Origin of the sequence: Citrobacter werkmanii (assembly GCF_008693645.1) — a bacterium.
GTDB lineage: Bacteria > Pseudomonadota > Gammaproteobacteria > Enterobacterales > Enterobacteriaceae > Citrobacter > Citrobacter werkmanii.
Window position 1 is genome coordinate 173,015 of sequence record NZ_CP044101.1, and the last position, 57,671, is coordinate 230,685.

The 57,671-nt window shown below is 52.3% G+C and carries 49 protein-coding genes, 3 tRNA genes and 3 rRNA genes (2 of these 55 running past the window's edge); 26 read left to right on the top strand and 29 right to left on the bottom strand.

What is annotated here, in order from left to right:
* The 4 genes from FOB24_RS01510 to FOB24_RS01525 all read left to right on the top strand — a co-directional run.
* Window positions 1-270: the end of an MFS transporter gene (locus FOB24_RS01510; protein ID WP_085049154.1), read on the top strand. It extends 912 nt beyond the left edge of the window; the window shows 270 of its 1,182 coding nt (coding positions 913-1,182); its start codon lies beyond the left edge, outside the window; it ends in the stop codon at window positions 268-270.
* Window positions 239-1,198 carry an HTH-type transcriptional regulator YidZ gene (yidZ, locus tag FOB24_RS01515; protein WP_038635741.1) on the top strand — a complete coding sequence of 320 codons (960 nt, stop codon included), beginning with the start codon at window positions 239-241 and terminating at the stop codon, window positions 1,196-1,198. The genes FOB24_RS01510 and yidZ overlap by 32 nt, the downstream gene beginning before the upstream one ends.
* 166 nt (window positions 1,199-1,364) lie before the next feature.
* Entirely contained in the window at window positions 1,365-2,114 is a 750-nt protein-coding gene (locus FOB24_RS01520) for a 4'-phosphopantetheinyl transferase family protein (protein ID WP_069323648.1), read from the top strand.
* Between the two features lie 30 nt (window positions 2,115-2,144).
* Window positions 2,145-2,711 (top strand): NADPH-dependent FMN reductase, encoded by a 567-nt coding sequence (locus FOB24_RS01525; protein ID WP_003023832.1) that lies wholly within the window; start codon window positions 2,145-2,147, stop codon window positions 2,709-2,711.
* A 56-nt stretch (window positions 2,712-2,767) separates the two neighbouring features.
* On the opposite strand, the gene adeP is transcribed toward FOB24_RS01525, so the two are convergent.
* Entirely contained in the window at window positions 2,768-4,105 is a 1,338-nt protein-coding gene (gene adeP / locus FOB24_RS01530; RefSeq protein WP_006687753.1) for an adenine permease AdeP, read from the bottom strand.
* 167 nt (window positions 4,106-4,272) lie between these two features.
* On the opposite strand from adeP, the gene yieH reads away from it, so the two are divergent.
* On the top strand, window positions 4,273-4,938 hold the full coding sequence (gene yieH, locus FOB24_RS01535) for a 6-phosphogluconate phosphatase (protein WP_038635752.1): 666 nt from the start codon (window positions 4,273-4,275) through the stop codon (window positions 4,936-4,938).
* A 52-nt stretch (window positions 4,939-4,990) separates the two neighbouring features.
* On the opposite strand, the gene phoU is transcribed toward yieH, so the two are convergent.
* The 20 genes from phoU to asnC all read right to left on the bottom strand — a co-directional run bounded on the left by phoU (window position 4,991) and on the right by asnC (window position 25,607).
* Complete coding sequence (phoU, locus tag FOB24_RS01540; protein WP_038635754.1) at window positions 4,991-5,716, bottom strand: phosphate signaling complex protein PhoU; 726 nt, start codon at window positions 5,714-5,716, stop codon at window positions 4,991-4,993.
* Window positions 5,717-5,730: 14 nt separating this feature from the next.
* Window positions 5,731-6,504: a phosphate ABC transporter ATP-binding protein PstB gene (gene pstB / locus FOB24_RS01545; RefSeq protein WP_003023821.1), complete on the bottom strand. Its 774-nt coding sequence runs from the start codon at window positions 6,502-6,504 to the stop codon at window positions 5,731-5,733.
* Window positions 6,505-6,549: 45 nt separating this feature from the next.
* On the bottom strand, window positions 6,550-7,440 hold the full coding sequence (gene pstA / locus FOB24_RS01550) for a phosphate ABC transporter permease PstA (RefSeq protein ID WP_003827037.1): 891 nt from the start codon (window positions 7,438-7,440) through the stop codon (window positions 6,550-6,552).
* Window positions 7,440-8,399, bottom strand: coding sequence for a phosphate ABC transporter permease PstC (pstC, locus tag FOB24_RS01555; RefSeq protein WP_038635761.1), 960 nt, complete (start codon window positions 8,397-8,399; stop codon window positions 7,440-7,442). The genes pstA and pstC overlap by 1 nt, the downstream gene beginning before the upstream one ends.
* Before the next feature lie 144 nt (window positions 8,400-8,543).
* Window positions 8,544-9,584, bottom strand: a complete 1,041-nt coding sequence (gene pstS, locus FOB24_RS01560; protein ID WP_038635764.1) for a phosphate ABC transporter substrate-binding protein PstS — start codon at window positions 9,582-9,584, stop codon at window positions 8,544-8,546.
* Between the two features lie 334 nt (window positions 9,585-9,918).
* Window positions 9,919-11,748, bottom strand: coding sequence for a glutamine--fructose-6-phosphate transaminase (isomerizing) (gene glmS, locus FOB24_RS01565; protein WP_038635767.1), 1,830 nt, complete (start codon window positions 11,746-11,748; stop codon window positions 9,919-9,921).
* A gap of 349 nt (window positions 11,749-12,097) precedes the next feature.
* Entirely contained in the window at window positions 12,098-13,468 is a 1,371-nt protein-coding gene (glmU, locus tag FOB24_RS01570) for a bifunctional UDP-N-acetylglucosamine diphosphorylase/glucosamine-1-phosphate N-acetyltransferase GlmU (RefSeq protein WP_038635769.1), read from the bottom strand.
* A gap of 655 nt (window positions 13,469-14,123) precedes the next feature.
* Window positions 14,124-14,543, bottom strand: a complete 420-nt coding sequence (locus FOB24_RS01575; RefSeq protein ID WP_003023809.1) for a F0F1 ATP synthase subunit epsilon — start codon at window positions 14,541-14,543, stop codon at window positions 14,124-14,126.
* 20 nt (window positions 14,544-14,563) lie between these two features.
* Window positions 14,564-15,946 carry a F0F1 ATP synthase subunit beta gene (gene atpD, locus FOB24_RS01580; RefSeq protein WP_006687764.1) on the bottom strand — a complete coding sequence of 461 codons (1,383 nt, stop codon included), beginning with the start codon at window positions 15,944-15,946 and terminating at the stop codon, window positions 14,564-14,566.
* Window positions 15,947-15,972: 26 nt separating this feature from the next.
* Window positions 15,973-16,836, bottom strand: a complete 864-nt coding sequence (gene atpG, locus FOB24_RS01585) for a F0F1 ATP synthase subunit gamma (RefSeq protein WP_006687765.1) — start codon at window positions 16,834-16,836, stop codon at window positions 15,973-15,975.
* A 50-nt stretch (window positions 16,837-16,886) separates the two neighbouring features.
* Window positions 16,887-18,428, bottom strand: coding sequence for a F0F1 ATP synthase subunit alpha (gene atpA / locus FOB24_RS01590; RefSeq protein WP_003023802.1), 1,542 nt, complete (start codon window positions 18,426-18,428; stop codon window positions 16,887-16,889).
* Window positions 18,429-18,440: 12 nt separating this feature from the next.
* Window positions 18,441-18,974, bottom strand: a complete 534-nt coding sequence (gene atpH / locus FOB24_RS01595; RefSeq protein ID WP_006687767.1) for a F0F1 ATP synthase subunit delta — start codon at window positions 18,972-18,974, stop codon at window positions 18,441-18,443.
* A gap of 14 nt (window positions 18,975-18,988) precedes the next feature.
* A complete protein-coding gene (gene atpF / locus FOB24_RS01600) occupies window positions 18,989-19,459 on the bottom strand; it encodes a F0F1 ATP synthase subunit B (RefSeq protein WP_003023796.1) in 471 nt (156 codons plus the stop codon).
* Window positions 19,460-19,518: 59 nt separating this feature from the next.
* Window positions 19,519-19,758, bottom strand: coding sequence for a F0F1 ATP synthase subunit C (gene atpE, locus FOB24_RS01605; protein ID WP_003023794.1), 240 nt, complete (start codon window positions 19,756-19,758; stop codon window positions 19,519-19,521).
* Between the two features lie 46 nt (window positions 19,759-19,804).
* Window positions 19,805-20,620, bottom strand: coding sequence for a F0F1 ATP synthase subunit A (atpB, locus tag FOB24_RS01610; RefSeq protein WP_006687768.1), 816 nt, complete (start codon window positions 20,618-20,620; stop codon window positions 19,805-19,807).
* Between the two features lie 7 nt (window positions 20,621-20,627).
* On the bottom strand, window positions 20,628-21,008 hold the full coding sequence (gene atpI / locus FOB24_RS01615) for a F0F1 ATP synthase subunit I (RefSeq protein WP_042311402.1): 381 nt from the start codon (window positions 21,006-21,008) through the stop codon (window positions 20,628-20,630).
* 614 nt (window positions 21,009-21,622) lie between these two features.
* A complete protein-coding gene (gene rsmG, locus FOB24_RS01620; RefSeq protein WP_121529752.1) occupies window positions 21,623-22,246 on the bottom strand; it encodes a 16S rRNA (guanine(527)-N(7))-methyltransferase RsmG in 624 nt (207 codons plus the stop codon).
* Between the two features lie 102 nt (window positions 22,247-22,348).
* Window positions 22,349-24,238, bottom strand: a complete 1,890-nt coding sequence (mnmG, locus tag FOB24_RS01625; RefSeq protein WP_038635780.1) for a tRNA uridine-5-carboxymethylaminomethyl(34) synthesis enzyme MnmG — start codon at window positions 24,236-24,238, stop codon at window positions 22,349-22,351.
* Between the two features lie 372 nt (window positions 24,239-24,610).
* Window positions 24,611-25,060, bottom strand: coding sequence for an FMN-binding protein MioC (mioC, locus tag FOB24_RS01630; protein ID WP_038635783.1), 450 nt, complete (start codon window positions 25,058-25,060; stop codon window positions 24,611-24,613).
* A gap of 88 nt (window positions 25,061-25,148) precedes the next feature.
* Complete coding sequence (gene asnC, locus FOB24_RS01635) at window positions 25,149-25,607, bottom strand: transcriptional regulator AsnC (RefSeq protein ID WP_003023780.1); 459 nt, start codon at window positions 25,605-25,607, stop codon at window positions 25,149-25,151.
* Between the two features lie 151 nt (window positions 25,608-25,758).
* Between asnC and asnA the strand changes: the two genes are divergently transcribed.
* Complete coding sequence (gene asnA, locus FOB24_RS01640) at window positions 25,759-26,751, top strand: aspartate--ammonia ligase (RefSeq protein ID WP_069323645.1); 993 nt, start codon at window positions 25,759-25,761, stop codon at window positions 26,749-26,751.
* A 3-nt stretch (window positions 26,752-26,754) separates the two neighbouring features.
* Here asnA and viaA read toward each other — a convergent pair whose 3' ends face one another.
* The gene (gene viaA / locus FOB24_RS01645) at window positions 26,755-28,206 is read right to left on the bottom strand and encodes an ATPase RavA stimulator ViaA (protein WP_150344447.1); all 1,452 of its coding nucleotides are present in this window, start codon (window positions 28,204-28,206) and stop codon (window positions 26,755-26,757) included.
* A complete protein-coding gene (ravA, locus tag FOB24_RS01650) occupies window positions 28,200-29,696 on the bottom strand; it encodes an ATPase RavA (protein ID WP_038635792.1) in 1,497 nt (498 codons plus the stop codon). The genes viaA and ravA overlap by 7 nt, the downstream gene beginning before the upstream one ends.
* A gap of 329 nt (window positions 29,697-30,025) precedes the next feature.
* Here ravA and kup point away from each other — a divergent pair, with 329 nt between their 5' ends.
* The 7 genes from kup (at window position 30,026) to rbsR (ending at window position 37,971) form a co-directional block, all read left to right on the top strand.
* Window positions 30,026-31,894: a low affinity potassium transporter Kup gene (kup, locus tag FOB24_RS01655; protein ID WP_085049158.1), complete on the top strand. Its 1,869-nt coding sequence runs from the start codon at window positions 30,026-30,028 to the stop codon at window positions 31,892-31,894.
* A gap of 192 nt (window positions 31,895-32,086) precedes the next feature.
* Window positions 32,087-32,506 (top strand): D-ribose pyranase, encoded by a 420-nt coding sequence (rbsD, locus tag FOB24_RS01660; RefSeq protein ID WP_038635798.1) that lies wholly within the window; start codon window positions 32,087-32,089, stop codon window positions 32,504-32,506.
* 7 nt (window positions 32,507-32,513) lie between these two features.
* Entirely contained in the window at window positions 32,514-34,019 is a 1,506-nt protein-coding gene (gene rbsA / locus FOB24_RS01665; RefSeq protein ID WP_016157825.1) for a ribose ABC transporter ATP-binding protein RbsA, read from the top strand.
* Window positions 34,020-34,024: 5 nt separating this feature from the next.
* Window positions 34,025-34,990 (top strand): ribose ABC transporter permease, encoded by a 966-nt coding sequence (gene rbsC, locus FOB24_RS01670; protein WP_003023762.1) that lies wholly within the window; start codon window positions 34,025-34,027, stop codon window positions 34,988-34,990.
* A 24-nt stretch (window positions 34,991-35,014) separates the two neighbouring features.
* A complete protein-coding gene (gene rbsB, locus FOB24_RS01675) occupies window positions 35,015-35,905 on the top strand; it encodes a ribose ABC transporter substrate-binding protein RbsB (RefSeq protein ID WP_006687780.1) in 891 nt (296 codons plus the stop codon).
* 140 nt (window positions 35,906-36,045) lie between these two features.
* Window positions 36,046-36,975, top strand: coding sequence for a ribokinase (gene rbsK / locus FOB24_RS01680; RefSeq protein ID WP_038635803.1), 930 nt, complete (start codon window positions 36,046-36,048; stop codon window positions 36,973-36,975).
* Window positions 36,976-36,978: 3 nt separating this feature from the next.
* The gene (gene rbsR, locus FOB24_RS01685; protein ID WP_087857265.1) at window positions 36,979-37,971 is read left to right on the top strand and encodes a ribose operon transcriptional repressor RbsR; all 993 of its coding nucleotides are present in this window, start codon (window positions 36,979-36,981) and stop codon (window positions 37,969-37,971) included.
* Here rbsR and mdtD read toward each other — a convergent pair.
* Together mdtD and FOB24_RS01695 are read right to left on the bottom strand one after the other, a co-directional pair.
* Window positions 37,937-39,364 carry a multidrug transporter subunit MdtD gene (gene mdtD, locus FOB24_RS01690; protein ID WP_150344448.1) on the bottom strand — a complete coding sequence of 476 codons (1,428 nt, stop codon included), beginning with the start codon at window positions 39,362-39,364 and terminating at the stop codon, window positions 37,937-37,939. The genes rbsR and mdtD overlap by 35 nt on opposite strands.
* A gap of 1 nt (window position 39,365) precedes the next feature.
* On the bottom strand, window positions 39,366-40,070 hold the full coding sequence (locus FOB24_RS01695; RefSeq protein ID WP_038635812.1) for a FadR/GntR family transcriptional regulator: 705 nt from the start codon (window positions 40,068-40,070) through the stop codon (window positions 39,366-39,368).
* Window positions 40,071-40,524: 454 nt separating this feature from the next.
* Here FOB24_RS01695 and FOB24_RS01700 point away from each other — a divergent pair.
* From FOB24_RS01700 to FOB24_RS01725, 6 genes are all read left to right on the top strand, one after another.
* Window positions 40,525-42,064: ribosomal RNA gene (locus FOB24_RS01700) — 16S ribosomal RNA — on the top strand.
* 85 nt (window positions 42,065-42,149) lie between these two features.
* A tRNA-Glu gene (locus FOB24_RS01705) sits at window positions 42,150-42,225 on the top strand.
* Window positions 42,226-42,434: 209 nt separating this feature from the next.
* Window positions 42,435-45,339 (top strand): 23S ribosomal RNA (locus FOB24_RS01710).
* A gap of 98 nt (window positions 45,340-45,437) precedes the next feature.
* Window positions 45,438-45,553, top strand: a 5S ribosomal RNA gene (gene rrf / locus FOB24_RS01715).
* Together the 16S, 23S and 5S rRNA genes with 3 tRNA genes alongside form the textbook arrangement of a ribosomal RNA operon.
* Window positions 45,554-45,607: 54 nt before the next feature.
* Window positions 45,608-45,684: transfer RNA gene (locus FOB24_RS01720), tRNA-Asp, on the top strand.
* Window positions 45,685-45,736: 52 nt separating this feature from the next.
* Window positions 45,737-45,812 (top strand) — tRNA-Trp (locus FOB24_RS01725).
* A gap of 99 nt (window positions 45,813-45,911) precedes the next feature.
* Here the strand turns inward: FOB24_RS01725 and hdfR are convergent.
* Window positions 45,912-46,757, bottom strand: coding sequence for an HTH-type transcriptional regulator HdfR (gene hdfR / locus FOB24_RS01730; RefSeq protein WP_087856748.1), 846 nt, complete (start codon window positions 46,755-46,757; stop codon window positions 45,912-45,914).
* Between the two features lie 106 nt (window positions 46,758-46,863).
* On the opposite strand from hdfR, the gene maoP reads away from it, so the two are divergent.
* Entirely contained in the window at window positions 46,864-47,202 is a 339-nt protein-coding gene (gene maoP, locus FOB24_RS01735) for a macrodomain Ori organization protein MaoP (protein WP_003018025.1), read from the top strand.
* 25 nt (window positions 47,203-47,227) lie between these two features.
* Here the strand turns inward: maoP and FOB24_RS01740 are convergent, their stop codons facing one another.
* Window positions 47,228-48,748: a YifB family Mg chelatase-like AAA ATPase gene (locus FOB24_RS01740; RefSeq protein WP_038634615.1), complete on the bottom strand. Its 1,521-nt coding sequence runs from the start codon at window positions 48,746-48,748 to the stop codon at window positions 47,228-47,230.
* A 352-nt stretch (window positions 48,749-49,100) separates the two neighbouring features.
* Between FOB24_RS01740 and ilvL the strand changes: the two genes are divergently transcribed.
* The 6 genes from ilvL to ilvA all read left to right on the top strand — a co-directional run bounded on the left by ilvL (window position 49,101) and on the right by ilvA (window position 55,751).
* Complete coding sequence (gene ilvL / locus FOB24_RS01745) at window positions 49,101-49,199, top strand: ilv operon leader peptide (protein ID WP_001311244.1); 99 nt, start codon at window positions 49,101-49,103, stop codon at window positions 49,197-49,199.
* Between the two features lie 139 nt (window positions 49,200-49,338).
* Window positions 49,339-50,985, top strand: a complete 1,647-nt coding sequence (gene ilvG, locus FOB24_RS01750; protein ID WP_150344449.1) for an acetolactate synthase 2 catalytic subunit — start codon at window positions 49,339-49,341, stop codon at window positions 50,983-50,985.
* A complete protein-coding gene (ilvM, locus tag FOB24_RS01755) occupies window positions 50,982-51,245 on the top strand; it encodes an acetolactate synthase 2 small subunit (protein ID WP_038634609.1) in 264 nt (87 codons plus the stop codon). The genes ilvG and ilvM overlap by 4 nt, the downstream gene beginning before the upstream one ends.
* Window positions 51,246-51,262: 17 nt before the next feature.
* Window positions 51,263-52,192, top strand: a complete 930-nt coding sequence (locus FOB24_RS01760; RefSeq protein ID WP_003829030.1) for a branched-chain amino acid transaminase — start codon at window positions 51,263-51,265, stop codon at window positions 52,190-52,192.
* Window positions 52,193-52,350: 158 nt separating this feature from the next.
* Complete coding sequence (ilvD, locus tag FOB24_RS01765) at window positions 52,351-54,201, top strand: dihydroxy-acid dehydratase (protein ID WP_038634606.1); 1,851 nt, start codon at window positions 52,351-52,353, stop codon at window positions 54,199-54,201.
* A gap of 5 nt (window positions 54,202-54,206) precedes the next feature.
* Complete coding sequence (gene ilvA / locus FOB24_RS01770; RefSeq protein WP_038642902.1) at window positions 54,207-55,751, top strand: threonine ammonia-lyase, biosynthetic; 1,545 nt, start codon at window positions 54,207-54,209, stop codon at window positions 55,749-55,751.
* Between the two features lie 62 nt (window positions 55,752-55,813).
* Here the strand turns inward: ilvA and fabV are convergent, their stop codons facing one another.
* Together fabV and ilvY are read right to left on the bottom strand one after the other, a co-directional pair.
* Window positions 55,814-57,007: an enoyl-ACP reductase FabV gene (gene fabV / locus FOB24_RS01775; protein ID WP_038634603.1), complete on the bottom strand. Its 1,194-nt coding sequence runs from the start codon at window positions 57,005-57,007 to the stop codon at window positions 55,814-55,816.
* Between the two features lie 175 nt (window positions 57,008-57,182).
* A protein-coding gene (gene ilvY / locus FOB24_RS01780) for an HTH-type transcriptional activator IlvY (protein ID WP_038634600.1) crosses the window boundary here: on the bottom strand, window positions 57,183-57,671 show its 3' portion. It continues 414 nt past the right edge of the window; 489 of the gene's 903 nt are visible here — the last part of the coding sequence; its start codon lies beyond the right edge, outside the window; it ends in the stop codon at window positions 57,183-57,185.

Consider the following 57,671-nt stretch of genomic DNA (forward strand, 5'->3'; position numbering starts at 1 on the left):
TTCTCGGTTGGTTTTGGTGTCGCCATGAGTCAGGCGCTGGGGCCGTTCTCGCTGCGGGCAGGGGTTGCCAGCTCGGCGTTAGGTATTGCGCAGGTTTGTGGCTCATCGTTATGGATTTGGCTGGCAGCGGTCCTCGGCCTTGATGCGCTGAATATGCTGATCGGGATTCTGATTGGCTGTAGCATAGTGAGTATCATGCTGATTATCACTGTTGCCCCCAACCGGTCCGCGCCAACTCATGAAGAAATCCCTCAGCAGTCTCGATCTTAATTTGTTGCTGTGCCTGCAGTTATTGATGCAGGAACGCAGCGTTACCAAAACCGCCAAACGGATGAACGTCACGCCGTCGGCGGTCAGTAAGTCGCTGTCGAAACTGCGGACCTGGTTTGACGACCCGTTGTTTGTAAACACCCCGCTGGGACTTACGCCGACGCCGTTAATGGTCAGCATGGAGCAGAATCTGGCAGAGTGGATGCAGATGAGCAATCAATTGCTGGATAAGCCGCACCATGAGGCTCCGCGCGGGTTGAAGTTTGATCTGGTGGCCGAAACGCCGCTGGTAATGATCATGTTCAACGCCCTCTCCCGGCAGATCTATCAGCGTTATCCCCAGGCGACAATCAAAATACGCAACTGGGACTATGATTCGCTGGATGCGATTATTCGCGGCGAGGTGGATATCGGCTTCACCGGTCGCGAAAGCCATCCGCGTTCGCGAGAACTGCTGAGCCTACTGCCGTTGTCGATCGACCATGAAGTGCTGTTTTCCGATCTCCCTTGCGTCTGGCTACGTGAAGATCATCCGGCATTGCAGGAAGAGTGGAGTCTGGACACATTTCTGCGCTATCCCCACATCAGTATTAGCTGGGAGCAAAGCGATACCTGGGCGCTGGACGATGTGCTTCAGGAGATGGGGCGCACACGCAATATCGCGTTATGCCTGCCAGGTTTTGAGCAGTCGCTGTTTATGGCCGCACAGCCGGATCATGCGCTGATAGCCACCGCGCCGGTCTATTGTCAGCGTTATAACCAACTCCACCAGCTTCCGCTAGTGGCGCGTCCTATGCCATTTGATGCTGCACAGTTAGAGAAAATGCGCGTACCGTTCACTCTCCTTTGGCATAAACGTAACAGCCATAATCCGAAGATCGTCTGGCTGAAAGACACGATCAAGGCGTTGTATCGCGATATGTCCTGACGATCCGCCGCCAGAGTGTTGCTTAAATGACCATTCTGGCAACAGAAATGTAAATGTCGCGTAATGTATTCCATTTCCGTTTATTTTTTAGCCTGTAAAACCTGCCTGAACGCCGTGTAAATGTTACTCTGGTAATAATAACGGACCATTAATCACGGAGCGAAAAATGGCGACACATTTTGCCAGAGGGATTCTTACGGAGGGACACCTGGTTTCAGTTCGTCTCCCTACTCCATGTCACATTGAAGCAAGAAATCTACCCGCTCACCGCCGAACACGTTTCCTGGCCTCCCGCAGTCTTCTCGCAGAACTGATGTTCATGCTTTACGGCACCAGCACGTTGCCTGAGATTGTTACTGAGGCGAAAGGTAAGCCCGTTTTTCGCGATAAAAACCTGCCGGGATTTTCGATTTCTTATGCTGGAAATATCGTTGGCGTTGCGCTGACAACAGAAGGTGTTTGCGGCCTGGATATGGAGCTTCAGCGAGCGACACGGGGTTTTCACAATCCGAATTCAACACAAACCTGGCGCTTCTCCAGTAACGAAAACCTGTGGATCAATAACCAAAACGACCCAAACGAAGCGCGTGCGCAGCTTATTACGTTGCGCCAGAGCGTTCTCAAACTCACCGGCGATGTGTGTAATGACGATCCGCGCGAACTGCAGCTCTTACCCGGCGCAGGACGTCTGAAATGTGCCCATGTTGCGCAGGTGGAAGCCATTTGCGATGCGGAAGATGTGCTGGTGTGGTCGGTTGCGGTTACGCCAACCATTGAAAAACTCAAGGTTTGGGAGTTTGATGGTAAACAGGACTGGAAAAGTTTGCCTGATATCCAGACTCGCGCCAATGAGCCAACGGGTCGTCTGATCCGGTTCTCTCAATTATGCGCAGCGAAAAGCCATACGCTTAACTGATTTAACCTTCATGATGAAACAGGAGTCACCATGTCTGAAACATTGAATGTTGTTACGTTACTGGGAAGTCTGCGCAAAGGTTCGTTTAACGGCATGGTTGCCCGCACGCTGCCTAAAATTGCGCCCGCAGGAATGGAAGTGAGCGCGTTACCGTCGATTGGTGATATCCCGCTGTACGATGCCGACCTCCAGCAGGAAGAAGGCTTCCCGGCCAGCGTAGAAGCGCTGGCAGAGCAAATAAGGAAAGCTGATGGTGTTGTTATTGTGACACCGGAATATAACTATTCTGTTCCTGGCGGACTGAAAAACGCCATCGACTGGCTGTCCCGCCTGCCCGATCAGCCATTATCTGGCAAGCCGGTGCTGATTCAGACCAGCTCAATGGGCGCTATTGGCGGCGCGCGCTGTCAGTACCATCTTCGTCAGATCCTGGTGTTCCTCGACGCCATGGTGATGAACAAGCCGGAATTTATGGGCGGGGTCATTCAGAACAAGGTGGACCCGCAGACGGGTGAAGTAATCGACCAAAGCACGCTGGACCATCTGACCGGTCAACTGACCGCATTTGGCGACTACATTCAGCGCGTGAAAGCGTAAACGAAAAAGCCCGGCGATTTGCCGGGCTTGTCTTTCTAAAACCAAATAAACAGCGATCAGTGCGCGTCGATAAACACAATCTTCAGTACAAACAGCAGCGCGACAACGATGACGCACGGGCTGAGATCGCGCAAACGTCCGGTCCCGATTTTCATCACGCAGTAGGAAATAAAGCCCAGCGCGATACCTTCGGTAATCGAGAAGCTAAACGGCATCATCACGGCGGTAATAAACGCCGGAACCGCTTCTGTCAGGTCATCCCACTTCACGCGCGACAGGCTTGATGTCATCAGCACACCGACGTAAATCAGCGCACCGGCCGCGGCATAGCCCGGCACCATTCCCGCCAGCGGCGACAGGAAGATAACCAGCAGGAACAGCAGGCCAACGACCACGGCTGTCAGACCGGTACGTCCGCCGACAGAAACCCCGGAAGAAGATTCAATATACGCGGTAACGGAAGAAGTACCGATAAACGCGCCGGTAACAGATGACACGCTATCTACATACAACGCCTGCTTCATACGCGGGAACTTGCCCTTCGCATCCGCCAGACCGGCTTTATCCGTAACGCCAATCAGCGTACCGGAGGAGTCGAACAGGTTGACCAGCATGAATGAGAAAATCACCCCCGCCAGGCCAATATTAAACGAACCGGCCAGATCGACATGGCCAATAACGGACATCACGCTCGGTGGCGCAGAGACGATACCGTTGTAATGCACATCGCCCAGCATCCAGCCCAGTAACGTGGTCACAATGATGGAGATCAGCACCGCCGCATGAATGTTGCGTGACGCCAGAATCGCGATGATAAAGAAGCCCAGAATACCGAGCAGCACGCTGTGAGACGTCAGGTTGCCGATGGACACCAGCGTGTCTTTGTTCGCCACGATAACACCAGCGTTTTTCAGCCCCATCATGCCGATGAACAGACCAATACCGCTGGTGATCCCCACGCGCAGGCTAACCGGGATATTTGCAATCATCCAATAACGTACGCGGAAAATTGTCAGCAGCAGCAAACCTACCGCGCCCCAGAAGATAGCGCCCATACCAATCTGCCAGGAGAGGCCCATCGCGCCGACGACCACGAAAGCAAAGAATGCGTTCAGGCCCATAGCAGGCGCAAGGGCGACCGGCAGGTTGGCAAACAGGCCCATCAGGATGCTACCAAAAGCAGCAATAAGACAGGTGGTAACAAAGACGGCGCTGGTATCCATGCCAGCTACGCCAAGAATTTGCGGGTTAACAAAAACGATATACACCATCGTCAGGAAGGTCGTTAAACCGGCGATCACTTCGGTCCGTGCCGTCGTGCCATGTTCGCGCAGTTTGAACACGCGTTCCAGCATCCCCTGGCCAGAAGCCTGGGTTGTGTGTTGTTGACTCATTATCAATTTCCGAACAAGGAGGGAAAATTCGTCGCTATCCTATACCAAAATGCGACAATAGGGTTGGGTTATGAGCAACTTTTTTCATTGATTTTGCTTATACGGCAACGATTGCGTGGCCCAATAATGCATTACGAAAACGTTAAACTTGTTAAAATGGAAATGACATGTCCCAGATAGAAGCCGTATTTTTTGACTGTGACGGTACCCTTGTCGACAGTGAAGTGATTTGTTCTCGCGCGTATGTCAGCATGTTCCAGGCGTTCGGCATTACGCTCGATCTTGAAGAAATTTTTAAACGCTTCAAAGGGGTAAAGCTGTACGAGATCATCGACATTATCAACGAAGAGCACGGTGTCGAACTGGCAAGAGCTGATTTAGAACCGGTTTACCGCGCTGAGGTCGCACGTCTGTTCGATACGGAACTGGAGGTGATCGCTGGCGCTAATGCGCTACTGGACAGTATGACAGTGCCCATGTGCGTAGTCTCTAACGGTCCGGTCAGTAAAATGCAGCATTCGCTGGGTAAGCTGGGCATGTTGCACCATTTTCCTGATTTATTGTTCAGCGGTTACGATATCCAACGCTGGAAGCCCGATCCGGACCTGATGTTTCATGCGGCAACAGCGATGGACGTCAACGTTGAGAACTGCATTCTGGTCGATGATTCCAGTGCTGGCGCGCAGGCGGGGATTGCGGCGGGAATGGAAGTATTCTATTTCTGCGCCGATCCGCACAACAAACCGATCGATCATCCAAAAGTGACGACTTTTACCGATTTGGCCCAGTTGCCGGAATTGTGGAAAGCGCGCGGATGGAATATTACGCGTTAACTGAAATGCCGGATGGCGCTGACGCTCATCCGGCCTATTTTCTACGTTTTTATTACTCTTTCGGATCTTTCCCCGCCAGCAGCTTATCCAGCTCATCACCACCTACATGACGGAAATCTTGTCCCTTCACGAAGTAGAAAATGTATTCGCAGATATTCTGGCAACGGTCACCGATACGCTCGATGGAACGGGCGCAAAACAGCGCGGTAAGCACGCTTGGGATAGTACGCGGGTCTTCCATCATATAGGTCATCAGCTGACGCACGATGCCTTCATATTCCTGGTCAACTTTCTTATCTTCACGATAAATACGTACCGCTTCGTCCAGATCCATACGCGCAAACGCATCCAGCACGTCATGCAGCATCTGCACAGTGTGGCGGCCCAGTGATTCCAGGCTGACCAGCAGCGGCTGATGCTGATGCGAGAATTTCTCCAGCGCGGTGCGACAAATTTTGTCCGCCACGTCGCCAATACGCTCCAGCTCAGCGATGGTTTTGATAATCGCCATCACCAGGCGCAGGTCGCTGGCGGTCGGCTGACGTTTGGCAATGATACGCACGCAGGCTTCGTCGATCGCCACTTCCATCATGTTGACGTTCTTATCGCCTTCAATGACGCGCTTCGCCAGCTCGCTGTCCTGGTTATGCATGGCGGTAATCGCATCAGAAAGCTGCTGCTCCACCATGCCGCCCATGGTCATTACCTGGGTACGGATGCTTTCAAGCTCTGCGTTGAACTGGCCGGAAATATGTTTATTTAGGTTAAGGTTATCCACAACAAGCTCCTGAATCAGCCGTAACGACCGGTGATGTAGTCTTCAGTTTGTTTCTTCGCGGGCTTGGTGAACAGATCGTCCGTGTTGCTGAACTCAATCAACTCGCCCAGGTACATAAATGCCGTGTGATCGGAACAACGTGCCGCCTGCTGCATGTTGTGGGTCACGATAACAACGGTGTAATCCTCTTTCAGCTCGGTGATCAGCTCTTCGATACGCCCGGTAGAGATCGGGTCGAGCGCTGAACATGGCTCATCCAGCAGAAGCACTTCCGGGCGAATGGCGATGCCACGCGCAATGCACAGACGCTGCTGCTGACCACCAGAGAGAGAGTACCCACTCTGGTGTAATTTATCTTTGGTTTCGTTCCACAATGCGGCCTTAGTCAATGCCCACTGCACACGCTCGTCCATATCCGCACGAGAGAGTTTCTCAAACAGACGTACGCCAAACGCGATGTTGTCGTAGATGGACATCGGGAACGGCGTCGGCTTCTGGAATACCATCCCCACTTTGGCACGCAGTAGCGCGATATCCTGGGTATTGGTGAGAATATTGTCGCCATCCAGCAGGATTTCACCTTCCGCACGCTGTTCCGGGTACAGCTCAAACATTTTGTTGAACGTACGAAGCAGCGTCGATTTACCACAGCCTGACGGCCCGATAAACGCCGTAACCTGGTTTTTAGCAATATCCAGGTTGATGTTCTTCAGGGCATGGAATTTGCCATAGTAGAAGTTCAAATCACGAACCTGAATCTTACCCGGGGCAGTATCAACCATACTCATTTCAATCTATTCCTCATCCGGCGCCACATCAGCCACGCCGTAAAATTAACCGTGTTTCTTCTTCGCGAAAATGACGCGCGCCAGAATGTTCAGCAGCAGTACGCACAGGGTAATAATCAGTACCCCAGCCCAGGCCAGTTGCTGCCACTCAGCAAACGGGCTCATCGCAAACTTAAAGATAGTGACCGGCAGGTTGGCGATAGGCTGCATCATGTCGGTGCTCCAGAACTGATTCGAGAGCGATGTAAACAGCAGCGGAGCCGTTTCACCGGCAATACGCGCAATAGCCAGCAGGACACCTGTAATAATGCCCGAGACAGATGCCTTCAGGGTGATCGCAGAAATCATCTTCCACTTCGGCGTACCCAGCGCATAGGCAGCTTCACGCAGGCTGTCCGGCACCAGTTTGAGCATGTTCTCCGTGGTACGAATCACAATGGGCACCTGCAGCAGCGCCAGCGCGATAACGCCCGCCCAGCCGGAGAAGTGCTCCATTTTTGCTACCACAATGGTGTAAACGAACAGGCCGACCACGATTGATGGCGCAGAAAGCAGGATGTCATTGATAAAACGGATGACCTCAGCCAACCAGGACTTACGTCCGTACTCAGCCAGGTAGATGCCCGCCATAATACCCAGCGGGGTACCAAACACGGTCGCCCACAGGATCAACAGTCCGCTACCGGCCAGAGCGTTCGCCAGACCACCACCAGCTGTATTCGGCGGCGGCGTCATTTCGGTGAACAGCGCCAGCGACATACCGTCGATACCACGGGTAATCGTGGACATCAGGATCCAGATAAGCCAGAACAGACCGAACGCCATGGTCGCCATAGAGAGCGTCAGGGCGATACGGTTCTTCAGGCGGCGACGCGCCTGCATTTTACGGCGGGATTCCGCAAGCGCAGTGGTGTTTTGCATTTCAAGCGTAGCCATTAGCGTGCCCCCTCGTTCTTCGCAAGGCGCATGATCATGAACTTAGACGCAGCCAGAACGATGAAGGTGATCACAAACAGAATCAGGCCCAACTCCATCAACGCGGCAACGTGCAGACCTGATTCCGCTTCGGCAAATTCATTCGCCAACGCAGAGGTAATACTGTTGCCCGGCATATACAGCGATGCACTGTCGAGCTGATAGGTGTTACCGATGATAAAGGTCACCGCCATGGTCTCGCCAAGTGCGCGACCCAGACCCAACATCACGCCGCCGATCACGCCATTTTTGGTGAACGGGAGGACGATGCGCCAGATAACTTCCCACGTGGTACAACCGATGCCGTAGGCTGACTCTTTCATCAGCACCGGCGTTTGTTCGAACACATCGCGCATAACCGCCGCAATGTAAGGAATAATCATAATGGCGAGGATCACGCCCGCAGCCAGAATCCCAATACCAAACGCCGGACCAGCAAACAACGCGCCAACAAACGGAATGTTGGAAAGGATGTTACCGACCGGTTCCTGGAAATAAGTCGCAAACAACGGAGCAAAGATAAACAGGCCCCACATGCCGTACACGATACTTGGAATTGCCGCCAGCAGCTCAATAGCGATACCCAGCGGGCGACGCAGCCAGCCGGGCGCAAGTTCAGTCAGGAACAAAGCAATGCCGAAACTCACCGGAACGGCAATCAGCAGTGCGATAAGCGAGGTGACCAGCGTACCGTAAATCGGGACTAATGCACCGTAGATATCGTTTGGCGCATCCCATTCTTTAGTCCACAGGAAGGAGAAACCAAATTTCTGAATGCTTGGCCAGGAGGAGATAACCAGAGAGACAATGATGCCACCCAACATCAATAGCACAATCAGCGCAGCCAGTTTTACCAGCGCGCTGAATATCATGTCACCCTTTTTACCCGGTGGGTTAAAAGCAGGCTTTGTTGCAGCCATAAATCACTCTTTAAGTTAAACGCGTTTACTAAGTTGCCCATTCCGGATAGCGCTACGCTTATCCGGCCTACACTCAGGGCCTACGGTAGAAACCGTAGGGCGGATAAGCGTAGCGCCATCCGCCAATTCGTCAAAGATATTCTATTAGTACAGCGCTTTACCGCTGCTGTCTTTCACGTTGGTTTTCCATGCAGCACGAACCTGCTCAACCACGCTGTCCGGCAGGCTGGCATAATCCAGGTCATTAGCCTGTTTGCCGCCATTTTTGTACGCCCAGTCGAAGAACTTCAGCACTTCAGCGCCCTGCTCAGGTTTCTTCTGCTCTTTATGCACCAGGATGAAGGTGGTGGAAGTGATTGGCCACGCATCGTCACCTTTCTGGTTGGTTAGATCCTGAGCGAAGGTTTTGCTCCAGTCAGCGCCTTTCGCGGCGTTAGCAAAGTTCTCTTCGGTCGGGCTTACCGGTTTGCCATCAGCAGAGACCAGCCTGGTGTACGCCAGATTGTTCTGCTTAGCGTAAGCGTACTCAACGTAGCCGATTGAACCAGGCAGACGTTGGACGAATGCGGCGATACCGTCGTTACCTTTACCGCCCAGACCGGTCGGCCAGTTAACGGTAGAACCGGAACCAATTTTAGATTTCCACTCTTCGTTCACTTTTGCCAGGTAGCTGGTGAAGACGAAGGAAGTACCGGAACCGTCAGCACGACGCACAACGGCGATGTTCTGCGAAGGCAGTTTCAGACCTGGGTTCAGTTTGGTGATGGCTTCATCATCCCACTTCTTAATTTTACCCAGGTAGATGTCGCCCAGCGTTTTACCGTCAAGCACCAGCTCGCCGGATTTCAGGCCAGGGATATTCACCGCCAGCACCACACCGCCGATCACGGTCGGGAACTGGAACAAGCCTTCTTGATTGAGTTTTTCGTCAGACAGCGGCGCATCTGAGGCACCGAAATCAACGGTATTCGCAGTGATTTGTTTTACACCACCGGAGGAGCCGATACCCTGGTAGTTTACTTTGCTACCAGTCTCTTTCTGATAGGTATCTGCCCATTTGGCATACACTGGCGCAGGAAAAGTTGCACCTGCACCTGTCAGGCTCGCTGCGGCAAAGGCAGAGAACGCGCTCATGGATAAGGTCGCGGCGACAACAGTTGCGACAGTGGTACGCATAACTTTCATAATGTCTCCTGCACGGTTTTCGTAAATTGTTGTTTGAGTTGCTACTGTGAGCAAAATAGGACAAACAGGTGACAGTTAAATGTACGAAATATGACAGTTTTATGACAATGAAAAATAATGCGCCAGGAACAATTAAAAACAGTATAAAAACAAAAGGTTAATCGATTATGTGACAATCATATTTCGGCAAAATTTTCTTTTTATGACACTGAAAACAGTAGCTGAAGATGACGGTTTGTCACATAAAACAGGCGGGATAATTGATTAAAAACAGAACAAGCTTAAAAAAATGCCCCGCTTTAAGCAGGGCATTTTCAGTTCAGCGGGGTTCGGCTTATTCCACGGTAACCGACTTCGCCAGGTTACGCGGCTGGTCCACGTCGGTACCTTTAATCAGCGCCACGTGATACGCCAGCAGCTGCAGCGGAACGGTGTAGAAGATCGGTGCAATCACCTCTTCCACATGCGGCATCTCGATGATGTGCATGTTTTCGCTACTGGTAAAGCCAGCATCCTGATCGGCAAAGACGTACAGCTGACCGCCGCGGGCCCGAACTTCTTCAATGTTGGATTTCAGTTTTTCCAGCAGTTCGTTGTTCGGTGCGACCACGATAACCGGCATATCGGCATCGATCAGCGCCAGCGGACCGTGCTTCAGTTCGCCTGCGGCATAAGCTTCAGCGTGAATATAAGAGATCTCTTTCAGCTTCAGCGCGCCTTCCAGCGCAATCGGATACTGATCGCCACGGCCCAGGAATAGCGCATGGTGCTTATCAGAGAAACCTTCCGCCAGAGCGGCAATGCGTTTGTCCTGGGAGAGCATCTGCTCAATACGGCTCGGCAGCGCCTGCAGACCATGAACGATCTCTTGCTCAATAGACGCATCCAGACCTTTCAGACGAGACAGCTTCGCCACCAGCATCAGCAGAACGGTCAACTGAGTGGTAAAGGCTTTCGTGGAGGCCACACCGATTTCGGTACCGGCATTGGTCATCATCGCCAGGTCGGATTCACGCACCAGAGAGGACCCCGGTACGTTACAGATAGCCAGCGAGCCCAGATAGCCCAGCTCTTTAGACAAACGCAGACCCGCCAGGGTATCCGCCGTTTCACCAGACTGGGAAAGGGTGATCATCAGGCTGTTACGACGCACGGCAGATTTGCGATAGCGGAATTCAGAAGCGATTTCGACATCACAAGGAATACCGGCCAGCGACTCAAACCAGTAGCGGGACACCATACCGGAGTTGTATGACGTGCCACAGGCGATAATCTGGATATGCTCAACCTGAGACAGCAGCTCATTAGCACGCGAACCCAGCTCGCTTAAATCCACTTCACCGTGGCTAATGCGCCCGGTCAGCGTATTTTTAATCGCATTCGGTTGTTCGTAGATCTCTTTCTGCATGTAGTGGCGATAAATACCTTTTTCGCCCGCGTCATATTGCAGATTCGATTCGATATCCTGACGTTTCACTTCCGCGCCAGACTTGTCGAAAATAGAGACCGAACGACGGGTCACTTCCGCGATGTCACCCTCTTCCAGGAAGATAAAGCGACGGGTTACCGGCAGCAGCGCCAGCTGATCGGAAGCAATAAAGTTTTCACCCATACCCAGACCAATCACCAGCGGGCTACCAGAACGAGCCGCCAGCAGCGTTTCCGGGCTACGGGTATCCATGATCACCGTCCCGTAGGCACCGCGCAGTTGCGGAATAGTACGCAGTACGGCTTCACGCAGCGTCCCACCCTGTTCCAGCTCCCAGTGCACCAGGTGAGCAATCACTTCGGTATCGGTTTCAGAAACAAAGGTGTAACCACGCGTTTTCAGCAGTTCACGCAGCGGTTCATGGTTTTCAATGATGCCGTTATGCACCACGACAATGTGTTCAGAAACATGGGGATGCGCGTTCGCTTCTGAAGGTTCTCCGTGGGTCGCCCAACGGGTATGAGCGATACCGGTACCGCCATGCAGCGGATGTTCTTCCGCTGCAGCAGTTAGCATCTGCACTTTACCCAGACGACGCAGGCGAGTCATATTGCCTTCAGCATCGACAACGGCCAGACCAGCAGAGTCATAACCACGATATTCCAGACGACGTAAACCTTCGAGAAGGATTTCAGCTACATCACGCTGCGCGATAGCGCCAACAATTCCACACATATTTTTTGATTCCGAATTTAGGCATTGTGCCTGTCGTTGTCGCTGACCTGTTTCCCCTTCGTCTTTCACTCCGTAGCTACGTTGGCTACGCTTGCTCACTACGGTCACTTACTTTAGTAAGCTCCCGTAGATTCCCAAGCTTGCCGCCTTGCTACAGCGCGAAATACTTTGGGTAATACCCGTATTCCGGGCGCCCCGAGCCTTGTAGAGAGTGGGGTTATTTTTATGGTACTGCTTGTTGAGCGGAGGATTATGTTATCCCCTCGTCTCTGGTCTGCCTGATGGCGCTCACGCTTATCAGGCCTACAGAACGTCACCGCACGCAGGCCACCATCCGGCAAAAACTGAATTACTTTTTCTTCACCGGGCGCTGCCAGCCTTGTTTATGGACCTGAGGCACACGGCTTAATACCAGTTCGTTATCGGCAACATCGCGAGTTACGGTCGTCCCCGCCGCGATGGTGGCGCCTTTACCCACGGTGACAGGTGCCACCAGCTGAGTATCGGAACCGACAAACACATCATCGCCAATAATGGTTTTAAATTTATTCGCGCCATCGTAGTTGCAGGTGATCGTACCGGCGCCGATGTTTACGTTATCGCCAATTTCCGCATCGCCCAGATAGGTCAGGTGACCCGCTTTAGAGCCTTTACCCAGACGCGCTTTTTTCATTTCGACGAAGTTACCCACGTGTGCGCCTTCCTGCAGCTCTGCACCCGGGCGCAGACGCGCGAAAGGACCGATGGTGCATGCTGCTTCCAGATGCGCATCTTCCACCACGCTGTACGGACTTAGCTCACAACCATCACCAATCACGCTGTTTTTGATGATGCAGCCAGCGCCAATCTTGACGCGATCCCCAACGGTTACGTTACCTTCAATGATAACGTTAGTATCAATTTCGACATCGCGCCCGTGAATAAGCGTACCGCGAAGATCAAAACGTGCCGGATCGCGCAGCATCACGCCCGCCAGCAGCAGTTTTTCTGCCTGCTCGGACTGATAAACACGCTCCAGACGAGAGAGCTGAAGACGGTTGTTCACCCCTTCCGTTTCACTGATTCGTGCCGGATGTACCGCAGCAATTTCGCGCCCTTCCTGATATGCCATCGCAATGATATCGGTGATGTAGTATTCACCCTGCACGTTGTTGTTGGTCAGTTTGGACAGCCAGCGCTTCAGGTCTGCGCCGTTGGCAATCAGGATGCCGGTGTTGATTTCCTGGATTTGACGCTGCTCGTCAGTGGCATCCTTATGTTCAACAATGCCTGTGACTTTACCGTTATCACGCGTAATTCGCCCATAACCCGATGGGTCGTCCAGGTTTACCGTTAACAAGCCGATTCCACCCTGCGGTTTAGCATCACGCAGGCGACGTAGTGTTTCGGTGGAGATCAGCGGCACATCGCCATAGAGCATTAAAATGTCTTCGTCATCACTAAAGAATGGTGCCGCCTGTTGCATTGCATGACCGGTACCCAACTGCTCGGCCTGCAGTACCCAGTTCAGGTTGCCATCTTTCAGCGTCTGCTTAAGCAAATCACCACCGTGTCCGTAGACCAGATGTACGTGAGTCGCGCCTAATTCATTAGCGGCATCAATGACATGCTGCACCATCGGTTTTCCTGCGAGGGTATGCAGCACTTTAGGGAGATCGGAATACATACGCGTGCCTTTGCCTGCGGCAAGGATCACGACGCTCATAGCATTATTCAACATACACGTCCTGACTGTAATTTGAGAACGAATTTATACCGTTTCACATTGAAAATACTACATTTTTTTCATCGTGAAATGGACCGAAGATAAAACGTTCAATCGGGGAAATTCCCCATCTGATAACTGTCTATTTTCGTCTATATCTACGTGTTTTGTCTCCCCAAAACCAGCAGTCTGCTCTTATTAAAGCCTTAGGTGGATGTTTTTGCTATTTTTTTGCCGCATAAATAAAGAATGACATTAGCGAAGGTATGATTTTAGGCATGCAATTCAGTGGTAAGCAGAAAAGGCAAACACGACAATACGATGTGGAAGAAAAGAGCAGGAGGGGGGGGAATTTAACAAATGGCGCTAGCTGATAAACTGCATTACGCATCGCGCCACAGAGCAGGCAGGGAAGACTAAAAACTCATATTGCTGAACAGGGCGATGATTTTGTTGATCAATTTCATGTTGGTATCTCTTTTTTATCTGAGTTCATTATGTGACATACATCACAAAAAAAGAGTCTACGCCTCAATTTTTAAGCAATCAATATTTTTTTGATCTAAATCACGAAATAATAAAACTGCTTTTTATTTCCATTTTTCCTGAAACAACGCGAAAAAAAAGCCAGCCTGGAAACCAGACTGGCCTTGTGTTTTTCAAGCCGGTGTTACATCGCTTTTTTGGTCAACTCGATAACGCGTAGTTTCGCGATCGCTTTGGCCAGTTCCGCAGATGCCTGAGCGTAATCCACGTCACCATGAGAGCTCTTGATATGCTCTTCAGCCTTACGCTTCGCTTCCAGGGCTCTCGCTTCATCGAGATCCTGTCCGCGAATCGCGGTGTCAGCCAGTACGGTCACGCTGCCAGGCTGCACTTCGAGAATGCCGCCGGACAGGTAGATAAACTCTTCATGACCGAACTGTTTAACGATGCGGATCATACCAGGCTTAATGGCGGTGAGCAGCGGAGCGTGACCCGGGAAAATACCCAGTTCACCTTCACTACCCGTTACCTGGATTTTTTCGACCAGACCAGAGAACATTTGTTGCTCCGCGCTGACTACGTCCAGGTGGTAAGTCATTGCCATATCACCCTCCGATTAAGGCGTTAAAGTTTTTTGGCTTTTTCCACAGCTTCTTCGATGGAACCAACCATGTAGAACGCCTGCTCTGGCAGGTGGTCGTATTCACCTTCCATGATGCCTTTAAAGCCACGGATGGTGTCTTTCAGGGAAACGTATTTACCTGGAGAACCGGTGAATACTTCCGCAACGAAGAACGGCTGGGACAGGAAGCGCTGGATCTTACGCGCACGTGCTACCACCAGTTTATCTTCTTCAGACAGTTCATCCATACCCAGGATGGCGATGATGTCTTTCAGTTCCTGATAACGCTGCAGCAGGGACTGTACGCCACGCGCGGTGTCGTAGTGTTCCTGACCAACAACCAGCGGATCCAGCTGACGGCTGGTGGAATCCAGTGGGTCAACGGCCGGGTAGATACCCAGGGATGCGATCTGACGGCTCAGTACCACGGTTGCATCCAGGTGAGCAAAGGTGGTTGCTGGGGATGGGTCAGTCAAGTCATCCGCAGGTACGTATACCGCCTGAACGGAGGTGATAGAACCGGTTTTGGTAGAGGTGATACGTTCCTGTAGAACACCCATCTCTTCCGCAAGGGTCGGCTGGTAGCCTACCGCTGATGGCATACGACCCAGCAGTGCAGATACTTCAGTACCGGCCAGGGTGTAACGGTAGATGTTATCAACGAACAGCAGAACGTCACGACCTTCGTCACGGAACTTCTCAGCCATGGTCAGACCGGTCAGAGCAACGCGCAGACGGTTTCCCGGCGGCTCGTTCATCTGGCCATATACCAGGGATACTTTGTCCAGAACGTTGGAGTCGGTCATTTCGTGGTAGAAGTCGTTACCCTCACGAGTACGTTCACCAACGCCCGCAAACACTGAGTAACCGGAGTGTTCGATCGCGATGTTACGGATCAGCTCCATCATGTTTACGGTTTTACCTACACCCGCACCACCGAACAGACCAACTTTACCGCCCTTCGCGAATGGACACATCAGGTCGATAACTTTGATGCCGGTTTCCAGCAGTTCCTGAGAACTGGACAGTTCTTCATAGGTAGGCGCTGCGCGGTGGATAGCCCAACGCTCTTCTTCACCGATATCGCCTTTCATGTCGATCGGGTGACCCAGGACGTTCATGATACGACCCAGGGTTGCTTTACCTACCGGGACTTCGATCGGGTGCTCAAGGTCTTTAACTTCCAGACCACGACGCAGACCGTCGGAAGAACCCATGGCGATGGTACGTACGATACCGCCGCCGAGCTGCTGCTGAACTTCCAGCACCAGGCTCTCTTTACCATTCATAACCTCAAGAGCATCGTACACGCGCGGTACGGCATCCTGAGGGAATTCGACGTCAACCACGGCGCCGATTACCTGGACAATTTTTCCAGTAGCCATCTTGAATCCTCTACGAATTAACCTGGTTATACCGCGGATGCACCACCGACGATCTCGGTGAGTTCCTGAGTAATGCTGGCCTGACGAGCTTTGTTGTATACCAACTGCAGCTCTTTAATCAGGCTGCCGCCATTGTCGGTCGCGGCTTTCATCGCCACCATACGTGCGGCCTGCTCGCTGGCCAGGTTTTCCACCACGCCCTGATAAACCTGAGACTCGACATAACGACGCAGCAGGGTATCCAGCAGCGCTTTCGGGTCTGGCTCATACAGGTAATCCCAGGATTTACGCTTCAATTCATCATCATCTGATGCCGGCAAAGGCAACAGTTGGGTGATGGTTGGCGTCTGAGACATGGTGTTAATAAATTTGTTGCTGACAACGTACAGTTTGTCCAGACGACCTTCGTCGTAGGCCTGCAGCATCACTTTAACCGGACCGATCAGTTCGGACAGGGAAGGGTTATCCCCCATGCCGGTTACCTGAGCAATCACATTACCGCCAACGGAATTAAAGAAAGACACGCCCTTAGAGCCGATCATTGCGATATCGCACTGAACGCCTTTATCGGACCATGTTTTCATATCCGCCAGCAGCTTTTTGAACAGGTTAATGTTCAAGCCACCGCACAGACCACGGTCGGTCGACACCACCAGGTAGCCCACGCGTTTAACGTCGCGTTCTTCCAGGTAAGGGTGCTTATATTCCAGATTACCATTCGCAAGGTGACCAATCACTTTGCGCATGGTCTCTGCATAAGGACGGCTGGCCGCCATGCGATCCTGCGATTTACGCATTTTGGAAGCGGCGACCATCTCCATCGCTTTAGTGATCTTCTGCGTGTTCTGGACGCTTGCGATCTTACTACGTATCTCTTTTGCGCCGGCCATGAGCTTCTCCTCAATGCCTTGCGGTCCGTCCTAAGACAGACCGCCAGACGTTACCAGGACTGGGTTGCCTTGAAGGAATCGAGGATAGCTTTCAGCTTGCCTTCGATTTCATCGTTATAGCCACCGGACTGGTTGATCTCTTGCATCAGCGGAGCGTGGTCACGGTCGACGTAAGCCAGCAGAGCGGCTTCGAAGCTACCGATTTTCGCCAGTTCCACATCTTCGAGGTAACCGCGTTCAGCCGCAAACAGCACCACACCCTGCTGTGCAACAGACATTGGCGCATACTGTTTCTGCTTCAGCAGTTCAGTTACTTTCTGACCGTGGCTCAGCTGCTTACGCGTAGCTTCATCCAGGTCGGAAGCGAACTGAGAAAACGCGGCCAGTTCACGATACTGCGCCAGCGCGGTACGAATACCACCGGACAGTTTCTTGATGATCTTGGTCTGCGCTGCGCCACCTACACGAGATACGGAGATACCCGGGTTAACTGCCGGACGAATACCGGAGTTGAACAGGTTGGTTTCCAGGAAGATCTGACCATCGGTAATAGAAATTACGTTGGTCGGAACGAACGCAGAAACGTCACCCGCCTGGGTTTCGATAATCGGCAGAGCGGTCAGGGAGCCGGTTTTACCTTTAACTTCACCATTGGTGAACTTCTCAACATATTCCGCGTTAACGCGGGATGCGCGTTCCAGCAGACGGGAGTGGAGGTAAAATACGTCGCCCGGGAATGCTTCACGTCCTGGCGGACGACGGAGCAGCAGGGAAACCTGACGGTAAGCAACAGCCTGTTTAGACAGGTCATCGTAAACGATCAGTGCATCTTCACCGCGGTCACGGAAGTATTCGCCCATTGCGCAACCGGCATATGGCGCCAGATATTGCAGTGCAGCAGATTCAGACGCGGTCGCCACCACAACGATGGTGTTGGACAGTGCGCCGTGTTCTTCCAGTTTACGAACCACGTTAGAAATGGTGGACGCTTTCTGGCCGATAGCCACGTACACACATTTGATGCCGGAGTCACGCTGGTTGATGATGGCATCGATAGCCATCGCGGTTTTACCGGTCTGACGGTCACCGATGATCAGCTCACGCTGGCCACGTCCGATTGGGATCATGGCATCAACAGATTTATAACCGGTCTGCACTGGCTGGTCGACGGACTGACGTTCGATTACGCCCGGTGCGATAACTTCGATTGGCGAGAAGCCATCGTTATCAACCGGACCTTTACCGTCAATCGGGGAACCCAGAGTGTTCACCACACGACCCAGCAGGCCACGGCCAACCGGAACTTCCAGAATACGACCCGTACACTTAACCTTCATGCCTTCGGCGAGGTCGGCGTATGGACCCATCACAACAGCACCTACAGAGTCGCGCTCCAGGTTCAGTGCGATAGCGTAACGGTTACCCGGCAGGGAAATCATCTCACCCTGCATACAATCGGCCAGGCCGTGAATGCGGATAACACCGTCACTTACAGAAACAATAGTACCTTCGTTGTGAGCTTCGCTCACAACATTGAACTGAGCAATGCGCTGCTTGATCAGTTCGCTGATTTCGGTGGAATTCAGTTGCATGCTCCAGTCCCCTTAAGACTGCAAGACGTCTGCAAGGCGCTCAAGACGGCCGCGTACGCTGCCATCAATGACCATATCACCCGCTCGGATGATTACGCCTGCCATTACAGACTTATCGATTTTGCAATTCAGCTTAACTTTGCGTGACAGACGTTTTTCCATCGCTGCACTAATCTTCGTAAGCTGTTCATCACTCAGTGCATTGGCAGAAGTGACTTCTACCTCAGAGATAGCCTCACTGGCTGCACGCAGATGAATAAACTGCTCAAGAACATCCGGGAGCGCATTCAGACGGTTATTTTCAGCCATTACCCTAATCAGGTTTTGGCCGCTTTCGTCCAGCTGCTCACCGCACACGGCGATAAACGACTCAGCGAGCGTTTCTGGCGCCAATGCGCCAGAGAGAAGCTCTGCCATTTGTTCGTTTTTCGTCACCTCAGCGGCGAAAGTCAGCATATCCTGCCAACGGTCTACGCTTTGGTGCTCAACGGCAAAGTCAAAAGCTGCTTTGGCGTAGGGGCGAGCTACCGTAATAAATTCAGACATCAGCCCCTCCCTCCTTACAGTTCAGCGACAAGTTTGTCCACGATGTCGCTATTAGCAGCTTCATCCACGGAACGTTCGATGATCTTCTCGGCGCCAGCAACAGCCAGGATAGCAACTTGCTTACGCAGCTCTTCGCGAGCACGTTTACGCTCGGCTTCAATTTCCGCCTGCGCCTGTGCCACGATTTTAGTACGTTCCTGCTCTGCTTCAGTTTTAGCTTCGTCCAGGATCTGAGCACGACGTTTGTTCGCCTGCTCGATGATTACCTGAGCTTCCGCCTTCGCTTTTTTCAGCTGGTCGGTCGCGCTGGCCTTTGCAAGGTCAAGATCCTTATGTGCTCGTTCTGCAGAAGCAAGGCCGTCAGCAATTTCTTTTTGACGTTTTTCGATGGCAGCCATTAACGGCGGCCATACGTACTTCATGCAGAACAGAACGAACAGGACAAACGCGATGGCCTGGCCGAGGATTGTTGCGTTAAGATTCACAGCACAATGCCTCTATCTAGTTAACGTTCTGATATTGCTCTTAATTCAAGCAACGCTTACTACGCGACAGCAAACATCACGTACAGACCCAGACCTACAGCGATCATTGGGATTGCATCCACCAGACCCATAACGATAAAGAACTGAGTACGCAGCAGAGGAATCAGATCCGGTTGACGCGCTGCGCCTTCCAGGAATTTACCCCCGAGGATGCCGATACCGATCGCAGCACCGATTGCCGCCAGACCCATCATCACAGCGGCAGCAATGTACAGCAGATCCATATTCAGGTTTTCCATGACAGTCTCCAGTTTGTTTCAGTTAAAACGTAGTAGTGTTGGTAAATTAATGCTCTTCAGATGCCATCGACAGATAGACAATCGTCAGAACCATAAATATGAAGGCTTGCAGCGTGATAATCAGTATGTGGAAAATGGCCCACGGCACATTCAGAATCCACTGTGACCACCACGGCAACAGACCAGCAATCAGAATGAAAATCAGCTCACCAGCGTACATGTTACCGAACAGTCGCAGACCAAGAGAGATTGGTTTGGACAGCAGGCTTACCCCTTCAAGGATTAAGTTGATAGGGATGAACGCCCAGTGATTGAACGGCTGCAGCGTCAACTCTTTCGCGAAGCCACCGATGCCTTTCATTTTGATGCTGTAGAACAGAATGAGGATAAATACGCCCAGCGCCATCGACAGGGTGATGTTCACGTCAGCGGACGGAACCACACGCAGAGCCGGCAGGCCAAAGATATGCTCACCGATGTACGGCAGCAGGTCGATAGGCAGCAAATCCATAAAGTTCATCAGGAATACCCAGACGAAAATCGTCAGGGCCAGCGGAGCAATCAGCTTGCTTTTGCCATGGTACATGTCTTTCACGCTGCCATGCACAAAGCCAATTACCAGCTCAATCGCGGTCTGAAATTTACCTGGTACGCCGCTGGTCGCCTTTTTGGCAACGCTACGGAACATTAACAGGAACAACAGACCCAGAACCACCGAGAAGAAAATGGAGTCAATATTGAGCGTCCAGAAGGTGGCTGGGGGGTTGTGCGGATCCACCAGCGAGAATGTACGTAGGTCCAACTGAAGGTTATTCAGATGGTGTCCTATGTAATCCTGCGGCGTCATATTTTCTGAAGCCATGATGCCTTTACCCTTTGTTGTTAATTACAGCCGGCGCCAGTATCTGAACCACCAGCACCAAAACCCACGTAACGATCAGCGGCACGAATACCGCTTTCAAAACAGCCAACGCCACAACCAGCAACACCAGCATCGCTAACACCTTGAAGGCTTCGCCGAAAGCGAACGTCCAGGCAACCCGACCTTTCGCTGGTGTATGCACCTGGTGACGCCAGGCGAATATCATAAACAACACATTGGGCAGTAACACTGCCAATCCCCCGCACAGTGCGGAGATGCCCCAGAAGGGGTCTTTGAGGCTAAACAGCAATCCACTTGCTATTACCGCCAGAAGCTGTGTGAGCAAAAGCTTACGAGCAACGTTTCGACTCAAGAGCGACATAGACATCACGTGTTTACTCCTGCTCCCTTCGAGGTATGCCGCGTGTCGTATAAAACGTTCTTTATGGCTTAGAGTCAAGCATCAAAAAGCGGACAAATTATACGGTGCGCCTTCGTGATTTCAAACAATAAGTAGCTAAAAAGTGAATAAATGTTTAAATATTTTTCGTTGTCCCACATTTATTACTTTTTGGCAAACTGTGAACGATCATGCAAAACTGCAAATGCCGCGAAAACACTGGCGTTAAAGCGTGCACCAGATCACATATTGAACATATTCCCCTTCGCATAATTTATTTACGTGGCAAATGGTGCCATTTCATCTTTTTGATATTTAAGCGTAAAAAGCGCCACTATTTCAAAAACAACGCCTAACAACAAAAGAACCATCGATTGACATTTATAATAAAAAATTAACACAAGCGGTGGTTCTTAGGTTCTATTTTTAGCAGACTGATATTTTCACAGTTGACTTGTTTCGCTTTTAACAAAAAACGGTACGTTATAGTTATGATGCAAAACCGTAAGGTAGAGGTGAAATGCAACAGCATTTCACCTCACTACTCTCTATAACTTTTAACACCGGGGTAGCCGTTTTTTCTCTATTTTTTTTGATAAAAATTAAATTTTGTTTGGTTTAATAACCACCAAATGACGTTCACCATCCAGTTGTGGAACGCGTAATTTTTCGACTGACTCGACGCTGAATTCTGCAGGCAACGAGGCGATTTCCTCTTCAGGCAATTGACCCTTGAGCGCATAAAAGCGTCCGTTCTGGCCCGGCAAGTGATGACACCAGCTCACCATATCATTGAGGGACGCGAATGCACGGCTGATCACCCCATCAAATGGCGGCTCTGAAGGAAATTCTTCAACCCGACTTTGCACAGGCGTAATGTTAGTAAGACCAAGCTCATGCTGCACCTGACGTAAGAAACGGATGCGTTTTCCCAGGCTATCCAACAGTGTAAAATGCGCTTCAGGCCGCACGATAGAAAGTGGAATTCCCGGCAGACCCGGTCCCGTGCCAACATCAATAAAGCGCTCGCCCTTCAGATAAGGCGCGACAACAATGCTGTCCAGAATATGGCGCACCAACATTTCGTTGGGATCCCGCACCGACGTCAGGTTATATGCTTTATTCCATTTGTGCAGCATATCGACATACGCAATCAGCTGATTTTTCTGGTGATCGGTAAGAGAAATACCGGCATCAGCCAGCAGACGAGAGAGTTTGTTGAGCACGGTCGTTACCTGTTAATAATCAAATGCCCGATGCGCTATCGCTTATCGGGCCTACAAATTTGTAGGGCGGACAAGCGAAGCGCTCCCGCCAAATTAGTGTTATCAAGCGCTGCGGCGCAGCATACCTTGTTTTTTCAGCCATACCAGCAGAATGGAGATGGCGGCAGGCGTTACGCCAGAAATGCGCGATGCCTGGCCGATCGATACCGGTTTGTGATCGTTTAGTTTGGCGATGACTTCATTCGACAATCCCGAGACCTGGCGATAATCCAGCGTTGCAGGCAACAGGGTATTCTCATTACGCTGTTGTCTTTCGATTTCTTCCTGCTGACGAGCGATATACCCTTCGTATTTCACCTGAATCTCAACCTGTTCCGCGGCCTGAGCATCATCTAGCGCCGGCGCGAATGCAGATAAAGAGGTCAACTGAGCATAGGTCATATCCGGGCGACGCAGGAGATCTTCACCGCTGGCCTCACGAGATAAAGGTGTTGCCAGGTGAGCGTTTACTTCGGCTGCAGATTCCGCTAACGGGTTTACCCAGGTTGATTTGAGACGCTGACGTTCTTGTTCAATGCGCTCCAGCTTTTCGTTGAAGCGAGCCCAACGCTCATCGTCCACCAGACCCAGTTCACGCCCAATTTCGGTCAGACGCAGGTCGGCGTTATCTTCACGCAGCATCAAGCGGTATTCAGCACGTGAGGTAAACATGCGGTACGGTTCTTTGGTTCCCAGCGTGCACAGATCGTCGACCAGCACGCCAAGGTAAGCCTGATCGCGACGCGGTGCCCAGCCGTCTTTCTCAGCAGACAAGCGTGCGGCGTTGAGACCTGCCAGCATCCCTTGGGCGGCTGCTTCTTCGTAACCGGTTGTACCGTTAATCTGGCCTGCAAAGAACAGGCCCTGGATGAATTTGCTTTCCAGAGTGGGTTTCAGGTCGCGCGGATCGAAGAAATCGTACTCAATCGCATAGCCAGGACGAACGATACGGGCGTTTTCCATCCCCTGCATGGATCGAACAATTTGCATCTGTACATCGAACGGCAGGCTGGTGGAGATGCCGTTCGGGTAAATTTCGTTAGAGGTCAGTCCTTCCGGCTCGAGGAAGATCTGATGCTGGTTGCGATCGGCAAAGCGCATCACTTTGTCTTCGATCGACGGGCAGTAGCGCGGGCCGATACCTTCGATTACGCCGGCATACATTGGGCTACGATCGAGGTTATTACGGATCACGTCATGGGTTTTCTCATTGGTATGCGTGATGTAACACGGCATCTGGCGCGGATGCTGAGAAGCGTCGCCCAGGAATGAGAAGACCGGCATCGGGTTGTCGCTGTTTTGTTGACCCAGTACGCTGAAATCGATAGTTCGTGCATCAATACGCGGTGGCGTACCGGTTTTCAGGCGGCTGACGCGCAGCGGTAGTTCACGCAGACGGCGTGACAGCGGAATAGACGGCGGATCGCCAGCACGGCCGCCGCTGTAGTTGTCCAGACCAATATGGATTTTGCCGTCGAGGAAAGTCCCCACGGTTAATACGACCGCTTTGGCACGGAACTTCAGTCCCATTTGGGTTACGGCACCCACGACACGATCGTTTTCAACAATCAGATCTTCAACCGCCTGCTGGAAGATCATCAGGTTGGGTTGATTCTCCAGCGCCGTGCGTACTGCCTGACGATAGAGCACACGATCGGCCTGAGCTCGGGTAGCGCGAACGGCTGGCCCTTTGCTTGCGTTTAGTATCCTAAACTGGATACCTGCGTGGTCGATCGCTTTTGCCATCAATCCACCAAGCGCATCCACTTCTTTTACCAGGTGTCCCTTCCCAATACCGCCAATCGCCGGGTTGCAGCTCATCTGCCCCAGAGTGTCGATATTGTGTGTCAAAAGCAGGGTCTGTTGTCCCATTCGCGCCGCGGCCATTGCGGCCTCGGTGCCTGCATGACCCCCGCCAATGATGATGACGTCAAAAGGATCCTGATAAAACATGGTAATTGCCTCGCATAACGCGGTGTGAAAATGGATTGAAGCCCGGGCCGTGGATTCTACTCAACTTTAGTCGATCGAGAAAGACCTGGGATCCTGGGTATTAAAAAGAAGATCTTTTTATTTAGAGATCTGTTTTATTGTGATCTCTTATTAGGATCGCCACTCTCTGTGGATAAGGACGATCCTTTGAATAAGATCAACAGGTTGCTGAGGATCATTAGCTGTGAATGATCGGTGATCCTGGTCCGTATAAGCTGGGATCAGAATGAAGGGTTATACACAACTCAAAAACTGAACAGCCGTTATTCTTTGGATAACTACCGGTTGATCCAAGCTTTTAACCAGAGTTATCCACATAAAAAAGTATGATCTTTACAAATCTCTGAGCAATGGATGCCAGGATCCCAGCCAAATTTCAGCCGGATCTTCCGGAATTTCATGTTCCAGCACGTTGATCTTAAGCGTTTCGCCGATCTGTTTTGCCCCACAGGCTTTCAGTTCTGCTTCCAGCTTGTCGATTGCGCCGCAAAAGGTGTCATATTCACGACTGCCGATGCCGATTGCGCCGAAGTTTACTTGCGACAGGTCCGGTTTTTGTTCGCGTAACGCATCATATAAAGGCTGCAGGTTGTCAGGAATGTCTCCAGCACCGTGTGTGGAGCTGATAATCAGCCAGATCCCTTCAGCCGGAACCTCATCCAGCATTGGTCCATGCAGTATTTCGCTGGAAAAACCGGCGTCGTCCAGCTTTTCAGCCAGATGTTCTGCTACATATTCCGCACTGCCAAGCGTGCTGCCGCTGATAAGAGTGATGTCTGCCATGCTCGCCCACCTTTATAAAGAAGGCGCATTGTACGCTGTGAGCGAGCTGGGATCTACCTGTGGAAAAATGTGGGATTAAAAAAAATGATCATGGCTTGATGGTACGCATGATCGGGTTCTGCAGGACGATCAGGGTTTCAGTGGACTGAATTTCATCAATTGTTTGGATCTTGTTGATAAGTACCTGTTGCAGCGCGTCGATCGACTTGCACATCACCTTAATAAAGATGCTGTAGTGGCCGGTGGTGTAATAGGCTTCGGTCACTTCGTCAAGGCTTTCCAGTCTGGCCAGCGCTGACGGATAGTCCTTCGCGCTTTTCAGAATGATGCCGATAAAGCAGCCGACGTCATAACCCAACTGTTTGGGACTGACATCAATACGCGCACCGGTGATGATCCCGGCCTGCTTCATCTTTTCTACGCGAACGTGAATTGTCCCCGGACTAACGCCAAACTGTTTGGCCAATTCTGCGTAGGCGGTGCGAGCATTTTCCATCAGGGCATCAAGAATGCCGCGGTCCAGATTGTCGATCTGATAATTTTCCATAGGTTTTTCTTATGTAGATTAATGATTCTTTTTATTTTAGACGTTAATTTTAACGAATCAAAATCGAAGTCGGCTTTTTGTTTGTTGATTATTGAATATTACCTCCATTCTGTTGCTTAATCATAGGCAACAGGACACAGGAGTACACATAATGAAAACCGCTTACATTGCCAAACAACGTCAAATTAGCTTCGTAAAATCTCATTTTTCTCGTCAGCTGGAAGAGCGTTTAGGTCTGATCGAAGTTCAGGCTCCGATCCTCAGCCGCGTAGGAGATGGCACGCAAGATAACTTGTCGGGCTGTGAAAAAGCGGTGCAGGTGAAGGTTAAAGCATTGCCGGACGCTCAATTCGAAGTGGTTCATTCACTGGCGAAGTGGAAGCGTCAAACGTTAGGACAACACGACTTTAGCGCAGGCGAAGGGTTGTACACGCACATGAAGGCCCTGCGTCCCGATGAAGATCGCCTCTCCCCACTGCACTCAGTGTATGTTGACCAGTGGGACTGGGAGCGCGTGATGGGCGACGGCGAGCGTCAATTCTCCACTCTGAAAAGCACGGTAGAGGCTATCTGGGCGGGAATTAAGGCCACCGAGGCTGCGGTTAGTAAAGAGTTTGGTCTGGCACCGTTCCTGCCAGAGCAGATCCACTTTGTTCATAGCCAGGAGCTGTTATCTCGTTATCCGGATCTTGACGCGAAAGGTCGTGAACGTGCGATCGCGAAAGAACTGGGCGCAGTATTCCTGGTAGGGATCGGCGGCAAGCTCAGTGACGGTCACCGTCACGATGTACGCGCGCCGGATTATGATGACTGGAGTTCAGCGTCTGAGCTGGGTCACGCCGGTCTGAACGGTGATATTCTGGTGTGGAACCCGGTTCTGGAAGATGCGTTTGAGCTGTCTTCGATGGGGATCCGTGTGGATGCCGACACCCTTAAACACCAGCTTTCATTGACCGGTGATGAAGATCGTCTGAGTCTGGAATGGCACCAGGCGCTGCTGCGTGGTGAAATGCCGCAGACAATCGGTGGCGGCATTGGACAGTCGCGTTTGACCATGCTGCTGCTGCAATTACCGCACATTGGTCAGGTGCAGTGTGGCGTGTGGCCGGCACAGGTACGTGAAAGCGTTTCTTCCCTGCTGTAATAATTAACGCCGCCAGCGTCTGAGCAGGCGGCTTCGCATCCCGGTATCAAAGCGCCAGATATGATCGAAAATGCGCATGATGCCGGGTTTGCCGTGTGCTGACATCGCCACCGCATGAAAACGATGCTGGTGCACCTGCTGTAATTCACCCACTTTATTGACGACCTCATCGGGCAATCGCTGAGCGATAAAATCAGAGATCACCACCGCATCGGCATCAAACCATTCCCGGCCCTGCATGCGCTCAATAATGGCGCGAAAGCAGCTGGCAATATCGGTACCGCCGCGAAAACGCTGGCTTAAAAAACGGATCGCTTGTTCAATGCCTTCCGGACCAGACAGCTCATAGCGCACCACTTCTGTTGAAAACAGCATAATGAAACAGCGCCGGTTATCGGCCAGGGCGACGCGCATTAGCGCCAGGCAAAAGGCTTTTGCACATTGCTCATTAAAACCGCCCATTGATCCCGACGTATCAACGCAAACAATAAACGGTCCGCGCGGCTGCTCGTCAAAATCCTGATGCACCACCGGACGTTCCGTTACTTTCTCGCGCCATGCCTCGCCGTGCAGACGATAGGTCAACAGCTGCTTTTCCACCAGCCGTCGGTAGAACTCGTATTCCAGTTCAGTAATGCCCAGTGTGGCCAGTTCCGGCGGCAACAGGCGCAGGATGTCGTCGCTTTGCTGGATGCCATCCACCTGTTCCGGGACGGTGGCGGGTTCCCGCACAAGGGTACGGAAGGTCTCCATGGGCGCATCTTTACGCGGCACAGATTTGGCCTCTCTGGAACGGCCTAACTGTTCAGCCAGACGCTGGAGTTCGGGCTGTTGCGCCAGAAATTCGCCGTATTTCACCATCAGTTGATAATCGCCGCGCTTGATTTGACCTGCGCTCATATCCCATAACCGGCCTGCGGCGTTGTCGTTTTCTGCCAGAACGGGTTCCAGTTGCCCGCTGAGGGTCATCCGTTCCTGAACTTCACTAAGTAAATGTTCACGCTCATCTTCCAGCAGTTGCTGATTCAGCGTTGTAGTTTGTACCACCAGACTCAGGCGCCAGCGCTGGAGAAAAAGCGTATGCAGGGCGGGCGTAAAGGTACTGTTGTCATCAACCAGTTGCTGCGCTTGCCCGGCCCACGGTGAATGGAGGCGATGTAATAGCGCCAATATTTGCGGGAGCTGGACTATAAACTGCGCGTGTGAGAGGAGCTGGCTTTGTTGATAGCACATGACCTCTTCCGTCAACTCCGGCGGTACATGGGTATCTTTGAGGCGGCTGCGCAGTGACTCGCGCCAGCGGGGAATATCGTCAGTAATTGCTTTTTTAAGACGAGGAAACTTTTTAAAAAACACCACCATCTTTGGAGAAGCCAGCAGGGCGACGATCATCTCTTCGATCATCGCCTCTTCACTGACTGCCAGCATGATATTGAGCGTATCAAGGGTTAGCATTGTTGCGCCTGGCGGATTTGTGCCCCGACATCCTGCAGGCTGGCCTCAATGCGGCCTAACCAGTCGCTATGAATAAACAGACATTTTTGCTGTTCGCTGAATGCACTGTGCTGCTGGTGCCACTCGTTATCAAGTGCTTCAAGCTGCTGTTTTATCTCATCAGGCATACTCTCTTGCGATGCACCGGGCAGCGCCAGACGAGAGCCTTGCAAACTGACGTCGCGCACAACCAGGTGCTGTGCGCTATCGACTTCCATGTTCAGCGTTTGGGCGAAGCCGATCCCGTTTAATTTTCCGCGGATCTCACCGCCTTTGGTTAGCCACTGTTCCAGCGCTCCCCGTTCGAAAGCAATATGGATAACTTCCATATCATGCAGTTTTAAGGGTTTTTGCAGCAGTAATGTCACGACTGAAGAAGTGGCTTCCGGCGGTAAATCATAATGAGGACGACGGCTGAACATGCCGCCCTGACGGATCACCGTGAATGCCGTTTTGTCGCTTTGCTGTTGCTGGAGCTGGATGCGGCGCTGCACAATGCTGGCCAGACGCGTCAGCATGGCTTGCTGCTGCCAAGCGTGTCCGGTCATCAAAATTTCAAGCTGCTGTTGCATCAGATTCAGGCTTTGCGCGTCGTACCACAGGCAATCTTTCAACAGGATCAGGTCGATAGGCACGACCGCATCACGTCCGCTGAAGAAGGCGCTGGCCTGGAGTAAGCGGATAGCTTTTTTCCAGCGGCGATCGGATACATAGGGGGCATTCGGTAATGCGTCTAGCTGTTGGCGCAGCGTGAAAATTAGCTCAAAGACGCGATCGGGAAGCTTGATGGCGCCAATGTCCTTTTGCCACTGGTAATACTCTTCATCCGTCACCTGTAACGACGCCGGGACCGGGTTGTCACTTTCATCCTGCTGGCTTAACAGCATGGAGCGGAAGTTGGCCTTGTCCTGAACTTTATCCAGCCACAGGCGGATCAGCATACGGTCGTACAGGGCTTCCAGGCTGCTGTCTGCTTCAGGCAGTTCGTTGGAGGCTGCCACCAGCAGACGCATCGGGATTTTCTCTTCATGCGCGCCGTTACGAAAATGCCGTTCGTTAATAGCGGTCAACAGGGTGTTGAGAATGGCCGGGCCTGCTTTCCAGATTTCATCGAGAAAGACAATTTCAGCTTCGGGTAAATAGCCCGCCGTTAAGCGTTCATAGCGACCTTCGTCTTTCAACGCCTGGATAGACAGCGGCCCAAACACCTCTTCCGGCGTAGAGAAGCGCGTCATCAGGTATTCGAAAGCGCGGGCGTTTTGAAAAGCAAACTTCAGTCGACGGGCAATTAAGCTTTTTGCGATCCCTGGAGGACCTAATAAGAATACGCTCTCGCCGCTTAGAGCAGCCAGCAGGCAAAGGCGAATGGCGTGGCTACGTTCATAAAGTCCCTTTTCCAGCGCATTGCTCAGACGGGAAATTCTTTCCGCTAATAAATGTGGGTGAGCCATAATGAAGTGGCGTCCTTTCGCCAAATGTACTGCGTAAACTGCGAGTATAGATGCTTCACACCAGTGCAGTAATAGACTGAAGGTGCGCTTATTTTTCTTTGAGCCAGATTAATCTGGTCTCATTTAGGGGTACGATTTTGTGAGTAATCGTGCATACTGTGCGCCTTTTTGTGGGCCAAGGGACGACGCACACATTTCTAATATATACACCATATCAATCATACTGCACCAAGGCGGCAATGGAGTTTTCTTCTGGGATGGGGGGAATAACGAATGCAACCCACACGGAGTGGCTTGAATGATGATGTGTATAAACGAAAGACGAGTCTATGAGCACTGATAATAAACAATCATTGTCTGCGATTACCCTTGCGGCCATTGGGGTTGTCTACGGTGATATTGGTACCAGCCCACTTTATACGCTTCGTGAATGTTTGTCTGGCCAGTTTGGTTTTGGCGTTGAACGTGATGCTGTGTTTGGTTTTCTCTCGCTGATTTTCTGGCTGCTGATCTTTGTTGTCTCCATTAAATATCTGACGTTTGTCATGCGTGCGGATAACGCCGGGGAAGGTGGGATCCTGACGTTGATGTCATTGGCCGGGCGCAATACCTCGGCGCGAACAACCTCGATGCTGGTCATCATGGGGTTGATTGGCGGCAGCTTCTTCTATGGTGAAGTGGTGATTACGCCAGCCATTTCAGTGATGTCGGCGATTGAAGGTCTGGAGATTGTTGCACCGCAGCTGGATACATGGATTGTTCCGCTCTCGATTATCGTGCTGACCCTGCTGTTTATGATTCAAAAACACGGTACCGGCATGGTTGGTAAACTGTTTGCGCCGATTATGCTGCTGTGGTTCCTGACGCTCGCGGTATTAGGCGTGCGCAGTATTATTGGTAACCCGGAGGTACTGCAGGCGCTAAATCCGTACTGGGCGGTGCATTTCTTCCTCGAATTCAAAACGTTGTCCTTTATTGCGCTGGGCGCGGTGGTGCTGTCGATTACCGGTGTTGAAGCGCTGTATGCGGATATGGGGCACTTCGGTAAGTTGCCGATTAGACTGGCGTGGTTCTCGGTGGTATTGCCTTCGCTGGTGCTGAACTATTTTGGTCAGGGGGCGCTGCTATTAAAGCATCCTGAAGCGATCAAAAACCCGTTTTTCCTGCTGGCGCCGGACTGGGCATTGATACCACTCCTGATCCTTGCCGCGCTGGCAACGGTTATCGCTTCGCAGGCGGTAATTTCCGGTGTCTTCTCGCTGACGCGTCAGGCCGTGCGTCTGGGGTATTTGTCGCCGATGCGGATCATTCATACTTCGGAAATGGAATCGGGTCAGATCTACATTCCTTTCGTTAACTGGATGCTCTATTTTGCGGTGGTTATCGTGATTGTGAGCTTTGAACACTCCAGTAATCTGGCCGCGGCGTACGGGATTGCGGTAACGGGGACAATGGTACTGACATCTATTCTGTCTACCACCGTGGCGCGCAAAAACTGGCACTGGAATAAATACTTCGTCTTCCTGATCCTGGCGGCGTTCTTGTGCGTCGATGTTCCGTTGTTCTCCGCGAACCTCGATAAACTGATTTCCGGCGGTTGGCTGCCTCTGACGCTGGGTCTGGTGATGTTCACCATCATGACTACGTGGAAAAGCGAGCGTTTCCGTCTGCTGCGTCGCATGCATGAGCACGGCAACTCTCTGGAGGCGATGATTGCCTCTCTGGAGAAATCCCCACCGGTACGCGTGCCGGGAACGGCGGTATATATGTCGCGTGCGCTGAACGTCATCCCGTTTGCGCTTCTGCATAACCTCAAGCATAACAAGGTGCTGCATGAACGCGTGATTCTGCTGACGCTGCGTACGGAAGATGCGCCATACGTGCACAACGTGCGTAGGGTGCAGATTGAGCAGTTATCGCCCACCTTCTGGCGCGTAGTGGCCAGCTACGGCTGGCGTGAAACGCCGAACGTTGAGGAAGTGTTCCATCGCTGCGGTCTGGAAGGCTTAAGCTGTCGGATGATGGAAACCTCCTTCTTTATGTCGCACGAGTCGCTGATTGTCGGCAAACGGCCATGGTATTTGCGTCTGCGCGGCAAGCTATATCTGCTGCTACAGCGCAATGCGCTGCGCGCGCCGGACCAGTTTGAAATCCCACCAAACCGGGTTATTGAGCTCGGTACTCAGGTAGAGATTTAAGGCAATCGACGCCCTCTTTCATCGCGAAAGGGGGCGTTTTGTTTTGTCCCTCCCAGTTTTCATTTCATCAAATGATAATCCTTGCGAAACGTTTCGATGGCGATCACATTTTCGTAACGTCGCGGTGGTTTTCTGTCCATTCTTCGCACTACACTTATCTTCAGCGAAACGTTTCGCTAGTGGGGAAAGAAAATGAAGAAAGGCACGGTACTCAACTCTGAAATTTCAACGGTGATCTCCCGTCTGGGACATACCGATACGCTGGTGGTGTGTGATGCCGGTTTACCCATCCCGAACAGCACAACGCGTATTGATATGGCATTAACCCAGGGCGTACCTTCTTTTATGCAGGTACTGGATGTGGTTACACGTGAAATGCAGGTCGAGGCGGCCATTCTCGCGACGGAAATTAAACAACATAATCCGCAACTCCACGAAACGTTGCTCAGCCACATTGAGCAACTGCAACAACACCAGGGAAACACCATAGAAATTCGTTACACCACGCATGAACAATTCAAAAAACAAACCGCAGACAGTCAGGCGGTAATTCGCAGCGGAGAGTGTTCTCCGTATGCGAATATCATTCTCTGTGCTGGCGTCACGTTCTGAGGCCATCATGAACGCATTACTGCAACTCAAAGGGATCGATAAAGCGTTCCCGGGCGTAAAAGCGCTATCCGGCGCTGCGCTGAATGTCTATCCAGGCCGCGTAATGGCGCTGGTGGGCGAAAACGGCGCGGGCAAATCCACCATGATGAAAGTGCTGACCGGGATCTACACCCGTGATGCTGGCTCTTTATTGTGGCTGGGGAAAGAGACCACCTTTAATGGCCCGAAATCCTCTCAGGAAGCCGGAATCGGTATCATCCACCAGGAATTGAACCTGATCCCGCAACTCACTATCGCTGAGAACATTTTTCTTGGCCGTGAGTTTGTGAATCGCTTTGGCAAAATTGACTGGAAGAAGATGTACGCCGAAGCCGATCTGCTGCTCGCCAAACTCAATCTACGCTTTAAAAGCGACAGGCTGGTCGGTGAGTTGTCGATTGGCGATCAGCAAATGGTCGAAATTGCTAAAGTGCTGAGCTTTGAATCGAAGGTCATCATTATGGATGAGCCGACGGATGCGCTCACCGATACCGAAACCGAATCCCTGTTCCGCGTTATCCGCGAGCTGAAATCGCAGGGGCGCGGCATTGTCTATATCTCCCACCGTATGAAAGAGATCTTCGAAATCTGTGATGACGTGACCGTCTTCCGTGACGGGCAGTTTATTGCCGAGCGTGAAGTCGCAACGCTGACCGAAGACTCACTGATTGAAATGATGGTGGGACGTAAGCTGGAAGATCAGTACCCGCGTCTGGAAAAAGCGCCGGGCGATATTCGCCTGAAGGTCGATAATCTGTGCGGCCCAGGGGTAAACGATGTTTCGTTCACGCTGCGTAAAGGCGAGATCCTTGGCGTATCGGGGCTGATGGGCGCCGGACGTACCGAGCTGATGAAAGTGTTGTATGGCGCATTGCCGCGCACCAGCGGCTACGTCACGCTTGATGGGCATGAAGTTGTCACCCGTTCGCCACAGGATGGCCTTGCAAACGGCATCGTCTATATTTCTGAAGACCGTAAACGTGATGGCTTAGTGCTGGGCATGTCGGTGAAAGAGAACATGTCACTGACCGCGTTGCGCTATTTCAGCCGCGCAGGTGGAAGCCTGAAGCATAAAGATGAGCAGCAGGCGGTAGGTGATTTTATTCGTCTGTTCAATGTTAAAACGCCATCGATGGAACAGGCTATCGGCCTGCTCTCGGGCGGTAACCAGCAGAAAGTGGCCATTGCGCGCGGTCTGATGACCCGACCAAAAGTCCTGATCCTCGATGAACCAACACGCGGCGTCGACGTTGGGGCTAAGAAAGAAATTTATCAGCTTATCAACCAGTTTAAGGCCGATGGGCTGAGCATCATTCTGGTCTCCTCTGAGATGCCAGAAGTATTGGGCATGAGCGATCGTATTATCGTTATGCATGAAGGGCATCTCGGCGGTGAATTCACTCGCGAGCAGGCCACTCAGGAAGTATTAATGGCTGCCGCTGTGGGCAAGCTTAATCGCGTGAATCAGGAGTAAAAAAGATGACTACCCAGGCTGTTTCTGGTCGCCGTTATTTCACTAAAGCATGGCTTCTGGAGCAAAAGTCGCTCATCGCTCTGTTAGTGCTGATCGCGATTGTTTCCACCATGAGCCCCAACTTTTTTACCGTTAATAATCTGTTCAACATTCTCCAGCAAACGTCGGTAAACGCCATCATGGCCGTTGGCATGACGTTGGTCATCCTGACGTCGGGTATCGATCTGTCCGTCGGTTCCTTGCTGGCGCTTACCGGTGCGGTGGCAGCGTCCATTGTCGGTATTGAAGTCAATGCGCTGGTGGCCGTTGCCGCTGCTTTGGCGCTCGGCGCTGCCATTGGCGCAGTAACCGGGGTCATTGTCGCGAAAGGCCGCGTGCAGGCGTTTATCGCCACGTTGGTGATGATGCTGCTGCTGCGCGGTGTGACCATGGTGTACACCAACGGCAGTCCGGTAAATACCGGGTTTACTGACAATGCCGATCTGTTTGGTTGGTTTGGTATTGGTCGTCCGTTAGGCGTGCCTACGCCTGTGTGGATCATGGGGATTGTCTTCCTGGCGGCGTGGTACATGCTGCACCATACGCGTCTGGGGCGTTATATCTATGCGCTGGGCGGTAACGAAGCGGCAACGCGTCTGTCCGGTATCAGCGTGAGTAAAATCAAAATTATCGTTTACTCCCTGTGCGGTCTGCTGGCATCGCTGGCAGGCATCATTGAAGTGGCTCGTCTCTCCTCTGCGCAGCCGACGGCAGGTACTGGCTATGAGCTGGATGCTATCGCTGCGGTGGTGTTAGGCGGTACCAGCCTGGCGGGCGGTAAAGGACGTATTGTTGGGACGCTGATCGGCGCATTAATTCTTGGTTTCCTCAATAATGGTTTGAATTTGTTAGGTGTATCCTCCTATTACCAGATGATCGTCAAAGCGGTGGTGATTTTGCTGGCGGTACTGGTAGACAACAAAAAGCAGTAACAACGATTACAGGACATCTTAAATATGAACATGAAAAAACTGGCTACCCTGGTTTCTGCTGTTGCGCTGAGCGCCACCGTGAGCGCGAATGCGATGGCGAAAGATACCATTGCGCTGGTGGTCTCCACCCTCAATAACCCGTTCTTTGTGTCTCTGAAGGATGGCGCGCAAAAAGAGGCGGATAAGCTGGGCTATAACCTGGTGATTCTGGATTCACAGAACAACCCGGCGAAAGAGCTGGCTAACGTTCAGGACTTAACGGTTCGTGGAACTAAAATACTGCTGATTAACCCGACTGACTCTGACGCTGTTGGTAACGCTGTGAAGATGGCTAACCAGGCGAAGATCCCGGTTATTACCTTGGATCGTCAGGCTACAAAAGGTGATGTGGTCAGCCACATTGCGTCTGATAACGTGCTGGGCGGTAAAATTGCGGGTGATTACATCGCGAAGAAAGCAGGTGAAGGCGCGAAAGTTATCGAACTGCAGGGGATTGCCGGTACTTCAGCGGCGCGTGAGCGTGGCGAAGGTTTCCAGCAAGCCGTTGCGGCACACAAATTTAACGTACTGGCCAGCCAGCCGGCAGACTTCGACCGCACTAAGGGTCTGAACGTCATGCAGAACCTGCTGACTGCACATCCTGACGTGCAGGCCGTATTTGCCCAGAACGATGAAATGGCGCTGGGTGCGCTGCGCGCACTGCAAACCGCGGGTAAATCTGATGTGATGGTGGTTGGATTTGACGGCACGCCAGATGGCGAAAAAGCAGTAAATGATGGCAAACTGGCTGCGACCATTGCTCAGTTGCCGGATCAGATCGGCGCGAAAGGCGTGGAAACTGCGGATAAGGTTCTGAAAGGCGAGAAGGTTCAGGCTAAATATCCGGTTGATCTGAAGCTGGTCATCAAGCAGTAACACCGATTCAGGTCGCTCGCGGCCTGATGGAGACATAAATACGCCATCCCTGGGCCTGGTTCTAAGGATGAAAGCGTAAAAAGAAAAGCAGGGCACGCGCCACCCTAACCCGGTGGCGCACTTTACTGGACACTCCGAACATGAAAACCGCAGGCAACCTCGTTGTTCTTGGCAGCATCAATGCCGATCACATCCTCAACCTTAAATCTTTCCCAACGCCTGGTGAAACCGTAACCGGTAGCCATTATCAGGTCGCATTTGGCGGAAAGGGCGCTAATCAGGCTGTTGCTGCGGGTCGTAGTGGCGCGAACATCGCGTTTATTGCCTGTACGGGTGACGACGATATTGGCGAAAGTGTGCGTAAACAGTTGGCCAAAGATAATATCGATATTGCGCCGATCAGCGTCATTTCGGGGGAATCGACCGGTGTGGCACTGATTTTTGTGAATGGTGATGGCGAGAACGTTATTGGCATTCACGCCGGAGCGAACGCAGCTCTTTCTCCTGCACTGGTGGAAGCGCAGCGCGACCGCATTGCGCATGCCTCCGCCTTACTGATGCAGTTAGAGTCGCCGATCGAAAGCGTGCTGGCTGCGGCAAAAATTGCGCAGCAAAATAAGACCACGGTCGCCCTTAACCCGGCTCCGGCGCGTGAACTTTCTGACGAACTGCTGGCGCTGGTGGATATTATTACCCCGAATGAAACCGAGGCTGAGAAGCTGACGGGGATCCGGGTTGAAAACGATGAAGATGCGGCCAAAGCGGCGCAGGCATTACACGCGAAAGGGATCCATACTGTATTGATTACTTTAGGTAGTCGCGGAGTGTGGGCCAGCGTGAATGGTGAAGGTCACCGAGTGCCTGGTTTTAAAGTGGACGCCGTTGATACCATCGCTGCCGGGGATACTTTTAACGGCGCGTTAATTACAGCGTTACTGGAAGAGACACCGCTGCCTGAAGCGATCCGTTTTGCCCATGCAGCTGCGGCGATTGCGGTTACCCGTAAAGGTGCGCAGCCTTCCGTTCCATGGCGCGAAGAAATAGAAGCGTTTTTAAGTCAACAGAGGTAACGCTTGGCTACAATGAAGGACGTCGCCCGCCTGGCGGGTGTTTCTACGTCGACGGTTTCTCACGTCATTAATAAAGATCGCTTTGTCAGTGAGTCTGTCACTGACAAAGTTGAAGCGGCAATTAAAGAGCTTAACTATGCGCCCTCCGCACTGGCGCGTAGTCTCAAGCTAAACCAGACCCGCACCATTGGCATGTTAATCACTGCCAGTACCAATCCTTTTTATTCCGAGCTGGTTCGTGGCGTTGAACGTAGCTGTTTTGAACGCGGTTACAGCCTGGTGTTATGCAATACCGAAGGCGATGAACAGCGAATGAACCGCAATCTGGAAACGCTGATGCAAAAACGGGTGGATGGCTTGCTGCTGCTCTGCACCGAAACGCACCAGCCTTCCAGAGAGATAATGCAACGCTATCCTTCTATTCCTACCGTAATGATGGACTGGTCGCCCTTTGATGGCGAAAGCGATTTGATTCAGGATAACTCTCTGTTAGGCGGGGACTTAGCCACTCAGCATCTTATCGATAAAGGTTTTACGCGCATTGCCTGTATTACCGGGCCGCTGGATAAAACACCGGCGCGTTTACGTCTGGAAGGATATCGGGCGGCCATGAAGCGAGCGGGCTTGCCGGTCCCGGAAGGTTACGAGATCACCGGTGACTTTGAGTTCGGCGGTGGTTTTGAAGCTATGCAAACGTTGTTGTCACATAAACAGCGACCGCAGGCCGTTTTCACCGGGAACGACGCAATGGCCGTCGGAGCGTATCAGGCATTGTATCAGTCAGGATTGCGCATTCCGCAGGATATGGCGGTGGTGGGTTATGATGATATCGAACTGGCACGCTATATGACGCCGCCGCTGACGACCATCCATCAACCCAAAGATGAATTGGGCGAGCTGGCCATCGATGTGTTAATCCACCGGATGGCGCAGCCCGCATTGCAGCAACAACGCCTGCAACTTACTCCTGTTTTGATGGCGCGGGGGTCGGTTTAGGCTTGTGCCGATCTTTGATCAGGTTACGTCCGTCTTTGGCTTTTAGCAGCATAAACATCAGCGCAGAGACAATAGTGATCGCGCCCATGGTTATAAAGGTGTAATGGAACTGTTCAACCGTATTAGTACCTTCCATACCTTCATAGACACGCAGGACGGCTGCGCTGATAGCGACCCCTAAACTGATCGACAGTTGTTGCGTAACGGCCAGCACGCTGTTACCGCTGCTGGCGTTCTCATCGGTCAGGTCCGCCAGAGTGATGGTATTCATTGAGGTAAACTGGGTGGACATCGCCATACCTAAAATAAACAACGGCAGGATCAGCATCCAGACCGGCATAGCAGGGGATTGCAAAGCGAATTGCGCAATCATCAGGCCGATAAACACCGTAACACCCACCAGTGTCGTTCTGTAGCCGAGTCGGCGTAGCACCTGCGTCACCATTGATTTTGCCAGTATTGATCCCAGCGCCGTTGGCGCCATCATGCAACCCGCAATTAACGCCGGATATCCAAAGCCTACCTGTAGCATCAGCGGCATTAAGAACGGCACACATCCTGTACCCAGACGCGTGGCAAGGTTTCCAGCGATCCCAACGGAAAAGGTTCTGGTCTTAAATATGGGAAGCGATATCAGCGGCGTTGGGTGACGACGCGCGTGACGAATGTAGGCAAGTAGCAACAGAATACTGGTCACAATAATGCTGAGTGCGACCCAGGTAGCGACAAGCTTCTCACCAAACAGCTCAACACCACTGGAAAACAACACCAGGCTCAGGCCAAAGAGGAAGAAACCTGTCATATCAAAGCCGCGGCGCGGCGTGGTGAAGTTCGGCATATATTTGCGTGCATAGAAGATACCCGCCACGCCTATGGGAATATTAATCAGGAAAATCCAGTGCCAACTGGCCCACGTGACCAGAACCCCGCCCAATACCGGACCTAAAATTGGGCCCACAAGTCCAGGCATGGTCACGAAGTTAAGCACAGGGAGTAGTTCGCTGCGCGGGTAAGCTCGCAATAAAGCCAGACGGGCAACAGGCATCATCATCGCGCCGCCGATGCCCTGGATGACGCGGAAAACTACCAATTCACTTAAGGAACTGGATAGCGCACAAGCCAGCGAGCCCAGCGTAAACAGGCTTACGGCAATCATAAAGACGCGTCGGGTACCGAACCTGTCTGCCAGCCATCCACTCACCGGGATCAGCATGGCGACCGTCAGGGTGTAACTGATAATAGCCGACTGCATGGCGAGTGGAGAGCGGTTAAGGCTGTGCGCTATTGCGGGTAAAGCGGTATTGAGGATAGTGGCGTCTAATGCCTGCATAAAAAAGGCCATGGCTGCTATCCATGGCAGCCCGGCCATACTGCGAGATTTCTTTTCTGACATATTATTTATCCGGTAGCACGTTCGGTGCTATCAGCAATGCCTGACAGGCGGTGAAGGCGCGATCGCCATCGCTATCCTCTATTGCATCGACAATAGCCTGGTGCAAATCCAGCTTCACCACATCGTTATAGGTAATAGAGGTAAAGTAGGTCTGGTAGACGGAATGGAACAGTGATGCAAAGGAGATAAGGAACGGATTCGCACTCATTTCATAGATGTGCTCATGCCAGGCGATATCAACTTCTATCCAACGCTCGCGCCGGAAATTTCTTTTCAACTCGACCATCTCTTCCATCAGTGTATTGAGATGCGCTTTTTGTTCTGCCGTACCGATAGTCGCCGCCAGTAAACAGGCCTGAGGCTCCAGACTGATGCGCATCACCAGAAAATGTTTTATGACCTGAGGGAAATTATCTTCCGTCATCCACCAGGTAAGCAGCTCCTGGTCGAGGAAGTTCCAGTTTGCCTGAGGCATGACGCGAGTGCCAATACGCGGGCGCGGTAATACCATACCTTTTGCCGTTAACGTTTTTACCGCTTCTCTTACTGCGGTACGACTCACGCCAAACTGATCGCCCAGCTCTATTTCACCGGGCAGGATAGCTCCCGGCGCGTATTCACCTTTTAAGATTCGCTGAGCCAACTTTTCGGCCAGAACGTAGGACAGATTCTTCTGTGCGGCTAGCTGTTGGGCATTTAAAGGCATGAATGTTATTCCTTACTCTTTCTCTTATTCATTAGTATGCCACCAGGTAGTGTGATTGCGGCTGCAAAAACGGCAAATTGCTTATTTTATGGCATGTTAATGGTTGTTTTGGTGAAAAAGTGTGCATTCGGAAAGTTATTTTAAATTTCCCCTTGTCAGCCTGAAATAACTCCCTATAATGCGCCTCCACTGACACGGAACAACGGATTACACGCCGCCGGGTCAGCGGAGAAAAGCGTAAATAAACGCTTGACTCTGAAGCGGGATAGCGTAATATGCACACCCCGCGCCGCTGAGAAAAAGCGAAGCGGCACTGCTCTTTAACAATTTATCAGACAATCTGTGTGGGCACTCGAAGATACGGATTCTTAACGTCGCAAGACGAAAAATGAATACCAAGTCTCTGAGTGAACACGTAATTCATTACGAAGTTTAATTCACGAGCATCAAACTTAAATTGAAGAGTTTGATCATGGCTCAGATTGAACGCTGGCGGCAGGCCTAACACATGCAAGTCGAACGGTAGCACAGAGAGCTTGCTCTCGGGTGACGAGTGGCGGACGGGTGAGTAATGTCTGGGAAACTGCCCGATGGAGGGGGATAACTACTGGAAACGGTAGCTAATACCGCATAATGTCGCAAGACCAAAGAGGGGGACCTTCGGGCCTCTTGCCATCGGATGTGCCCAGATGGGATTAGCTAGTAGGTGGGGTAACGGCTCACCTAGGCGACGATCCCTAGCTGGTCTGAGAGGATGACCAGCCACACTGGAACTGAGACACGGTCCAGACTCCTACGGGAGGCAGCAGTGGGGAATATTGCACAATGGGCGCAAGCCTGATGCAGCCATGCCGCGTGTATGAAGAAGGCCTTCGGGTTGTAAAGTACTTTCAGCGAGGAGGAAGGCATTAAGGTTAATAACCTTAGTGATTGACGTTACTCGCAGAAGAAGCACCGGCTAACTCCGTGCCAGCAGCCGCGGTAATACGGAGGGTGCAAGCGTTAATCGGAATTACTGGGCGTAAAGCGCACGCAGGCGGTCTGTCAAGTCGGATGTGAAATCCCCGGGCTCAACCTGGGAACTGCATCCGAAACTGGCAGGCTAGAGTCTTGTAGAGGGGGGTAGAATTCCAGGTGTAGCGGTGAAATGCGTAGAGATCTGGAGGAATACCGGTGGCGAAGGCGGCCCCCTGGACAAAGACTGACGCTCAGGTGCGAAAGCGTGGGGAGCAAACAGGATTAGATACCCTGGTAGTCCACGCCGTAAACGATGTCGACTTGGAGGTTGTGCCCTTGAGGCGTGGCTTCCGGAGCTAACGCGTTAAGTCGACCGCCTGGGGAGTACGGCCGCAAGGTTAAAACTCAAATGAATTGACGGGGGCCCGCACAAGCGGTGGAGCATGTGGTTTAATTCGATGCAACGCGAAGAACCTTACCTACTCTTGACATCCAGAGAACTTAGCAGAGATGCTTTGGTGCCTTCGGGAACTCTGAGACAGGTGCTGCATGGCTGTCGTCAGCTCGTGTTGTGAAATGTTGGGTTAAGTCCCGCAACGAGCGCAACCCTTATCCTTTGTTGCCAGCGATTCGGTCGGGAACTCAAAAGAGACTGCCAGTGATAAACTGGAGGAAGGTGGGGATGACGTCAAGTCATCATGGCCCTTACGAGTAGGGCTACACACGTGCTACAATGGCATATACAAAGAGAAGCGACCTCGCGAGAGCAAGCGGACCTCATAAAGTATGTCGTAGTCCGGATTGGAGTCTGCAACTCGACTCCATGAAGTCGGAATCGCTAGTAATCGTGGATCAGAATGCCACGGTGAATACGTTCCCGGGCCTTGTACACACCGCCCGTCACACCATGGGAGTGGGTTGCAAAAGAAGTAGGTAGCTTAACCTTCGGGAGGGCGCTTACCACTTTGTGATTCATGACTGGGGTGAAGTCGTAACAAGGTAACCGTAGGGGAACCTGCGGTTGGATCACCTCCTTACCTTAAAGAACCGACCTTTGCAGTGCTCACACAGATTGTCTGATGAAAAGTGAATAGCAAGGCGTCTTGCGATTGAGACTTCAGTGTCCCCTTCGTCTAGAGGCCCAGGACACCGCCCTTTCACGGCGGTAACAGGGGTTCGAATCCCCTAGGGGACGCCACTTGCTGGTTCGTGAGTGAAAGACGCGTACCCTGATATCTCAAAACTCATCTTCGGGTGATGTTTGAGATATTTGCTCTTTAAAAATCTGGATCAAGCTGAAAATTGAAACGACACACTGTGTCTGTTCTCCGTAATAAGAACAGATAAAAGGTGTGTTCGAGTCTCTCAAATTTTCGCAATCAGAAGTGAAACATCTTCGGGTTGTGAGGTTAAGCGACTAAGCGTACACGGTGGATGCCCTGGCAGTCAGAGGCGATGAAGGACGTGCTAATCTGCGATAAGCGCCGGTAAGGTGATATGAACCGTTATAACCGGCGATTTCCGAATGGGGAAACCCAGTGTGATTCGTCACACTATCGTTAACTGAATACATAGGTTAACGAAGCGAACCGGGGGAACTGAAACATCTAAGTACCCCGAGGAAAAGAAATCAACCGAGATTCCCCCAGTAGCGGCGAGCGAACGGGGAGCAGCCCAGAGTCTGAATCAGCATGTGTGTTAGTGGAACGGTCTGGAAAGTCCGACGGTACAGGGTGATAGTCCCGTACACAAAAATGCACCTGTTGTGAACTCGAAGAGTAGGGCGGGACACGTGGTATCCTGTCTGAATATGGGGGGACCATCCTCCAAGGCTAAATACTCCTGACTGACCGATAGTGAACCAGTACCGTGAGGGAAAGGCGAAAAGAACCCCGGCGAGGGGAGTGAAAAAGAACCTGAAACCGTGTACGTACAAGCAGTGGGAGCACCTTAGGGTGTGACTGCGTACCTTTTGTATAATGGGTCAGCGACTTATATTCTGTAGCAAGGTTAACCGTATAGGGGAGCCGAAGGGAAACCGAGTCTTAACTGGGCGTTAAGTTGCAGGGTATAGACCCGAAACCCGGTGATCTAGCCATGGGCAGGTTGAAGGTTGGGTAACACTAACTGGAGGACCGAACCGACTAATGTTGAAAAATTAGCGGATGACTTGTGGCTGGGGGTGAAAGGCCAATCAAACCGGGAGATAGCTGGTTCTCCCCGAAAGCTATTTAGGTAGCGCCTCGTGAACTCATCTTCGGGGGTAGAGCACTGTTTCGGCTAGGGGGTCATCCCGACTTACCAACCCGATGCAAACTGCGAATACCGAAGAATGTTATCACGGGAGACACACGGCGGGTGCTAACGTCCGTCGTGAAGAGGGAAACAACCCAGACCGCCAGCTAAGGTCCCAAAGTCATGGTTAAGTGGGAAACGATGTGGGAAGGCACAGACAGCCAGGATGTTGGCTTAGAAGCAGCCATCATTTAAAGAAAGCGTAATAGCTCACTGGTCGAGTCGGCCTGCGCGGAAGATGTAACGGGGCTAAACCATGCACCGAAGCTGCGGCAGCGACACTATGTGTTGTTGGGTAGGGGAGCGTTCTGTAAGCCGTTGAAGGTGGCCTGTGAGGGTTGCTGGAGGTATCAGAAGTGCGAATGCTGACATAAGTAACGATAATGCGGGTGAAAAACCCGCACGCCGGAAGACCAAGGGTTCCTGTCCAACGTTAATCGGGGCAGGGTGAGTCGACCCCTAAGGCGAGGCCGAAAGGCGTAGTCGATGGGAAACAGGTTAATATTCCTGTACTTGGTGTTACTGCGAAGGGGGGACGGAGAAGGCTATGTCGGCCGGGCGACGGTTGTCCCGGTTTAAGCATGTAGGCGGAGGTTCCAGGTAAATCCGGTACCTTTTAACGCTGAGGTGTGATGACGAGGCACTACGGTGCTGAAGTGACAAATGCCCTGCTTCCAGGAAAAGCCTCTAAGCATCAGGTAACACGAAATCGTACCCCAAACCGACACAGGTGGTCAGGTAGAGAATACCAAGGCGCTTGAGAGAACTCGGGTGAAGGAACTAGGCAAAATGGTGCCGTAACTTCGGGAGAAGGCACGCTGATAGGTAGGTGAAGTGATTTACTCATGGAGCTGAAATCAGTCGAAGATACCAGCTGGCTGCAACTGTTTATTAAAAACACAGCACTGTGCAAACACGAAAGTGGACGTATACGGTGTGACGCCTGCCCGGTGCCGGAAGGTTAATTGATGGGGTTATCCGTAAGGAGAAGCTCTTGATCGAAGCCCCGGTAAACGGCGGCCGTAACTATAACGGTCCTAAGGTAGCGAAATTCCTTGTCGGGTAAGTTCCGACCTGCACGAATGGCGTAATGATGGCCAGGCTGTCTCCACCCGAGACTCAGTGAAATTGAACTCGCTGTGAAGATGCAGTGTACCCGCGGCAAGACGGAAAGACCCCGTGAACCTTTACTATAGCTTGACACTGAACACTGGTCCTTGATGTGTAGGATAGGTGGGAGGCTTTGAAGTGTGGACGCCAGTCTGCATGGAGCCGTCCTTGAAATACCACCCTTTAATGGCTGGTGTTCTAACGTGGGCCCGTAATCCGGGTTGCGGACAGTGTCTGGTGGGTAGTTTGACTGGGGCGGTCTCCTCCCAAAGAGTAACGGAGGAGCACGAAGGTTAGCTAATCCTGGTCGGACATCAGGAGGTTAGTGCAAAGGCATAAGCTAGCTTGACTGCGAGAGTGACGGCTCGAGCAGGTGCGAAAGCAGGTCTTAGTGATCCGGTGGTTCTGAATGGAAGGGCCATCGCTCAACGGATAAAAGGTACTCCGGGGATAACAGGCTGATACCGCCCAAGAGTTCATATCGACGGCGGTGTTTGGCACCTCGATGTCGGCTCATCACATCCTGGGGCTGAAGTAGGTCCCAAGGGTATGGCTGTTCGCCATTTAAAGTGGTACGCGAGCTGGGTTTAGAACGTCGTGAGACAGTTCGGTCCCTATCTGCCGTGGGCGCTGGAGAATTGAGGGGGGCTGCTCCTAGTACGAGAGGACCGGAGTGGACGCATCACTGGTGTTCGGGTTGTCATGCCAATGGCACTGCCCGGTAGCTAAATGCGGAAGAGATAAGTGCTGAAAGCATCTAAGCACGAAACTTGCCCCGAGATGAGTTCTCCCTGAGACTTTGAGTCTCCTGAAGGAACGTTGAAGACGACGACGTTGATAGGTCGGGTGTGTAAGTGTAGCGATACATTGAGCTAACCGATACTAATGAACCGTGAGGCTTAACCTTACAACGCCGAAGGTGTTTTGGCGGATTTGAGAAGACAGATTTTCAGCCTGATACAGATGACATTAACCGGCGAAAAGCGGGTTAATAAACAGAATTTGCCTGGCGGCTGTAGCGCGGTGGTCCCACCTGACCCCATGCCGAACTCAGAAGTGAAACGCCGTAGCGCCGATGGTAGTGTGGGGTCTCCCCATGCGAGAGTAGGGAACTGCCAGGCATCAAATTGCAGTAAGCCGGGATGAAAATCCGGGTGGTGACAAAGAAATTCGGTGGAGCGGTAGTTCAGTTGGTTAGAATACCTGCCTGTCACGCAGGGGGTCGCGGGTTCGAGTCCCGTCCGTTCCGCCACTTATTAGAAAATTAAGCCTGCTACTAAGCAGGCTTAATGATAAAAAAATTTAGGGGCGTAGCTCAGTTGGTAGAGCACCGGTCTCCAAAACCGGGTGTCGCGAGTTCGAGTCTCTCCGCCCCTGCCAGAAACAATCCTTAGCATCCTTGCTAAGGATTTTTTTTATCTGCAATTTGAGCTGTGCCTTTCTGCTGTATTACTTCCGGCATCCTTGCCAGTGCTTTCTTTAATCTTCCAGAATACTTGTTCTTAGCAGATCGCAAATAAGGGCATGTTTGTCGCTGTTTTGCAGCCAGACTGCATATAAAGGACGTGAGAGCGTTGTGCTGTCGGTAACCGTGTGTAGATCGCTTTTGGCTTTAGCCCAGTTAACGGGCAACCAACTAAAGCCCTTAAGGACAGAAAGTTGCTGCCTGGCCAGTTCTGCCGAACTGGTGGTAAGTACCGGCACTTCATCCCCCGCGATCAGTCCTGCTTCGTGTTGTTGAAAATCGGGTCCCCATTCCAGGCGTAGGTAATTCAGTTCATCTTTGGTTTGTGAAGGTGAACTGCAATAGAGCGCCAGCGTGAAATATCCCAACAGTTGGCTGCTAAATTCGTCCATTTTGGGCGTTTCGGTGGTGATCAGCAGATCAAGCTGTCGTTCATGTAGCTGCTTTACTAACGACTGCCGTTGAGCGATTCTCGCTTCAAACTGCAGGCTGGTTTGTGGTTCCTGTGACTGATACAAACGCCTTAACCAGTCATTAAGCATACATTCCCAAAGGGATGCGCTGGCACCAATTGAAAACTCGTTATGCCGCGAGGTATTCGCGACCTCCTTGCGCGCTGCTTGCCATGTGTTCATCAGCGTTTCAGCGTAAGGCAATAATTTCTCACCCGCCGCGGTTAAACGGATATTGTTTCTGTGTCGGGTGAACAGATTTACACCCAATTGATTTTCCAGTTGTCTGATCCGAAAACTAACCGCCGATTGGGTCAGATAGAGCGCTTCAGCAGCCCTGCCAAAGTGGCGTGTCCGGCTAACCTCCAGGAAAGTTTTTAACAATTCCGTATCCACAACTCGCTCCATAAAATTATTTGTCGTGATGATTTAAATCTTTTGTTTGACGCTCTGTCAAGCGTAACTAATACTCCGCGCCATAAATAGCTCGGCCAAAGAATTAGGAGCGTGCAGGATGGCGGAAAGCTTTACGACGACTAATCGATATTTCGACAATAAATATTATCCCCGCGGATTCTCCCGTCATGGTGATTTCACCATTAAAGAAGCACAACTGCTTGAGCGTCACGGTTATGCTTTCAACGAGCTGGATCTGGGCAAACGTGAGCCGGTAACGGAAGAAGAAAAACTGTTTGTTGCGGTATGCCGTGGTGAACGTGAACCGGTTACCGAAGCCGAACGCGTATGGTCTAAGTATATGACGCGTATTAAGCGTCCAAAACGTTTCCATACGTTGTCTGGTGGGAAACCTCAGGTGGAAGGTGCAGAAGACTACACCGAATCTGATGATTAATAAAAAAAGGGCGAAAGCCCTTTTTTTATGTCAGTAGTTTCTGCAAATGAATGAGTAACCTGTCTATCGCCCTATACCCAACGGCCTCCTGCAAGTGCTGACGGGTAATATGATCACATTGCTCGAGATCCGCGATGGTTCGGGCGACCTTTATCAATCGCAGCCAGGCGCGGATAGACAATCCGAGATGCGCTAATGTCTCTTCAAGCCACTGCGCATCATCACTGCGAAGTCGGCAATATTCATGTATATCCTGACTGTCCAGATGCGCGTTTAACTTATTTTGCCGCCGATACTGACGCTCTTGTGCGGCGATAACGCGTTGCTTCACCGTTGCACTATCTTCCCCTTTCATCGCACTCTGGCTGAGTATGCCTGGCGGAGGCAAAGGGATTTCGAGGGAGAGATCGAAACGGTCAAGAAACGGTCCTGATAATCGATTGAGGTAACGCAGCGTCTGCTCTGGGGTGCAGCGGTTATGGTTCCCCTGATAATGACCCGTTGGGCTTGGATTCATTGCAGCAATGAGTTGAAAGCGTGCAGGGTAGGTTATTTTAGCCCGAGTGCGGGATAAATGGATCTGCCCGGACTCGATAGGTTCACGCAGGGCATCCAACGTACGTCGCTCAAACTCAGGTAATTCATCCAGGAATAGTATGCCGTTATGCGCCAGAGAGATCTCTCCCGGCGCAGGAATAGACCCGCCACCTACCATGGCGGTTAATGAAGCACTGTGATGCGGTGAGCGAAAGGGGCGCTGCTTCCACTGTTTTTGTATCGTAGTGGAATTGACCAGGCTGAGTATCGCAGCACTTTCTAGTGCCTCATCGTTGCTAAGCGGCGGGAGTAGTCCTCTGAGGCGACTGGCCAGCATGGTCTTTCCCGTCCCCGGAGGGCCGATAAGCAGCAGGTTGTGACCGCCAGCCGCAGTGAGCTCCAACCCGCGTTTGCCTTGTTCCTGACCGATGACATCGCTCAGATCATCGGCTAATGGCTCTGGCGTGAAGTCTGCAGATAACGGTCTGTCTAAATCATGCTTCCCTTCGAGAAATGCGCATACGGACTGTAGGTGATCGGCAATCAGACACCCTTCACCATGTATCAGTCCAACTTCAGCGGCATTCTCTTTTGCGACAATAATTCTCCTGCCTGCTCTTATTGCTTCGGTTGCGCTTGAAATCGCTCCTGGAACGCCGCGTAGCGTGCCTGTAAGCGCTAATTCGCCTACCAGCTCGTAGGTATCGAGATTATGGGCTGTAAGCTGCTCAGAAGCGGCCAGAAGCGCAACTGCGATAGGTAAATCATATCGCCCTCCTTCTTTGGGAAGATCGGCAGGAGCGAGGTTAATGGTTATCTTCTTCGCCGGGAATTCATACCCACTATTAATAATCGCACTGCGAACCCGATCGCGGGCCTCTTTCACCGTTGTTTCTGGCAATCCCACCATGGTTAAACCAGGTAGACCATTGCTGATATGTACCTCAATGGTAATGGCTGGCGCATTCACGCCAAGCGCGGCGCGTGTATGAACAATCGATAGTGACATAACCCCTCCTGATGAAGGCATTATGCGGTAATGCATCACAGCAAAATTTAACTTTATCGCGGATTTTAGGTGCTGATTCACGTATTTTTCTGCAAATTAAATCTTTTGCATGAAACCAGGGATAACGCTCGCAAACGTATTTATGAGGTGTTGTCGCGGGGGAGTGTGTGCTCAAGCATGACCTGAAACGTGAAATATTTTCATTTTTTAATTTTTTATATAAAAAACAAGGCGATTTATCAAAACCGTTACCGGGCTCAGAAAAACGAATAAAAAAAATTCTTGTGTTATTTGCAAATTCTATGGTAACTCTTTAGGTATTCCTTCGAACAAGATGCAAGAAAATATAAAAATGACAGCCCTTCTACGAGTGATTAGCCTGGTCGTGATTAGCGTGGTGGTGATTATTATCCCACCGTGCGGGGCTGCACTTGGACGAGGAAAGGCTTAGAAAACAAGCCTTAACGAACTAAGACCCCCGCACCGAAAGGTCCGGGGGTTTTTTTTGACCTTAAAAACATACACGAGGAGCAGAAAGTGAACGGTAGCATAAAATTCTGTTTCTCAAGATTTACGGCGGGGATGTAACTATGAATGGGGCACAGTGGGTGGTACATGCGTTGCGTGCACAAGGGGTTCAAACCGTCTTTGGTTATCCCGGTGGCGCAATTATGCCGGTTTATGATGCGTTATATGACGGCGGCGTAGAACACCTGTTGTGTCGACATGAGCAGGGCGCGGCGATGGCGGCGATTGGTTATGCTCGTGCTACGGGTAAAACCGGTGTTTGTATCGCTACGTCCGGCCCAGGCGCGACCAACCTGATCACCGGTCTTGCCGATGCGCTGTTAGATTCTGTCCCCGTTGTGGCGATCACCGGCCAGGTTGCATCACCTTTCATCGGAACGGATGCGTTCCAGGAAGTGGACGTTCTCGGTATGTCTCTGTCTTGCACCAAGCACAGTTTCCTGGTGCAGTCACTGGAGGAACTGCCGCGCATCATGGCAGAAGCTTTCGACGTGGCGAACTCTGGTCGTCCGGGCCCCGTTCTGGTCGATATCCCAAAAGATATCCAGTTAGCCAGCGGTACGCTGGAACCGTATTTCACGACCGTCGGAAACGTAGAGACTTTCCCACATGCTGACGTTGAGCAGGCGCGTAAAATGCTGGCTCAGGCGCAAAAACCCATCCTGTACGTAGGTGGTGGCGTGGGTATGGCGCAGGCGGTCTCTGCCCTGCGTGAGTTTATCGCGCTTACCCAAATACCGGTCGCTTGCACGCTGAAAGGCCTGGGCGCAGTAAACGCGGACTACCCGTACTATTTGGGCATGCTGGGAATGCACGGTACTAAGGCGGCGAATTTCGCGGTGCAAGAGAGTGATTTACTGATCGCAGTGGGCGCACGTTTTGATGACCGGGTAACCGGTAAGCTGAATACTTTCGCGCCTAACGCCAGCGTCATCCATATGGATATCGACCCGGCAGAAATGAATAAGCTGCGTCAGGCACACGTCGCGTTGCAGGGCGATTTAAATTCGCTGTTGCCGGCATTACAACAACCGCTGAAGATCGACGTATGGCGTCAGTCCTGTGCAGAGCTGCGCGCAGAACATGCCTGGCGCTATGATCATCCGGGTGACGCTATCTACGCGCCGCTGTTGTTAAAACAGCTGTCTGAACGCAAACCCGCTGATAGCGTGGTGACGACGGATGTTGGTCAGCATCAAATGTGGTCCGCACAGCATATGACCTATACCCGCCCGGAAAATTTCATCACCTCCAGCGGTTTGGGTACGATGGGCTTTGGCCTGCCAGCTGCTGTTGGCGCGCAGGTGGCTCGTCCGAACGATACGGTAATCTGTATCTCCGGTGACGGTTCTTTCATGATGAATGTACAAGAACTGGGCACCGTAAAACGCAGGCAGTTGCCGCTGAAGATAGTCTTACTCGACAACCAGCGCTTGGGCATGGTGCGACAATGGCAGCAGCTGTTTTTCCAGGAACGTTATAGCGAAACCACCCTTACCGATAACCCCGATTTTCTCATGTTGGCCAGCGCCTTCGGCATACCTGGTCAGCACATCACCCGTAAAGACCAGGTTGAAGCGGCACTCGACACCATGCTGAACAGCGAGGGGCCATACCTGCTTCATGTCTCAATCGACGAACTTGAGAATGTCTGGCCTCTGGTGCCGCCTGGCGCCAGTAACTCAGAAATGCTGGAGAAATTATCATGATGCAACATCAGGTCGCCGTTGAGGCTCGTTTCAACCCGGAAACGTTAGAACGTGTTTTACGCGTGGTACGCCATCGTGGTTTTCAGGTGTGCTCCATGAATATGGCAGCCGCCAGCGATGCGCAGAATATAAATATCGAATTGACCGTTGCCAGCCCCCGGTCGGTCGACTTACTGTTTAGTCAGTTAAGTAAGCTGGTAGACGTTGCACATGTTGCTATCTGCCAGAGCACAACCACATCACAACAAATCCGCGCCTGAGCGCAAAAGGAAGAAAAATGACGACGAAAAAAGCTGATTACATTTGGTCTAATGGCGAGATGATTCGTTGGGAAGACGCGAAGGTTCACGTGATGTCCCACGCTCTGCACTACGGTACTTCTGTATTTGAAGGCATCCGTTGCTACGATTCTCACAAAGGGCCGGTGGTGTTCCGTCATCGTGAACATATGCAGCGTCTGCGTGATTCAGCCAAGATCTACCGTTTTCCGGTCTCTCAGAGCGTTGATGAACTGATGGAAGCCTGCCGCGAAGTGATCCGCAAAAACAACCTGACCAGCGCCTATATTCGTCCGCTGGTATTTGTTGGCGATGTCGGGATGGGCGTTAACCCGCCAGCGGGTTACACCACTGATGTGATCATCGCCGCGTTCCCGTGGGGGGCATACCTCGGCGCAGAAGCGCTGGAACAGGGGATCGATGCGATGGTTTCTTCCTGGAACCGCGTTGCGCCGAACACCATCCCTACGGCTGCTAAAGCGGGCGGTAACTATCTGTCTTCGCTGCTGGTGGGTAGCGAAGCGCGTCGTCATGGTTATCAGGAAGGTATTGCGCTGGACGTGAATGGCTACATTTCCGAAGGCGCGGGCGAGAACCTGTTTGAAGTTAAAGACGGCATTCTGTTTACCCCGCCATTTACCTCTTCCGCGCTGCCGGGTATCACCCGTGATGCCATCATTAAACTGGCGAAAGATCTTGATATCGAAGTGCGTGAGCAGGTGCTGTCCCGTGAATCGCTGTACCTGGCCGACGAAGTGTTTATGTCCGGTACCGCGGCGGAAATCACGCCAGTACGCAGCGTAGATGGTATTCAGGTAGGCGAAGGCCGCTGCGGCCCGGTCACCAAACGCATCCAGCAGGCCTTCTTTGGCCTCTTCACCGGTGAAACGGAAGACAAATACGGCTGGTTGGATTCAGTAAACCAATAACAATATTAATATTTCCCCAAAATAATTCACGTTGCAGGAAGACGGCAACGCAGCAAGTCCCAGGAGCTTATTGTAGTAAGTGACTGGGGTGAGCGAGGCAGCCAACGCACCTGCGGCGTGAAGTATGCAGGGGAAAGACAGACGGGAGTTAATCAAGCATGCCTAAGTATCGTTCTGCCACCACCACCCACGGCCGCAATATGGCGGGTGCCCGCGCACTGTGGCGCGCCACCGGGATGACCGACGCCGACTTCGGCAAGCCGATTATCGCTGTGGTGAACTCCTTTACCCAGTTCGTGCCGGGTCACGTACACCTGCGCGATCTCGGTAAGCTGGTTGCCGAACAAATCGAAGCCTCAGGCGGTGTGGCGAAAGAGTTCAACACCATTGCGGTGGATGACGGTATCGCTATGGGCCACGGGGGCATGCTTTATTCACTGCCGTCCCGCGAGCTGATCGCCGACTCCGTTGAGTACATGGTTAACGCCCACTGTGCCGACGCGATGGTCTGCATCTCCAACTGCGACAAAATCACCCCCGGTATGTTAATGGCCTCGCTGCGTCTTAATATTCCAGTGATCTTCGTCTCTGGCGGTCCGATGGAAGCCGGGAAAACCAAGCTTTCCGACAAAATCATCAAGCTCGACCTGGTTGACGCGATGATTCAGGGCGCAGACCCGAAAGTCTCCGACTCGCAGAGCGAGCAGGTTGAACGTTCCGCCTGTCCGACCTGCGGCTCCTGCTCCGGGATGTTCACCGCCAACTCGATGAACTGTCTGACCGAAGCGCTGGGCCTGTCACAACCGGGCAACGGCTCGCTATTGGCCACTCACGCCGACCGTAAAGAGCTGTTCCTCACCGCAGGTCAACGCATCGTTGAGCTGACCAAACGTTATTACGAGCAGGATGATGCCTCGGCGTTGCCGCGCAACATTGCCAGCAAAGCAGCGTTTGAGAATGCCATGACGCTGGATATCGCGATGGGTGGTTCCACTAACACCGTTCTGCATCTGCTGGCGGCGGCGCAGGAAGCGGAAATCGACTTCACCATGAGTGATATCGACAAGCTGTCTCGTAAAGTGCCGCAGCTGTGTAAAGTGGCGCCAAGTACGCAGAAATACCATATGGAAGACGTTCACCGCGCCGGCGGCGTCTTGGGCATTTTAGGTGAGCTGGATCGTGCTGGGCTGCTGAACCGCAACGTGAAAAACGTCCTTGGTCTCTCTCTGCCGCAGACGCTGGAGCAGTACGACATCGCCGTGACCCAGGATGAGGCGGTCAAAAAAATGTTCCGCGCTGGTCCGGCGGGCATCCGCACCACCCAGGCGTTCTCGCAGGATTGCCGTTGGGATACGCTGGATGACGATCGCGCCGAAGGCTGTATCCGCTCGCTGGAGCACGCTTACAGCAAGGATGGCGGTCTGGCGGTGCTGTACGGCAACTTCGCGGAAAATGGCTGTATCGTAAAAACCGCAGGTGTTGACGACAGTATTCTCAAATTTACCGGCCCGGCGAAAGTCTACGAAAGCCAGGACGAGGCGGTTGAGGCTATCCTCGGCGGTAAAGTGGTCGAAGGCGACGTGGTGGTGATTCGCTATGAAGGGCCGAAAGGCGGACCGGGCATGCAGGAAATGCTCTATCCAACCACCTTCCTGAAATCGATGGGCCTCGGTAAAGCCTGTGCGCTGATCACCGATGGCCGCTTCTCCGGCGGCACCTCCGGCCTGTCTATCGGCCACGTTTCCCCGGAAGCGGCCAGCGGCGGCAACATCGCGATCATCGAAGACGGCGATATGATTGCTATCGATATCCCGAATCGCGGTATTCAACTGCAACTGAGCGATGCGGAAATCGCCGCCCGTCGTGAAGCGCAGGAAGCCCGCGGCGATCAGGCGTGGACGCCGAAGAACCGTGAGCGTCAGGTCTCCTTTGCCCTTCGCGCCTATGCCAGTCTGGCCACCAGTGCCGACAAAGGCGCGGTGCGCGATAAATCGAAGCTGGGAGGTTAATGACCATGGCGGATTCACAACCCTTGTCCGGTGCCCCTGAGGGCGCCGAGTATCTCAGAGCGGTGCTGCGCGCGCCGGTTTACGAAGCGGCGCAGGTAACGCCGCTACAAAAAATGGAAAAACTCTCTTCGCGCCTCGATAACGTGATTCTGGTCAAGCGCGAAGACAGACAGCCGGTGCACAGCTTCAAGCTGCGCGGGGCCTACGCGATGATGGCAGGCCTGACTGAAGAGCAAAAAGCGCATGGCGTCATTACCGCATCGGCAGGTAATCACGCCCAGGGTGTGGCTTTCTCCTCTGCGCGATTAGGCGTGAAGGCGCTGATTGTGATGCCGGTGGCGACCGCAGATATCAAAGTCGACGCCGTTCGCGGCTTCGGCGGTGAAGTTCTGCTGCACGGCGCTAACTTTGATGAAGCCAAAGCCAAAGCGATTGAGCTTTCCCGGCAGCAGGGCTTTACCTGGGTGCCGCCGTTTGATCACCCGATGGTGATTGCCGGGCAGGGCACGCTGGCGCTGGAGTTACTTCAGCAGGATGCTCACCTTGACCGCGTGTTTGTGCCGGTGGGTGGTGGCGGGTTAGCGGCGGGCGTGGCGGTGCTGATTAAACAGCTGATGCCGCAGATCAAAGTGATCGCTGTCGAAGCCGAAGATTCAGCCTGCCTGAAAGCGGCGCTGGATGCCGGTCATCCGGTGGATCTGCCACGCGTAGGTCTCTTTGCTGAAGGTGTGGCGGTCAAACGCATCGGCGATGAAACCTTCCGTCTGTGCCAGGAGTATCTCGACGACATTATCACAGTCGATAGCGACGCTATCTGCGCGGCGATGAAAGACCTGTTTGAAGATGTACGCGCGGTGGCGGAACCTTCCGGGGCGCTGGCGCTGGCGGGTATGAAGAAATACATCGCCCAGCACAATATTCGCGGCGAACGTCTGGCGCATGTGCTGTCCGGCGCTAATGTGAACTTCCATGGTCTGCGCTACGTGTCCGAACGCTGCGAGCTGGGCGAACAGCGCGAGGCGCTGCTGGCGGTGACGATTCCGGAAGAGAAGGGCAGCTTCCTGAAGTTCTGCCAACTGCTGGGCGGGCGTTCGGTGACCGAGTTCAACTATCGCTTTGCTGACGCCAAAGATGCCTGCATCTTCGTGGGCGTGCGGCTGAGCCGTGGCGTTGAGGAGCGCAAGGAAATCCTTAGCCTACTCAAAGACGGCGGTTACAGCGTGGTGGATCTGTCAGATGATGAAATGGCCAAGTTGCATGTGCGCTATATGGTCGGCGGCCGTCCTTCTAAGCCGTTGCAAGAGCGCCTTTATAGCTTTGAGTTCCCGGAATCACCGGGCGCGCTGCTGAAGTTCCTCTACACCCTGGGAACGCACTGGAATATCTCGCTATTCCACTACCGTAGCCACGGTACCGACTATGGCCGTGTACTGGCGGCGTTTGAACTGGGCGAGAATGAACCGGACTTTGAAACCCGGCTCAATGAACTGGGCTATGAGTGCCACGACGAGACGAATAACCCGGCGTTCCGCTTCTTCCTGGCGGGCTAACGGCGGCCATAAAAAAAGGGTTCATGGAGACATGAACCCTTTTTTACATCTGAATCAGAGAATTACAGCGTGATCACTTCGAATTCAACTTCGGTGTTCACGTCCGCATCGTAATCCACACCGTCGAGGGCAAAACCGAACAGGTTCAGGAATTCCTGCTTGTAACCTGCATAGTCAGTTTCCTGCGTCAGGTTTTCGGTGGTGATCAGCGGCCACAGGTCGCGGCAGGCTTGCTGAATATCGTCACGCAGTTCCCAGTCATCCATACGGATGCGTTGATTGTCATCCAGCGCCACTTTATCGCCGTACAGGCTGGTGGTCATCAGACGGTTGATCTGCTCGATGCAACCTTCGTGAATGCCTTGCTCTTTCATCAGCTTGAAGACCATAGAGATGTACAGCGGCATCACCGGAATAGCAGAAGATGCCTGCGTGATAACCGATTTCAGGACGGCAACGTTAGCGGAACCGTTGAGCGGTGCCAGCTGCTTACGCAGTTCACCCGCCGCGCGGTCGAGGTCTTCTTTCGCTTTGCCCAGCGCGCCGTGCCAGTAGATTGGCCAGGTCAGGTCGGTACCGATGTAGGAATAAGCCACGGTTTTCACGCCGTCAGCCAGCACGCCTGCTTCGCTCAGCGCACCCATCCACAGTTCCCAGTCTTCGCCGCCCATGACGGTAACGGTGTTCTGAACTTCTTCTTCGGTTGCCGGCTCAATGCTGGCGGTGATGATCTGATCTTTGTTGGTATCAATCGCTTTAGAGGTGTAAACCTCGCCGATCGGCTTCAGCGCAGAACGAACGATTTCGCCTGTTTTCGGCATTTTACGCACCGGGGACGCCAGTGAGTAAACCACCAGGTCGATCTGGCCCAGATCTTCTTTGATCAGTTTGATAACTTCATCGCGGCACTCGTCAGAGAACGCGTCGCCGTTGATGCTTTTGGAGTACAGACCTTCACGTTTGGCAGCCTCATCGAAGGCGGCAGAGTTATACCAGCCCGCGGAACCTGGTTTGGTTTCCGTGCCCGGTTTTTCAAAAAATACGCCGATAGTGGCGGCACCGCTGCCAAAGGCGGCGGAAATTCTGGATGCCAGGCCGTAACCGGTGGAAGCACCGATCACCAGCACGCGGGAAGGACCGTTCTCAATTTTCCCGTTTTGCTTAACGTACTCGATCTGTTTTTCCACATTGACTTTGCAGCCAGTCGGATGGGTCGTTGTACAGATGAATCCACGAATTTTTGGTTTGATTATCATAATGATGGCTAATTAAGTTTGTATTTTCGCTGTCAAGTGCGCAATGACACCGTCTGTTCTGGCTTGCTTAACGACATGGTTAACAAGCCCCCCACATCTATTATGGCACGGGACATTATACAGAAAAGGAGTGCCAATACTGAATCTACCACTGATTTTAGGCCAGACGCTGACGCTACTCGGCGATTTTACGCTCCAGCACAATCTTCCAGAAGGCATCGATCAGCGGCTCATGCAGCCGCTTTTTCGGCGCGCAGACGCCCAGTTCAAACGGCGTTTTTTCGTCGCTGCGCTCTAAAATCATCACGCGATTGCGCACCGGCTCCGGGCTGTTTTCCAGCACAACTTCCGGCAGCAGCGCCACGCCGCAGCCTAGCGCTACCATCGAGACCATCGCCTCATGGCCGCCGACGGTGGCGTAAATCTGCGGGTTACTGATTTTGTGGCGACGGAACCACAGCTCAATGCGACGGCGCACCGGCCCCTGGTCGGCCATGATAAACGGCACGGTTGACCAGTCGGGCTTATCGACGGAAACCTGATTGCGCACCGGGCAGGGCAGCGCCGGGGCGATCAGCACCACCGCCAGATTCTCCAGCATGGAAAACGCCACCGCGCCGGGCAGCGTTTCCGGCTTACCGGCAATCGCCAGATCGGCCTCGCC

What these genes read in the sequence shown, in the direction of transcription:
- mioC (WP_038635783.1), bottom strand. Translation starts at nt 25,060, where the DNA reads ATGGCAGACATCACTCTTATCAGCGGCAGCACGCTTGGCAGTGCGGAA.
- ilvG (WP_150344449.1), top strand. Translation starts at nt 49,339, where the DNA reads ATGAATGGGGCACAGTGGGTGGTACATGCGTTGCGTGCACAAGGGGTT.
- kup (WP_085049158.1), top strand. Translation starts at nt 30,026, where the DNA reads ATGAGCACTGATAATAAACAATCATTGTCTGCGATTACCCTTGCGGCC.
- mnmG (WP_038635780.1), bottom strand. Translation starts at nt 24,238, where the DNA reads ATGTTTTATCAGGATCCTTTTGACGTCATCATCATTGGCGGGGGTCAT.
- pstS (WP_038635764.1), bottom strand. Translation starts at nt 9,584, where the DNA reads ATGAAAGTTATGCGTACCACTGTCGCAACTGTTGTCGCCGCGACCTTA.
- rbsA (WP_016157825.1), top strand. Translation starts at nt 32,514, where the DNA reads ATGAACGCATTACTGCAACTCAAAGGGATCGATAAAGCGTTCCCGGGC.
- glmU (WP_038635769.1), bottom strand. Translation starts at nt 13,468, where the DNA reads ATGTTGAATAATGCTATGAGCGTCGTGATCCTTGCCGCAGGCAAAGGC.
- pstC (WP_038635761.1), bottom strand. Translation starts at nt 8,399, where the DNA reads ATGGCTGCAACAAAGCCTGCTTTTAACCCACCGGGTAAAAAGGGTGAC.
- asnA (WP_069323645.1), top strand. Translation starts at nt 25,759, where the DNA reads ATGAAAACCGCTTACATTGCCAAACAACGTCAAATTAGCTTCGTAAAA.
- fabV (WP_038634603.1), bottom strand. Translation starts at nt 57,007, where the DNA reads ATGATAATCAAACCAAAAATTCGTGGATTCATCTGTACAACGACCCAT.
- yieH (WP_038635752.1), top strand. Translation starts at nt 4,273, where the DNA reads ATGTCCCAGATAGAAGCCGTATTTTTTGACTGTGACGGTACCCTTGTC.
- FOB24_RS01520 (WP_069323648.1), top strand. Translation starts at nt 1,365, where the DNA reads ATGGCGACACATTTTGCCAGAGGGATTCTTACGGAGGGACACCTGGTT.
- pstA (WP_003827037.1), bottom strand. Translation starts at nt 7,440, where the DNA reads ATGGCTACGCTTGAAATGCAAAACACCACTGCGCTTGCGGAATCCCGC.
- hdfR (WP_087856748.1), bottom strand. Translation starts at nt 46,757, where the DNA reads ATGGAGCGAGTTGTGGATACGGAATTGTTAAAAACTTTCCTGGAGGTT.
- adeP (WP_006687753.1), bottom strand. Translation starts at nt 4,105, where the DNA reads ATGAGTCAACAACACACAACCCAGGCTTCTGGCCAGGGGATGCTGGAA.
- pstB (WP_003023821.1), bottom strand. Translation starts at nt 6,504, where the DNA reads ATGAGTATGGTTGATACTGCCCCGGGTAAGATTCAGGTTCGTGATTTG.
- atpD (WP_006687764.1), bottom strand. Translation starts at nt 15,946, where the DNA reads ATGGCTACTGGAAAAATTGTCCAGGTAATCGGCGCCGTGGTTGACGTC.
- rbsK (WP_038635803.1), top strand. Translation starts at nt 36,046, where the DNA reads ATGAAAACCGCAGGCAACCTCGTTGTTCTTGGCAGCATCAATGCCGAT.
- ravA (WP_038635792.1), bottom strand. Translation starts at nt 29,696, where the DNA reads ATGGCTCACCCACATTTATTAGCGGAAAGAATTTCCCGTCTGAGCAAT.
- ilvM (WP_038634609.1), top strand. Translation starts at nt 50,982, where the DNA reads ATGATGCAACATCAGGTCGCCGTTGAGGCTCGTTTCAACCCGGAAACG.
- atpA (WP_003023802.1), bottom strand. Translation starts at nt 18,428, where the DNA reads ATGCAACTGAATTCCACCGAAATCAGCGAACTGATCAAGCAGCGCATT.
- atpH (WP_006687767.1), bottom strand. Translation starts at nt 18,974, where the DNA reads ATGTCTGAATTTATTACGGTAGCTCGCCCCTACGCCAAAGCAGCTTTT.
- ilvL (WP_001311244.1), top strand. Translation starts at nt 49,101, where the DNA reads ATGACAGCCCTTCTACGAGTGATTAGCCTGGTCGTGATTAGCGTGGTG.
- maoP (WP_003018025.1), top strand. Translation starts at nt 46,864, where the DNA reads ATGGCGGAAAGCTTTACGACGACTAATCGATATTTCGACAATAAATAT.
- atpI (WP_042311402.1), bottom strand. Translation starts at nt 21,008, where the DNA reads ATGTCTATGTCGCTCTTGAGTCGAAACGTTGCTCGTAAGCTTTTGCTC.
- FOB24_RS01575 (WP_003023809.1), bottom strand. Translation starts at nt 14,543, where the DNA reads ATGGCAATGACTTACCACCTGGACGTAGTCAGCGCGGAGCAACAAATG.
- FOB24_RS01740 (WP_038634615.1), bottom strand. Translation starts at nt 48,748, where the DNA reads ATGTCACTATCGATTGTTCATACACGCGCCGCGCTTGGCGTGAATGCG.
- viaA (WP_150344447.1), bottom strand. Translation starts at nt 28,206, where the DNA reads ATGCTAACCCTTGATACGCTCAATATCATGCTGGCAGTCAGTGAAGAG.
- ilvA (WP_038642902.1), top strand. Translation starts at nt 54,207, where the DNA reads ATGGCGGATTCACAACCCTTGTCCGGTGCCCCTGAGGGCGCCGAGTAT.
- mdtD (WP_150344448.1), bottom strand. Translation starts at nt 39,364, where the DNA reads ATGTCAGAAAAGAAATCTCGCAGTATGGCCGGGCTGCCATGGATAGCA.
- FOB24_RS01525 (WP_003023832.1), top strand. Translation starts at nt 2,145, where the DNA reads ATGTCTGAAACATTGAATGTTGTTACGTTACTGGGAAGTCTGCGCAAA.
- yidZ (WP_038635741.1), top strand. Translation starts at nt 239, where the DNA reads ATGAAGAAATCCCTCAGCAGTCTCGATCTTAATTTGTTGCTGTGCCTG.
- atpE (WP_003023794.1), bottom strand. Translation starts at nt 19,758, where the DNA reads ATGGAAAACCTGAATATGGATCTGCTGTACATTGCTGCCGCTGTGATG.
- atpG (WP_006687765.1), bottom strand. Translation starts at nt 16,836, where the DNA reads ATGGCCGGCGCAAAAGAGATACGTAGTAAGATCGCAAGCGTCCAGAAC.
- rbsD (WP_038635798.1), top strand. Translation starts at nt 32,087, where the DNA reads ATGAAGAAAGGCACGGTACTCAACTCTGAAATTTCAACGGTGATCTCC.
- ilvD (WP_038634606.1), top strand. Translation starts at nt 52,351, where the DNA reads ATGCCTAAGTATCGTTCTGCCACCACCACCCACGGCCGCAATATGGCG.
- rbsC (WP_003023762.1), top strand. Translation starts at nt 34,025, where the DNA reads ATGACTACCCAGGCTGTTTCTGGTCGCCGTTATTTCACTAAAGCATGG.
- atpB (WP_006687768.1), bottom strand. Translation starts at nt 20,620, where the DNA reads ATGGCTTCAGAAAATATGACGCCGCAGGATTACATAGGACACCATCTG.
- asnC (WP_003023780.1), bottom strand. Translation starts at nt 25,607, where the DNA reads ATGGAAAATTATCAGATCGACAATCTGGACCGCGGCATTCTTGATGCC.
- glmS (WP_038635767.1), bottom strand. Translation starts at nt 11,748, where the DNA reads ATGTGTGGAATTGTTGGCGCTATCGCGCAGCGTGATGTAGCTGAAATC.
- FOB24_RS01695 (WP_038635812.1), bottom strand. Translation starts at nt 40,070, where the DNA reads ATGCCTTTAAATGCCCAACAGCTAGCCGCACAGAAGAATCTGTCCTAC.
- rbsB (WP_006687780.1), top strand. Translation starts at nt 35,015, where the DNA reads ATGAACATGAAAAAACTGGCTACCCTGGTTTCTGCTGTTGCGCTGAGC.
- FOB24_RS01760 (WP_003829030.1), top strand. Translation starts at nt 51,263, where the DNA reads ATGACGACGAAAAAAGCTGATTACATTTGGTCTAATGGCGAGATGATT.